This window comes from Rhodococcus sp. BH5 (genome assembly GCF_027583855.1).
GTDB classification, from domain to species: Bacteria; Actinomycetota; Actinomycetes; order Mycobacteriales; family Mycobacteriaceae; genus Rhodococcus_F; species Rhodococcus_F qingshengii.
Window position 1 is genome coordinate 114,698 of sequence record NZ_JAJHVW010000003.1, and the last position, 57,671, is coordinate 172,368.

General features: G+C 61.5%; 54 protein-coding genes (2 of these 54 running past the window's edge). 25 read left to right on the plus strand and 29 right to left on the minus strand.

Annotated features, from left to right (window positions below):
* Both RhoBH5_RS09575 and RhoBH5_RS09580 read right to left on the minus strand, forming a co-directional pair.
* Nucleotides 1-120, minus strand: the beginning of a protein-coding gene (locus RhoBH5_RS09575; protein WP_003943227.1) for an IclR family transcriptional regulator. 633 nt of this gene lie to the left of the window's left edge; the window shows 120 of its 753 coding nt (coding positions 1-120); the start codon lies at nt 118-120; its stop codon lies off the left edge, out of view.
* A 49-nt stretch (nt 121-169) separates the two neighbouring features.
* Entirely contained in the window at nt 170-1,537 is a 1,368-nt protein-coding gene (locus tag RhoBH5_RS09580) for an NAD(P)/FAD-dependent oxidoreductase (RefSeq protein WP_003942969.1), read from the minus strand.
* A gap of 124 nt (nt 1,538-1,661) precedes the next feature.
* On the opposite strand from RhoBH5_RS09580, the gene RhoBH5_RS09585 reads away from it, so the two are divergent.
* The 3 genes from RhoBH5_RS09585 (at nt 1,662) to RhoBH5_RS09595 (ending at nt 5,760) form a co-directional block, all read left to right on the plus strand.
* On the plus strand, nt 1,662-2,552 hold the full coding sequence (locus RhoBH5_RS09585) for a LysR family transcriptional regulator (protein ID WP_058038355.1): 891 nt from the start codon (nt 1,662-1,664) through the stop codon (nt 2,550-2,552).
* A 93-nt stretch (nt 2,553-2,645) separates the two neighbouring features.
* Nucleotides 2,646-4,109, plus strand: coding sequence for a benzaldehyde dehydrogenase (locus RhoBH5_RS09590; protein WP_064113642.1), 1,464 nt, complete (start codon nt 2,646-2,648; stop codon nt 4,107-4,109).
* Nucleotides 4,110-4,263: 154 nt separating this feature from the next.
* Nucleotides 4,264-5,760 carry an MFS transporter gene (locus tag RhoBH5_RS09595; protein ID WP_231917407.1) on the plus strand — a complete coding sequence of 499 codons (1,497 nt, stop codon included), beginning with the start codon at nt 4,264-4,266 and terminating at the stop codon, nt 5,758-5,760.
* Nucleotides 5,761-5,787: 27 nt separating this feature from the next.
* On the opposite strand, the gene RhoBH5_RS09600 is transcribed toward RhoBH5_RS09595, so the two are convergent.
* Complete coding sequence (locus RhoBH5_RS09600; RefSeq protein ID WP_007730535.1) at nt 5,788-6,651, minus strand: SDR family NAD(P)-dependent oxidoreductase; 864 nt, start codon at nt 6,649-6,651, stop codon at nt 5,788-5,790.
* A 47-nt stretch (nt 6,652-6,698) separates the two neighbouring features.
* Nucleotides 6,699-7,586: an SDR family NAD(P)-dependent oxidoreductase gene (locus RhoBH5_RS09605; RefSeq protein WP_065352789.1), complete on the minus strand. Its 888-nt coding sequence runs from the start codon at nt 7,584-7,586 to the stop codon at nt 6,699-6,701.
* 241 nt (nt 7,587-7,827) lie between these two features.
* Here RhoBH5_RS09605 and RhoBH5_RS09610 point away from each other — a divergent pair, with 241 nt between their 5' ends.
* Nucleotides 7,828-8,175, plus strand: coding sequence for a hypothetical protein (locus RhoBH5_RS09610; protein ID WP_007730530.1), 348 nt, complete (start codon nt 7,828-7,830; stop codon nt 8,173-8,175).
* Nucleotides 8,168-8,818, plus strand: coding sequence for a Dabb family protein (locus RhoBH5_RS09615; protein WP_030536113.1), 651 nt, complete (start codon nt 8,168-8,170; stop codon nt 8,816-8,818). Before RhoBH5_RS09610 ends, RhoBH5_RS09615 begins: the two co-directional genes overlap by 8 nt.
* Nucleotides 8,819-8,823: 5 nt before the next feature.
* Here RhoBH5_RS09615 and RhoBH5_RS09620 read toward each other — a convergent pair whose 3' ends face one another.
* The gene (locus RhoBH5_RS09620) at nt 8,824-9,750 is read right to left on the minus strand and encodes an alpha/beta hydrolase (RefSeq protein WP_270008197.1); all 927 of its coding nucleotides are present in this window, start codon (nt 9,748-9,750) and stop codon (nt 8,824-8,826) included.
* 280 nt (nt 9,751-10,030) lie between these two features.
* Here RhoBH5_RS09620 and RhoBH5_RS09625 point away from each other — a divergent pair, with 280 nt between their 5' ends.
* Nucleotides 10,031-10,753 carry an IclR family transcriptional regulator gene (locus RhoBH5_RS09625; protein WP_007730520.1) on the plus strand — a complete coding sequence of 241 codons (723 nt, stop codon included), beginning with the start codon at nt 10,031-10,033 and terminating at the stop codon, nt 10,751-10,753.
* A 95-nt stretch (nt 10,754-10,848) separates the two neighbouring features.
* Here the strand turns inward: RhoBH5_RS09625 and RhoBH5_RS09630 are convergent, their stop codons facing one another.
* The gene (locus tag RhoBH5_RS09630; RefSeq protein WP_065352790.1) at nt 10,849-11,430 is read right to left on the minus strand and encodes a PadR family transcriptional regulator; all 582 of its coding nucleotides are present in this window, start codon (nt 11,428-11,430) and stop codon (nt 10,849-10,851) included.
* A 138-nt stretch (nt 11,431-11,568) separates the two neighbouring features.
* Entirely contained in the window at nt 11,569-12,834 is a 1,266-nt protein-coding gene (locus RhoBH5_RS09635) for a cytochrome P450 (RefSeq protein WP_007730518.1), read from the minus strand.
* Between the two features lie 378 nt (nt 12,835-13,212).
* Between RhoBH5_RS09635 and RhoBH5_RS09640 the strand changes: the two genes are divergently transcribed.
* Complete coding sequence (locus tag RhoBH5_RS09640) at nt 13,213-14,259, plus strand: NADP-dependent oxidoreductase (RefSeq protein ID WP_042451682.1); 1,047 nt, start codon at nt 13,213-13,215, stop codon at nt 14,257-14,259.
* A gap of 61 nt (nt 14,260-14,320) precedes the next feature.
* Here the strand turns inward: RhoBH5_RS09640 and RhoBH5_RS09645 are convergent, their stop codons facing one another.
* Nucleotides 14,321-15,406 carry a TerC family protein gene (locus tag RhoBH5_RS09645; protein ID WP_064075031.1) on the minus strand — a complete coding sequence of 362 codons (1,086 nt, stop codon included), beginning with the start codon at nt 15,404-15,406 and terminating at the stop codon, nt 14,321-14,323.
* A 225-nt stretch (nt 15,407-15,631) separates the two neighbouring features.
* On the opposite strand from RhoBH5_RS09645, the gene RhoBH5_RS09650 reads away from it, so the two are divergent.
* Complete coding sequence (locus tag RhoBH5_RS09650; RefSeq protein ID WP_030536118.1) at nt 15,632-15,979, plus strand: hypothetical protein; 348 nt, start codon at nt 15,632-15,634, stop codon at nt 15,977-15,979.
* Here RhoBH5_RS09650 and RhoBH5_RS09655 read toward each other — a convergent pair.
* Entirely contained in the window at nt 15,946-17,217 is a 1,272-nt protein-coding gene (locus tag RhoBH5_RS09655) for a PucR family transcriptional regulator (protein ID WP_270008198.1), read from the minus strand. The two genes, RhoBH5_RS09650 and RhoBH5_RS09655, sit on opposite strands and share 34 nt — an antisense overlap.
* A 164-nt stretch (nt 17,218-17,381) precedes the next feature.
* Here RhoBH5_RS09655 and RhoBH5_RS09660 point away from each other — a divergent pair, with 164 nt between their 5' ends.
* Nucleotides 17,382-18,209 (plus strand): SDR family oxidoreductase, encoded by an 828-nt coding sequence (locus RhoBH5_RS09660; RefSeq protein ID WP_003942902.1) that lies wholly within the window; start codon nt 17,382-17,384, stop codon nt 18,207-18,209.
* On the opposite strand, the gene RhoBH5_RS09665 is transcribed toward RhoBH5_RS09660, so the two are convergent.
* The 5 genes from RhoBH5_RS09665 to RhoBH5_RS09685 form a co-directional block, all read right to left on the minus strand.
* Nucleotides 18,210-19,421, minus strand: a complete 1,212-nt coding sequence (locus RhoBH5_RS09665) for a PucR family transcriptional regulator (RefSeq protein ID WP_007730515.1) — start codon at nt 19,419-19,421, stop codon at nt 18,210-18,212. It lies immediately after the preceding gene.
* Between the two features lie 37 nt (nt 19,422-19,458).
* Entirely contained in the window at nt 19,459-21,012 is a 1,554-nt protein-coding gene (locus tag RhoBH5_RS09670) for an acetyl-CoA hydrolase/transferase family protein (RefSeq protein WP_064443596.1), read from the minus strand.
* Nucleotides 21,013-21,094: 82 nt separating this feature from the next.
* Nucleotides 21,095-22,738 carry an AMP-binding protein gene (locus RhoBH5_RS09675; protein ID WP_054826917.1) on the minus strand — a complete coding sequence of 548 codons (1,644 nt, stop codon included), beginning with the start codon at nt 22,736-22,738 and terminating at the stop codon, nt 21,095-21,097.
* 14 nt (nt 22,739-22,752) lie between these two features.
* The gene (locus RhoBH5_RS09680) at nt 22,753-23,631 is read right to left on the minus strand and encodes a crotonase/enoyl-CoA hydratase family protein (RefSeq protein ID WP_223304467.1); all 879 of its coding nucleotides are present in this window, start codon (nt 23,629-23,631) and stop codon (nt 22,753-22,755) included.
* Nucleotides 23,632-23,676: 45 nt separating this feature from the next.
* Nucleotides 23,677-24,270: a TetR/AcrR family transcriptional regulator gene (locus tag RhoBH5_RS09685; RefSeq protein ID WP_007730510.1), complete on the minus strand. Its 594-nt coding sequence runs from the start codon at nt 24,268-24,270 to the stop codon at nt 23,677-23,679.
* A 124-nt stretch (nt 24,271-24,394) separates the two neighbouring features.
* Here RhoBH5_RS09685 and RhoBH5_RS09690 point away from each other — a divergent pair, with 124 nt between their 5' ends.
* Nucleotides 24,395-25,048 carry a nucleoside/nucleotide kinase family protein gene (locus tag RhoBH5_RS09690; RefSeq protein ID WP_270008199.1) on the plus strand — a complete coding sequence of 218 codons (654 nt, stop codon included), beginning with the start codon at nt 24,395-24,397 and terminating at the stop codon, nt 25,046-25,048.
* A 14-nt stretch (nt 25,049-25,062) separates the two neighbouring features.
* Here RhoBH5_RS09690 and RhoBH5_RS09695 read toward each other — a convergent pair whose 3' ends face one another.
* The 5 genes from RhoBH5_RS09695 to RhoBH5_RS09715 all read right to left on the minus strand — a co-directional run bounded on the left by RhoBH5_RS09695 (nt 25,063) and on the right by RhoBH5_RS09715 (nt 30,286).
* Nucleotides 25,063-25,197: a hypothetical protein gene (locus tag RhoBH5_RS09695; protein WP_003942853.1), complete on the minus strand. Its 135-nt coding sequence runs from the start codon at nt 25,195-25,197 to the stop codon at nt 25,063-25,065.
* Between the two features lie 227 nt (nt 25,198-25,424).
* Nucleotides 25,425-26,870, minus strand: a complete 1,446-nt coding sequence (locus tag RhoBH5_RS09700) for an aminobutyraldehyde dehydrogenase (RefSeq protein WP_064075032.1) — start codon at nt 26,868-26,870, stop codon at nt 25,425-25,427.
* Nucleotides 26,867-27,229: a cupin domain-containing protein gene (locus tag RhoBH5_RS09705; RefSeq protein ID WP_007730501.1), complete on the minus strand. Its 363-nt coding sequence runs from the start codon at nt 27,227-27,229 to the stop codon at nt 26,867-26,869. The genes RhoBH5_RS09700 and RhoBH5_RS09705 overlap by 4 nt, the downstream gene beginning before the upstream one ends.
* A gap of 1 nt (nt 27,230) precedes the next feature.
* Complete coding sequence (locus RhoBH5_RS09710; protein ID WP_007730498.1) at nt 27,231-28,835, minus strand: N,N-dimethylformamidase beta subunit family domain-containing protein; 1,605 nt, start codon at nt 28,833-28,835, stop codon at nt 27,231-27,233.
* Nucleotides 28,832-30,286, minus strand: a complete 1,455-nt coding sequence (locus RhoBH5_RS09715) for an APC family permease (RefSeq protein WP_270008200.1) — start codon at nt 30,284-30,286, stop codon at nt 28,832-28,834. Before RhoBH5_RS09715 ends, RhoBH5_RS09710 begins: the two co-directional genes overlap by 4 nt.
* Nucleotides 30,287-30,534: 248 nt before the next feature.
* Between RhoBH5_RS09715 and RhoBH5_RS09720 the strand changes: the two genes are divergently transcribed.
* From RhoBH5_RS09720 to RhoBH5_RS09730, 3 genes are all read left to right on the plus strand, one after another.
* Nucleotides 30,535-31,581 carry a LacI family DNA-binding transcriptional regulator gene (locus RhoBH5_RS09720; RefSeq protein WP_007730477.1) on the plus strand — a complete coding sequence of 349 codons (1,047 nt, stop codon included), beginning with the start codon at nt 30,535-30,537 and terminating at the stop codon, nt 31,579-31,581.
* A gap of 90 nt (nt 31,582-31,671) precedes the next feature.
* Nucleotides 31,672-32,538, plus strand: a complete 867-nt coding sequence (locus RhoBH5_RS09725) for an alpha/beta hydrolase family protein (RefSeq protein WP_030536126.1) — start codon at nt 31,672-31,674, stop codon at nt 32,536-32,538.
* Nucleotides 32,539-32,874: 336 nt separating this feature from the next.
* Nucleotides 32,875-33,240, plus strand: a complete 366-nt coding sequence (locus tag RhoBH5_RS09730; RefSeq protein ID WP_007730475.1) for a hypothetical protein — start codon at nt 32,875-32,877, stop codon at nt 33,238-33,240.
* 112 nt (nt 33,241-33,352) lie between these two features.
* On the opposite strand, the gene RhoBH5_RS09735 is transcribed toward RhoBH5_RS09730, so the two are convergent.
* Both RhoBH5_RS09735 and RhoBH5_RS09740 read right to left on the minus strand, forming a co-directional pair.
* A complete protein-coding gene (locus tag RhoBH5_RS09735; protein WP_003942898.1) occupies nt 33,353-34,687 on the minus strand; it encodes an MFS transporter in 1,335 nt (444 codons plus the stop codon).
* Nucleotides 34,687-36,402 (minus strand): amidohydrolase, encoded by a 1,716-nt coding sequence (locus tag RhoBH5_RS09740; protein ID WP_007730474.1) that lies wholly within the window; start codon nt 36,400-36,402, stop codon nt 34,687-34,689. The genes RhoBH5_RS09735 and RhoBH5_RS09740 overlap by 1 nt, the downstream gene beginning before the upstream one ends.
* Nucleotides 36,403-36,626: 224 nt before the next feature.
* Between RhoBH5_RS09740 and RhoBH5_RS09745 the strand changes: the two genes are divergently transcribed.
* From RhoBH5_RS09745 to RhoBH5_RS09775, 7 genes are all read left to right on the plus strand, one after another.
* Nucleotides 36,627-37,529: an Lrp/AsnC family transcriptional regulator gene (locus RhoBH5_RS09745; RefSeq protein WP_007730473.1), complete on the plus strand. Its 903-nt coding sequence runs from the start codon at nt 36,627-36,629 to the stop codon at nt 37,527-37,529.
* Nucleotides 37,530-37,607: 78 nt separating this feature from the next.
* The gene (locus tag RhoBH5_RS09750; protein WP_007730472.1) at nt 37,608-38,264 is read left to right on the plus strand and encodes a FadR/GntR family transcriptional regulator; all 657 of its coding nucleotides are present in this window, start codon (nt 37,608-37,610) and stop codon (nt 38,262-38,264) included.
* Complete coding sequence (locus tag RhoBH5_RS09755; protein ID WP_007730471.1) at nt 38,261-39,064, plus strand: class I SAM-dependent methyltransferase; 804 nt, start codon at nt 38,261-38,263, stop codon at nt 39,062-39,064. The genes RhoBH5_RS09750 and RhoBH5_RS09755 overlap by 4 nt, the downstream gene beginning before the upstream one ends.
* A 56-nt stretch (nt 39,065-39,120) precedes the next feature.
* A complete protein-coding gene (locus tag RhoBH5_RS09760; protein ID WP_052027905.1) occupies nt 39,121-39,672 on the plus strand; it encodes an acyl-CoA thioesterase in 552 nt (183 codons plus the stop codon).
* A gap of 45 nt (nt 39,673-39,717) precedes the next feature.
* Nucleotides 39,718-40,998 (plus strand): NAD(P)/FAD-dependent oxidoreductase, encoded by a 1,281-nt coding sequence (locus RhoBH5_RS09765; protein ID WP_003942870.1) that lies wholly within the window; start codon nt 39,718-39,720, stop codon nt 40,996-40,998.
* Nucleotides 40,999-41,067: 69 nt separating this feature from the next.
* Nucleotides 41,068-41,391 carry a DUF6292 family protein gene (locus RhoBH5_RS09770; RefSeq protein ID WP_003942947.1) on the plus strand — a complete coding sequence of 108 codons (324 nt, stop codon included), beginning with the start codon at nt 41,068-41,070 and terminating at the stop codon, nt 41,389-41,391.
* Nucleotides 41,392-41,471: 80 nt separating this feature from the next.
* Nucleotides 41,472-42,893, plus strand: coding sequence for a DUF2252 domain-containing protein (locus tag RhoBH5_RS09775; RefSeq protein WP_003943149.1), 1,422 nt, complete (start codon nt 41,472-41,474; stop codon nt 42,891-42,893).
* Nucleotides 42,894-42,897: 4 nt separating this feature from the next.
* Here the strand turns inward: RhoBH5_RS09775 and RhoBH5_RS09780 are convergent, their stop codons facing one another.
* A complete protein-coding gene (locus tag RhoBH5_RS09780; protein ID WP_007730463.1) occupies nt 42,898-43,155 on the minus strand; it encodes a WhiB family transcriptional regulator in 258 nt (85 codons plus the stop codon).
* 19 nt (nt 43,156-43,174) lie between these two features.
* Nucleotides 43,175-43,705, minus strand: a complete 531-nt coding sequence (locus tag RhoBH5_RS09785) for an HNH endonuclease (RefSeq protein WP_003942825.1) — start codon at nt 43,703-43,705, stop codon at nt 43,175-43,177.
* A 335-nt stretch (nt 43,706-44,040) separates the two neighbouring features.
* On the opposite strand from RhoBH5_RS09785, the gene RhoBH5_RS09790 reads away from it, so the two are divergent.
* A complete protein-coding gene (locus RhoBH5_RS09790; RefSeq protein ID WP_003942934.1) occupies nt 44,041-45,051 on the plus strand; it encodes a threonine aldolase family protein in 1,011 nt (336 codons plus the stop codon).
* Between the two features lies 1 nt (nt 45,052).
* On the opposite strand, the gene RhoBH5_RS09795 is transcribed toward RhoBH5_RS09790, so the two are convergent.
* Together RhoBH5_RS09795 and RhoBH5_RS09800 are read right to left on the minus strand one after the other, a co-directional pair.
* Nucleotides 45,053-45,907, minus strand: coding sequence for an LLM class flavin-dependent oxidoreductase (locus RhoBH5_RS09795; protein WP_270008201.1), 855 nt, complete (start codon nt 45,905-45,907; stop codon nt 45,053-45,055).
* Nucleotides 45,904-46,767 (minus strand): patatin-like phospholipase family protein, encoded by an 864-nt coding sequence (locus RhoBH5_RS09800; protein ID WP_270008202.1) that lies wholly within the window; start codon nt 46,765-46,767, stop codon nt 45,904-45,906. Before RhoBH5_RS09800 ends, RhoBH5_RS09795 begins: the two co-directional genes overlap by 4 nt.
* Nucleotides 46,768-46,821: 54 nt before the next feature.
* On the opposite strand from RhoBH5_RS09800, the gene RhoBH5_RS09805 reads away from it, so the two are divergent.
* Both RhoBH5_RS09805 and RhoBH5_RS09810 read left to right on the plus strand, forming a co-directional pair.
* On the plus strand, nt 46,822-48,507 hold the full coding sequence (locus RhoBH5_RS09805; RefSeq protein WP_270008203.1) for a dihydroxyacetone kinase family protein: 1,686 nt from the start codon (nt 46,822-46,824) through the stop codon (nt 48,505-48,507).
* A gap of 101 nt (nt 48,508-48,608) precedes the next feature.
* On the plus strand, nt 48,609-50,231 hold the full coding sequence (locus RhoBH5_RS09810; RefSeq protein WP_003943212.1) for a long-chain fatty acid--CoA ligase: 1,623 nt from the start codon (nt 48,609-48,611) through the stop codon (nt 50,229-50,231).
* Between the two features lie 86 nt (nt 50,232-50,317).
* On the opposite strand, the gene RhoBH5_RS09815 is transcribed toward RhoBH5_RS09810, so the two are convergent.
* Genes RhoBH5_RS09815 through RhoBH5_RS09825 form a run of 3 tightly spaced genes read right to left on the minus strand, consistent with a single transcriptional unit; the run spans nt 50,318 to nt 52,941 of the window.
* Nucleotides 50,318-50,944, minus strand: a complete 627-nt coding sequence (locus RhoBH5_RS09815) for a TetR/AcrR family transcriptional regulator (protein ID WP_065455052.1) — start codon at nt 50,942-50,944, stop codon at nt 50,318-50,320.
* Between the two features lie 13 nt (nt 50,945-50,957).
* Nucleotides 50,958-51,719, minus strand: a complete 762-nt coding sequence (locus tag RhoBH5_RS09820) for a 3-hydroxyacyl-CoA dehydrogenase (protein WP_003942978.1) — start codon at nt 51,717-51,719, stop codon at nt 50,958-50,960.
* A gap of 28 nt (nt 51,720-51,747) precedes the next feature.
* A complete protein-coding gene (locus tag RhoBH5_RS09825; RefSeq protein WP_270008204.1) occupies nt 51,748-52,941 on the minus strand; it encodes a thiolase family protein in 1,194 nt (397 codons plus the stop codon).
* A 368-nt stretch (nt 52,942-53,309) separates the two neighbouring features.
* Here RhoBH5_RS09825 and lanKC point away from each other — a divergent pair, with 368 nt between their 5' ends.
* A complete protein-coding gene (lanKC, locus tag RhoBH5_RS09830; RefSeq protein ID WP_270008205.1) occupies nt 53,310-55,892 on the plus strand; it encodes a class III lanthionine synthetase LanKC in 2,583 nt (860 codons plus the stop codon).
* 638 nt (nt 55,893-56,530) lie between these two features.
* Here lanKC and RhoBH5_RS09835 read toward each other — a convergent pair.
* Nucleotides 56,531-56,665 carry a hypothetical protein gene (locus RhoBH5_RS09835; protein ID WP_256082940.1) on the minus strand — a complete coding sequence of 45 codons (135 nt, stop codon included), beginning with the start codon at nt 56,663-56,665 and terminating at the stop codon, nt 56,531-56,533.
* Nucleotides 56,666-57,149: 484 nt separating this feature from the next.
* Between RhoBH5_RS09835 and RhoBH5_RS09840 the strand changes: the two genes are divergently transcribed.
* Nucleotides 57,150-57,671, plus strand: partial view of a hypothetical protein gene (locus RhoBH5_RS09840; protein ID WP_050657001.1) — the 5' portion only. It continues 465 nt past the right edge of the window; 522 of the gene's 987 nt are visible here — the first part of the coding sequence; its start codon is at nt 57,150-57,152; the stop codon falls past the right edge of the window.

Below are 57,671 nucleotides of genomic sequence, written 5' to 3' on the forward strand. Positions count from 1 at the left end.
GGGCAGAGGCAAACCGCTGCGACGACTGATCTCCGACTGCGTCAACCGCGGCGATTTCGCGTCGAAGGCACCGAGCACGATAAATGCCCGGCCGATCAACGAACGCTCGCCTGATGCCATTCACACAGTGTGACTGACATCAGGCGAAACGTGTTCAGGCGGTGCGGAGCTACGCGGAGTGCGCCAATTCCGGTTCGCGTTCGGTCACCGGCGGCGTGGCCTCGATCTTCATCGGCTCCTGCGCGTAGTGGAAGTGCGGACGACGGTGACCGATGAACGAACCGAACCACGACATCACAGCGACATACCGGTTGCGGAAGCCCACCAGATACATCACGTGCACGGCCAGCCACATGAACCAGGCGATCGTGCCCTTGAACTCGACCTTGCGGACGCGACACACAGCGCTGAATCGGCTGATGATCGACATGCTGCCCTTGTCGAAGTATTTGAAAGGCGTTCCGGCCTTGACCTTTCCGTTCACAGTCTTCGCTGCGTGACGTCCACCCTGCATTGCAACGGGCGACTGACCAGGCAGACCGTTCAGCGAAGTCATGTCGCCGATGGCAAAGACGTTGGCAAACCCGCCGACGGTCAAGTCCGGATTGATGAGCAGACGACCTGCACGGTCACTCTCACAACCGGTCGCCTCGCCGAGCACTGCTGCGAAGTCGTTGGCGCGAACACCGGCCGACCAGATGACGGTCTCGGCGTCGATGCGCTTCTCTTCCTTGGTCTTTGCCGAAGAGACGGTGACACCGTGCTCGTCGATGGCGGTGACCATAGTGTTGAGAACAACCTCGACACCCGACTTCTCGAGCGAGGCCTGTGTGTACTCACTGAGCTTGCCGCCGAAGGCCGGAAGCGCAACGCCCGCGCCCTCGACCATGGTGACCGTGACCTCGTCGGCGCTGATGTTGTTGATGGACTTGGCGAAGTAGCGACGCGCCAGTTCCTTGATCTGTCCGGCGAGCTCGACGCCGGTCGCGCCTGCACCGACGACAACGAAGCTGAGCAGGTTGCGGCGAACCAGCGCGTCGTTGGTGGTGTGAGCCTCTTCGAAGCAACGCAGGATCTGCTTACGCAGGACCTCGGCATCCTCGACGGTCTTGAGCTTGTAGGTGACCTTTTCGAACTCGTCATGACCGAAGTACGCCTGGGTGGCACCGGTGGCTGCGATGAGCGAGCGGTATCCGAGAGTGTGGCGGGTGCCTGACGCCTCGTAGACGACGGTGTTCTCTTCGGCGTTGACCTCGACGACGCGACCGAGACGCACGTCGGCGTTGGGGTACTTCTGCAGGATCGTGCGGATGGGCGGAGCAACTTCGCCTGCCGACAGAACGCCCGTCGCCACCTGGTAGAGCAGCGGCTGGAAGAGGTGCTCGGTGGTGGCGGAGATGAGGACGAACGGCGTCTTGGACTTCGCGAGGGTCTTGGCCGCGGCGAGGGCTCCGAATCCCGAACCGACGATGACTACCTGAGTCTGCTCGTGTCCAGTCGCGTCGATGTCAGCGCGACCCGCAGCTGTTCTATCCACAACAAATCTCCTCAACCAAATTGAAAGTATGACTATTACGGTATGGACTGATCATGGGTCGGGTCCAGCTAGCTGGAGTATTCGCAAGACTGTTATCTCGATTGCTCATAAGTAAGCTGTCCTCATGGACTTCCGCCAACTCAAGTACTTCCTCGTCGTGAGCGAGGAACTGAGCTTCAGTCGCGCTGCCGAGCGCTGCTTCATCTCGCAGTCGGCGATCAGCCATCAGGTCGCCCGACTGGAGAAGGAACTTGGGGCGACACTCTTCGAACGCTCGACCCGAGCCGTTCGCCTTGCCCCGGCAGGATCGCGACTCGTGCCCATCGCGCAGCAAGTCCTCAGCCTCGAAACGATGGCCTACTCCGTCGCACGCGACCCACGAGCCCGGATCCGGATCACCGGAAACATGAGCTTCGCCGCTCAGACGCTGGACGCCATCGCACACGTGCGCGAACTTCATCCGGACCTGGACGTCGAGTTCGTCATCAAGAGTTTTGCCCACCGCATGGACGCCGTGGCCTCCGGCGACGCCGACATCGCGCTGATTCGCGGCGGCGTCGACCGCCCCGGACTCGAACCCTTGGACCTCGGCGTCGAAGATCTGCTGGTCGTCATGTCGAGCCGGCACCCCCTGGCCGGCCAGCAAAGCGTCGACCTCAATGATCTGGCCGCATACCCCCTGCTCCTGCCGCCGCGCCAAAGCCAGGTGCTCATTCACAAGGTGGTCGAGGACGCGTTCCGCGAGATAGATCGACGCGTCCAACTGGGCCCTGCAATTCCGAGCGATCACACAGCCACGCTGGACGTGATCACCAACCCGCGCGCCTGGACCCTCCTGTATTCGATCACCGCAGGCGAATCTCCACGCGCCGGCATCAGCTTCATGCGAGAATCGAACGGCCGCTTGCGAATTCCCGTCTCGGGAGTGACCCGCAGCGGCGCCACCCACTCGACCGAGTTCGCCGATCTGATCCAAGCGCTCAAGGACGCCATGAATCCGTCTTTCACTGAGTGAAAGTGCGATGGCGATCGACTCCCCTCACGGCGCAACGTGGTCCACAACCATGTGATGCGGCGCGCGGTTGCATCCCTTTACCGAGGAGCGGCCATGACGCGTTTGCTGAGCGAACCTGTGTGGGAATCGAAGATCTTCGACGGCGAATGGGTTCGCGGTAGCGCCGACGATCGTATTGTCGTCGAGCCGGCCACCGGCAAGCAGTTGACGACGGTCGGCATGGCAACACCAGACGACGTGGCAGCCGCTGCAACAAAAGCTACTGCCGCTCAGAAGGATTGGGCAGCAAGGCCGTACACCGAACGAGCCGCCGTTCTACGCCGCGCCGGTCAACTGTTCGAGCGGTACGCCGACGAAATCGGCGAATGGGTAATCCGCGAGGCCGGCAGCATTCCCGCCAAAGCCGGACTGGAAACCCACACCGCTGCCGAAGAGTGCTACAACGCAGCAGCTTTGGCCGCACACCCCGTCGGCGAGGTGCTGCGCTCGGAGCAACCGCGACTGAGCTTCTCTCGTCGCGTCCCCGTCGGCACCGTCGGCGTCATCGCACCGTTCAACTTCCCGATCATTCTGTCGATCCGTGCAGTCGCTCCCGCACTGGCACTGGGCAATTCGGTGATCCTCAAGCCTGATCCGCGCACGGCGATCTGTGGCGGTGTGGTTCTTGCCCGCATCTTCGAAGAAGCCGGTTTGCCTGCCGGAGTGTTCGGCATGCTGCCGGGTGGCGCTGACGCCGGTGAGGCAATCGTGGTTCATCCGAGCGTTCGCGTCATCGCATTCACCGGGTCGACCCGGGCAGGACGCGCTGTCGGTGAACTGGCGGGCCGCCATCTCAAACGAGCACACCTCGAACTCGGGGGAAACAACGCACTGATCGTCATGGACGACGTCGACCTCGAAAAGGCCGCATCTGTAGGCGCTTTCGGATCCTTCATGCACCAGGGGCAGATCTGCATGACCACCGGCCGCCAACTCGTCCACGAAAGTATCGCCGCCGACTACACCGCACTCCTTGCCGAACACGCCGACAAGCTTCCGGTAGGCGACCCGTTCACCGGTCAGGTCGCACTCGGACCCATCATCGACTCCGGACAACGCGACCACATCCACTCCCTGGTCACCGGAAGCATCGCGGCCGGAGCAAAACTGGCGGCCGGCGGCACCTACGAAGATCTCTTCTACCGGCCCACCGTGCTGGCCGACACCCCACTCACCGCGCCGGCATTCGCCGACGAAGTCTTCGGGCCAGTCGCACCGGTCACCTCCTTCGCCACCGTCGAACAGGCCGTCGCCATAGCCAATGATTCCGAGTACGGACTGTCACTGGGCATTCTGACCTCCGACGCCATGCGAGGGCTCGAGCTCGCCCAACAAATCCCCACCGGCCTCGTACACATCAACGATCAGACCGTCGGCGACGAAGCAGTCATCCCGTTCGGCGGTATGGCGTCTTCGGGTAACGGTGGCCGCGTCGGCGGTATCGGCGCAAACCTCGACGCCTTCACCGAAACGCAGTGGGTGACTGCGCAGAGCGCACTCCCGGTCTACCCCTTCTAGTCCGGAACACGCCGAGTTGGTCCTGAATACACCGAGCTGGCCCCAGGGGCTCACTGACCAGCATTGACGGGATCGATCTCGCGGACTTACCATCCAGAGAAAATTACTTCGGCACATTAAGCAATTTCTCTTGTAATTCCCGAGAAGGACCCACTTGACGAATTCAGTGACGACCGACAGCGCTGCGCAGCCAACGGTCCACGACACCCCGGATGTATCCGTCGTAACATCGCCGCGCCGCGAGGCCGTCATCATCGGGGCGCTCAGCCTGGCCGCGATGATCGTCTCGATGATGCAGACACTGCCCGTCCCGATTTTGGGGCGTATTCAGTCCGATCTGGGCGCATCCGCGGCCGGCATCAGTTGGGTGACGACGGCGACGTTGCTGTCGGCCGCCGTTTTCACTCCCCTGTTGGGCCGCTACGGCGATCAGCACGGCAAGAAGCGCACGCTGGTCGGCGTTCTGGTCGTCATGGTCATCGGTTCGATCGTCGCCGCACTGGCACACAATCTGCCACTTCTCATCCTCGGACGCGTCCTCCAGGGGACCGCCACCGCCATCTTCCCGCTGGCTCTGTCGGTCCTGCGCGAAGAGGTCCGCCCACACAAGCTTCCCGGCGCGATGGCATTGGTCAGCGGAACTCTCGCATTCGGCAGCGGGCTCGCCCTCGTAGCCACCGGACTTCTCACATCGGCTCCGGATGCCGACTACCGCAACGCCTTCTGGATGGCCACCGGGTTCGCGTTGCTTGCCCTCGTCGCCGTCGTCACGCTGGTTCCGGCAACCAAGCACAAGAGCGGCGGGCGCGTCGACGTCATCGGCGCGCTGAGCCTGGGCGCTGCACTCCTTCTGCTCCTGTTGTCGATTTCGCAAGGCCACCAATGGGGTTGGTTCTCACCCGTGACCATCGGTGTTTTCCTGGGCTCGATCGTGATGTTCGCAGTCTGGGTCTGGATCGAGAAGATCGTCGACGAACCACTGGTCGACATGCGAATGTTCGTCCACCGGCCCGTGATGATGGCGAATCTGGCGGGGGTCATGCTGGGCTTCGGAATGTTCGCCAACTTCCTGGGCATCTCCTATCTCGTGCAGCTTCCCCACGCCCTCACGGGATACGGATTCGACGCCAGCATTCTGCGTGCGTCGGTGGAATTCCTGCTGCCGGGTGCGATTGCCTCGCTGATCGCAGCACCGATCGGTGGGCGGCTCATCAGAGTGCGTGGGCCACGCTTCGTCCTGGGACTCACCGCCATCTGTGGTGCGGTGCCGTTCGCCTGGCTCGCGTACGACCACACGCACACCGCGTCGGTCATCGGTGCCGGCATCGTGATCGGCGCCGCCGTGAGCCTGGGCTACGCGGCCATGCCCGCGATCATCATGTCGAGCGTTCCGCGACACCAGAGTGGAATAGCCAACGGCATCAACTCGATCTCCCGTTCCACCGGCAGCGCCATGGGCAGTGCAGTGGTGACTACGATTCTCGCCTCGATGACCATCGCGAACCTGCCAGAGGGCGTATCCGCTCTGCCCAGCGAATCCGCCTTCACCGTCACCTTCGTCACTGCCGCCGTAGCTTTCGCTCTGGTCGGCCTGGTGGGTTGGTCAGGCCTCCCCAAGAGTGCGTCGACGTCTGTCAACGGCAGCGCGTGAACAGGCCTGCTCCGAACAGCTCCGCATTCACGAGATGCCCATGCGTGTGAGCATTGTGCGAGGATCGGCGGGAGGTAACAGGTCTCGAAGCTGAGCGGCTCGGCGGTCGGTGAACTGCCGACACGCGTCGTCGTCGGAGAACACCCAGAAGTCCCCACGCGCTATTGCTTCGGTCATGTGCTCGGCGGCATCGAGCGGGTCGAGTCCGGATTCGACGTTCGCCTGTTGCATTGCATCGAAGACAGCGTTTGCCGTGACGTTCGTAGTCGGCGCGTCACGCTGGGCCGCACGAAAGATCTCACTCCGGATCGAGTGTGGAACAACAGCACTGACCTGAATCGGAGAGTCGACCAACGACAGATCTTGGTGCAAGCTCTCGGTCATCGCCAGCACCGCGAACTTACTGACGATGTACGGTCCTTGCACCGCGGCGCTGTTGATCCCGCCGACAGAAGACAGATTGGCCACACACGCCGGCTTACCCACCTTCAACATCAATGGCACGAAAGCACGAAGGCAATAGAAGACGCCGTCGACGTTGATCTCCATCAACCGTCTCCACCGCGCACCACTGACTTCCCACAGCAACCCGGCCGTCTCCACTCCGGCATTGTTGACCAGCAACTCGACGCTGCCGTGACGATCGAACACATTGTCCGCCATCCTCTTCACGGCATCGGCATCCGCTACGTCCACCCCATGGACGTCAGCTCTCCCACCGGCCGCGCGAATGTCCTCGGCGACGAGCGACGCACGCTCCTCGTCGATGTCGGCAACGACCACCGTCATTCCCAGCCGCGCAAGGTGACGGGCGAACCCTGCACCGATACCGGCCCCCGCACCGGTCACGACGGCCGTGCCGGTACCGAACCGGCGTTCAGCGTGGGACATCTCCACTCCTCGGGTTGTGTCGCCGAAACTATTGCTCGACAAAGACTTCAGATTCCTTCGGGCAGAATGTTGGGATTGCACCACGTCGGTGGCTCACGTCTGGGCATCAGCCCTTGCCCGTCGAGCGCCTTCACGACCAGATCCTGATACCAGGGAAAATGAAGACTGAAGGCTACAAGGCCGGTCCGCTCGGCCGCGGGAAGAGAACACATGGCCAGTACCGTCTCGGCAAGATACTCGACGGGCTCGGTTTCGTATCCATCCGGAATGAGTGCGTCGGCGCCGGGAGTCGAGATCGCAGTGGAAGGCCCCACCGAGTTGACCGCGATATTGTCGTCCAGCACCTCCGCGGCGAGGCCCTGTGTGAACCTGTGCAGTGCTGCCTTCATCGACGCGTAAATCACGTCACCCGACGTCTTGTTGTAGTCGCGGAAGGGCCTGATCGGATTCAGTCCCGTCGAGGAACCGATGTTCACGATCCAGCCTGCGCCGCGCTCTCGCATGTAGGGGATGGCTGCCTTCGACAGGGCGAACGGCGCGCGAATGTAGTGGTCGAGGGTCCGATCGAACGTCGCCAGCGACATCTTCTCGATCGGCGCGTAGTCGGCAAACCCGGCATTGTTCACGAGGATGTCGATACCTCCGGTCCGCGAGACGACCTTCTCGATCAATCCGTCGCGAGCCTCGGAATCCTCGAGATCGGCCGGAATGGCAAGTGCACGACCGTGTTGCGACTCGATCATCTCGACGGTCTCGGACAACGTACCGCCGATGACGACATTACTGTCGGCACGGACTGCCGCGGTAGGCCGAGTCGACCGTGCGGTGACGACCACGGTTGCCCCCTCTGCCGCCAGTCGCCTGGCGATCGCCCTGCCGATGCCTCGACTGCTCCCGCTCACCAGCGCGGTCTTCCCTACCAGCGAGTGATTCAACTGCTCCTCCAAGGCTCTTCCACTTCACGACATCGAACACATGACGTATGTGTTCGACCTGAGTTCGACTGCATTTCACGCAATCGTTGTCCGCCATGTTGCATCATCCGATTCTGTTGCACAGCAACGATTCCCGCCTGACGGGAGGTGTCGAAAGGCCGGGCACATGACCAAATCCGCTATCTCCCGCTGTGTGAGATCGAAAGCATCACAACGGGTTAGGGGAAAGTAATCTTCACCAATGGCAGATGAAACGCTCTACGTGATCGATCGGATAGTCACGAAACCGGGATGCGGTCGACAGTTCGTCGACGCGCTACTCGACCAGTATTTGCCGAGTGCACAGCGTCGCGGCATGACACTCGCCGACGTACTCGTCAGCCCTCCGTTGTGGTGCGATCAAGACCCGAACACCTTGACCGTCACCTGGACGGTCGACGGCACGGCCGGCTGGTGGTCGATGACGCGCCAGGGCCGCAGAGACTCCACCCTCAGGCAGTGGTGGGATGCAATGGCTCCGCTCATAATCGAACGGAGTCGCTCCATGGCCGCCGCAGCAAAGGACATCGAAGGACTGAGCAATGTATAACGTGACAAGAGTCGTGCACGCCGCCAACGGGGCGGGCGCCGACGAGTGGACCGCTGCAGTGAAGAACATTGCCGCAGTTGCCGAATCGTCGAACGCGCTGCGTCGTCTCGTCTGTACGACACTTCCCGGCGTCATCAACGGCGGAGATCTGATCGTCCATCTTCAGTTCGAAGACGAGATGGCTTGGCAGACAGCCCGAGATGCGGTCGACGACAGCCTGCGCTGCGCCGCCGTCGACCACTTCCACGGTGCCGAGTACTCGTCCGGGACCACGGGACGTTCCGGCGCCGAAGCCGCCGGTCAGGTGTACCGAGCGCTGTTCATCCGGGTATCCCCCAGCACACCCCAGGACGTACTCGAGGAATTCGAACGGGATCTGCTCAGGATGCCTACCCATATCTCGTCGATCTGCGCCTGGCGTCTCAGCCGAGTCGACGCAGCGATCGGGCACACACCATGGACTCATGTCTGGGAGCAGGAGTTCACCGACCTCGGCTCACTGCAGACCCAGTACCTCGATCATCCGATTCACTGGGCAGTGGTGGACCGGTGGTTCGACCCCGAATGTCCCGAGGCCGTGGTCCACGACAGAATCTGTCACACGTTCGGCAATCTCACCGAGAGACTCCTGACAGTGAAGTGATCTGCCTACTCGCTACCGAGCGCCTCGCGCGTCATCGCCCAAAGCTTCTGTCGCGCAGGCTCGGTCAGTGACAAAGACGGGATAGTGAGGAAGCCGTGGAACAATCCTTCGAAGCGATGATGGCGCACCGAAACGCCAGCCGTCGCGAGCATCTGCGCATACGCGTCACCTGACGAACATGGCGGATCGAGTTCGGCTGTCACGACGACAGCAGACGGAAGACCGGCGAGCGTCTCCGCACGCGTAGGAATCACACGGGCGTCGTCGCGACCTTCAGGCGCGTACTGCTGCCAGTACCATTCCATCGCTGCGGTGGTGTTGTAGTGACCCGTGCCGTAGAGCCGATACGACTCGGTTTCGAAGTCGTCGTCGATCACGGGGTAGATGAGAACCTGAAGGGCGATTTCCGGACCACCCCGATCCCGAGCGGCAATAGCCACGGTCGCCGCGAGGTTCCCTCCCGCACTGTCGCCCACAAGTGCGATTTTACCTGCGCCGGAACCGTATTCGGCAGCATGCTCGCTGGCCCACGCCACCGCGGCGTAGACGTCGTCGTGGGCTGCCGGTGCCGGATGCTCCGGCGCCAACCGATAGTCGACGGCAACCACTACTGCGCCGACTCCCTGCGCCATCGATCGACAGAATTCGTCGTGACTGTCCAGATCACAGAACACGAAACCGCCCCCGTGAGCGAAGACCACGAGAGGAACGTCGTTCGAGGTTCCATGCGGACGAAAGACGCGAATTACCAGATCTCCACCGGGACCGTCGATTACGTGATTCTCGACTGAAAGCATGTCGGGAAGACCCGTCAGCGGCGCACGTCGGTTCCGAATCAGAGTTCGTAGCTCCGACGGCGGGACACTGGTGACATCCGGGAATCCAGCGTTGAGGGTTGCAAGCATCGTGGCGACTTCCGCTTGAATCGTCATATCGTCTCCTGGTCTCTCAGCCCGGCGGGTGGCGCTACGTCTGCGCCGGCATCCGCGTTTGTCCACTTGGCGTGTGATCACGTCAACGTAGATCGCCCACCACCAAGCAAGGAACCCGCTCTCCCGATCAGTGGTCCGTTTCCGCCGACGAGCACCGGAGGCGTCCGATCCACAGGGTGGCCTTCTTCACAAAGCAGAAAAAACATGTCATCATTCCTAATCGAAATAGCCTTGTCCAGGGCAGTTGTCCAACTTGACTACGGGATAGCAGAGGGAACACATGTCGCTCCAGCTCGAGGTCGATCCCGCAACGCCGAACGCCTTCCTCGACCGAGTCTCTCTGCTACTGGATGCGTTCGGCGGTCGAGATCGTCTCACCCTCGCCGAGATTGTCCGACGAACCGGGCTTCCAAGGTCTTCAGCCCACCGCATACTCGACCATCTGGTCCAACTTCGGTGGCTGCACCGCAGCGGCCGCGATTACACGCTCGGGTTGCGGCTCGTGGAACTCGGCTCGTTGGCCGTGTACCAGGACAGACTTCACTCAGCTGCGCATCCGCACCTGTACGAATTGCACCGGCGTACCGGACTGATCGTCGAGATGACGATTCTCGACGGCTCAAATGTGGTGTGCCGCGCCCACATGGCAGGTCGTTTCGCCAGCATGATTCCGAATCGGATCGGTTTCAGCACGCGCGCAGACGGAACTCTCGTCGGCAGGGTCCTCCACACCTTCAACAACGAGCGAGGAGAGGCGGCCGACGAGGTCCGAAAAACCGGCGTGGGATACGGCCGTGACACGCCGATCGACGGATTCGGCACGATCGCCACTCCGATCGGCCCGATCGGCGTCGCGACCTCCGCGCTGTCGATCTGCGGACCGCTCCGACAAATGCCGCTCGACGAGCGGAACTCGCCTCTCACCGGGCTTCTTCGGGAAACAGCCGCTTCCCTGTGGCGAAATGCGGGCGTCCGGACCACCGAAAGCATGCGAGCTCAGTAGGCACGAAGACTAAGCACGAAGACTGGGCACGAAAACCTCGACAGCACAATTCTATTGGCGTGGGGCAGAATCTGGAGAGTTGTACCTCCGCACGCTCAGATCAACTTCCAACTACCGGCATTGACGGGCTGCGGCAAGCCGAGAGAGTTGGCGTCGCCTTGCGCGAATCGAGCGGCGGCCTCATCGATGTCATCGAGCAACTGAGCGGCGAGGTCGATCTCCATCTGAAAATGGCGGCCTATCCATCGCAGACTCATCTCGGTAAATGCCCAGGCGGGTTCATTCTCCGAGTTATCGGCGTGTTCGATTGCCTTGAGCTTCTTTGCCTCGAGGTTGTCGATGTGATCGAGCACTATCGACTTGAGCTGATCGGGGTCGTTGAGGTGGCCGACCCACAGTCTCAACATCACTCCATGTTTGAGAACGGGGGTTTCGATCTCCGATCGGCGTGACCATGATCTGAGAGCCTCGATACCGGATTCGGTTATCGTGAACACTCGTCGACGACGCCCACCCGATTCCGAAACCTCCCGCGAACTGACGAATCCCAGCGTTTCCAGCTTTTTGAGCTCGGTATAGACCTGGCTCACCGACGGGCTCCAGTAATAGAACCCGATGCTCCAGTCGGCCCAGCTTTTCAGATCGCTGCCACTGAGTTCTTCTCCGAATGTGAGCATTCCCAGCACTGCCCAACTTGTCGCGGGCAATGCCGGGTAACACGCAGTTGCGGGATCAGGCACCGGCCCAGACTAACAAGACGTCGACCATCTGACACCGACTTGCCCACCGAGTGGTCTGTTCACGAATTCGTGCAATCAGAAAAGGTTCAATCGCAGTTCGGAGACACCGCGGATAAAGGCCGTGCCACCCCACGTCACTCCACCGTCGACGAGCTCGGTCTTCGGCGCTTTGTCGATCAACGCATTCAGGATGGTCTTGATCTCCAGCCGGGCCAACCACGCACCGAGGCAAGCGTGCGCACCGTGACCGAACGTGATGTGGTCCCGGACATTTGACCTCGACCAGTCCAATCTGTCCGCGTTCGGACCGAATCGAGTTTCATCGCGGTTTGCCGACGCCAGCCACGTCACAATGTGATTTCCGGCCGGAATCACCGCATCTCCCACCGCGTAATCCTCGGGAGCAATGCGAATCATCAACTGCGCCGTCGGCTCATAGCGCAGGACTTCTTCTACCGCGTGATCGAGCAGTGCCCTGTCGTCGACGAGTCGTTCCCACTGATCACGATGGCCCATAAGTGCATTCATGGTGAGACCGACCTGATTGACTGTGGTGTCCAGTCCGGCGATGACCAAAGTCTGCACGGTAGCGGCAACTTGATCCGGCCCGATTATCTCGCCTTCGTCGCCGGCGGAGATGAAGTCCGACAGGATGTCGTCGCCAAGATTGTTGCGCTTCCAAGCGATAACGTCCTGAAGGTGTGCCGAGAAATCACGCTGAGCGGAAATGTAGTCGCTGGTCTGCTCGGCAGTCAGAAACGGATCGAGTAGGTTGAGTCCCTTACGGGTCCACTCGAACATCGTATCGGTGTCGGCAGGTACGGGGATACCGAAAATTTCGCAGACAAGGCGAATCGGTAGCGGATGAGCAACTTCCGTCACCAGCTCGATCTCGGAGCCCCGTCCATGATCGGCAAGCAACTCGTCGACGATTTCCTTCGCCCGCGCGTCGTAACGCTTGATTGCCCTGGGCGTGAACGGGCGCGCCAGTAGCTTGCGCAATGCCAGATGGTCCGGTGGATCCAGCTTCGACAACGATGGGCGCAACAAGTAGGCGTCGCTGCCACCGGCCGCCTTGATCCGCATATTGCGCGGTGCCTCGAGTGCATACTGTTCCGACGAACTCAGCGACTTGTCCGCCAGTGCGCGTTTCACGTCGTCGTAGGCGAAAAGCATGTATACGCCATTCGAATGCTGTTGTACCGGAGCAACTTCTCGCGCAATCGCGTACCGCGCGTACGGATCGGACAGGAAGCCTGGCTCCGTTGGATCGACCAATCCCGTTCTGAGCCAATCCGTTGTGTCATGAACCGCACGCTCCGAACCCACCGGCGAAGTCATAGTCAACCTCTCGTCCTCGACAAAATCACTCACACAAGATCTGGCAGATCATTGACGCCCTCGTAAAAATCCACAGCCGAATACCACTGGTGACGAGCGTCAGCGCTGCGCTGAACTGAACTGAACTGAACTGCGCAGAGCTTCACAGTCGGACTACGAGGCAACCAACAAACCGCCCGCTGTATGGGAAATGAAGTCGCGCTCCGGACGTCGGGTTGCCACATTCTCACTGAGCGGGCGGGAAGGTGCGCTCCTTGCTGCTCGAGGACAGAATTCCCAGACGTCTTCGCCGTGAATCAGTAAGGCGGCGAGATCAATTCCGGGCAATCGTCCCGAGAAGTGATGCGAACCGGTGTCGAAGCAGATTGGAAATTGCGCATGACCGAATATGTGAACCGCGCTGTGCGAGTCGTTCGAGCTCCCCGCGGCTTGCCTGTCGTAGAAGATTTTCGGATCGACGAGGTTCCGATCCGGCCGCCCGCGGACGGCGAAGTTCTGTTCCGCGCCCACTATCTTTCGATCGATCCGGCGATACGAAGACGCCTACCGTCCACCAGCTCTGCCCCCGGGCCGTTGGGAGCTGTTGCCGGTATCGGCGACGTCGTCTTGGCTGGAGTAGTGCCTGCGCACTCCGGTTTGGACGGCATCGCAGTCGGCGAAGTGATTTCTTCGCGGCATCCTGACTTTGCGGCAGGTGATTTGGTTCGAGGCGGAACGCACTGGCAGGTTTATCACACAATCAAAGGCGCTGCCCTGGACCGCATACCGAGGGAGAATCGAGCTTCCCTAGGAGATGAACTCGGAATTCTAGGACAGCCAGGATTTGTCGCACACTGCGGAATGCGGTTGGTCGCCGACGTCCGAGAGCGAGACACAGTCGTGGTTTCGGCGGCCGGCGGAGCAGTCGGCATGGTTGCAGGCCAAATCGCGAAGCTGGCGGGCGCCCGGGTGATCGGAATCGCCGGGGGTGAGAAGACCGAATACGTTGTGGAGGAATTGGGGTTCGACGCCTGCATAGATAGGAAGACGGCGAACATCGGCGAGCAGTTGGACGAATTGTGTCCGAAGGGCGTCGACGTCTATTTCGACAACGTCGGAGGCTCGATCACGCGAGCGGTTTTCGATCGCATGGCCGATTTCGGAAGGGTCGTCGTGTGCGGAATGATCAGCGAATACAACCAGGATGAAAGCGAAGTCGGGCCTCCCCTACGCCCTGTACTACGCAAACGTCTACGCATCGAAGGGTTCATCTGCTACGACCACTACGACCGGTACCCGGAGTACCGGGCGTGGGCGTCCGCTCGAATCGCCGAAGGTGGACTGCGCTACCGCAACGATGTCACCGAGGGCATCGAAAATGCCCCAGCGGCCTTGATCGGGCAGCTTTCGGGGCACAACCGGGGGAAGCAGTTGGTGATGATTTGACAAAGGGAGACCACACGTCGTTGTGTGGTCTCCCTTTTCGATTCGTTCAGCCGATCAGGCGTCAGCCTCTGGGCCGAGCATCTACCTTGTCGTCATCGTCGTCGCGCTCGCCGGTTGCGAGCTGGACGCCGGATTTCTCGATGCTGCCGTCAGGACCTGACTTCTCGAGGTCGATCGGTGCATCACCGGTCGCAACCTCTTCGGCCTCAGGCTCTTCCGGTAGCGGCTTCTTGAGACTCAGGATGATCGAGCCTGCCAACACCACGATGATCACCGCGAGGCTGACCAGTGAGGGAATCTCGGGGATCGACGTGCTGATCACCTTGTGGCTGGCCTGCATGATCAGCTTCACGCCGATGAAGGCGAGGATGATCGACAGACCCTTGGACAGGTAGTGGAACTTCTCGAGCAGGCCCGAGAGCAGGAAGTACAGGGCACGCAGACCCAAGATCGCAAACGCGTTGCTGGAGTAGACGATGAATGGATCGTCACTCACTGCCAGCACTGCCGGGACACTGTCGACTGCGAACACGAGGTCGGCAGCTTCGATGGCGACGACGACGGCGAACAGCGGTGTTGCGACGCGCTTTCCGGCTTCCTTGACGAAGAACTTGGTTCCCGCGTATTCCTCGCGAACCGGCATGATCTTGCGCAGCAGGCGAACCGCCAGCGAGGTTCCCGGATCGAAGTTCTCGTCGTCGTCCTTGAGCAGCTTGTAGGCGCTGTAGAGCAGGATGGCGGCGAAGACGAACAGCACGGCCGTGAACTTGCTGACCACGGCAACGCCGGCGGCGAGGAAGATACCGCGGAAGATCAGGGCGCCGATGACACCGAAGAACAACACGCGGTGCTGGTATTCACGGGGCACCTTGAAGTAACCGAAGATCAGGGCGAACACGAACAGGTTGTCGACGGAGAGGCTCTTCTCCAACAGCCAGGCCGTGGTGAATTCGACGCCCGAGTTCACCCCCAAGGTCAGGGTGACGACCACCGCGAATACGAGAGACAAACCGACCCAGAGTGCACTCCACCAGGCCGCTTCCTTGAAGCCGATGACGTGCGCGCCGCGGTGGGCGAGCAGGTCGATGAGCAACATGACGACGATGACTGCGGCGAACGCGGCCCACGCCCACATGGGAACGTTCATCGCTGACCACCTACCCGAATGGCACTGATGACTGCGGTCACGGGGAGCTCCTTCACTGGGTTCGGACGGCCGTCTCGCCGTCTTCTCCAGTGTTCCTTGCCGACTTCTATCCATCACGGTCGAAATATCGACGACTTTCACACCTGAAGTTGCCGAAACCATGCAATCTGAGGGTGTTGCGTCCGAAACCGCCGCTGGACGGCATCTTGTTCTAGCCTGGCAAGCATGAGCACCTCGTTGTACTACTCCGCCGTCCGCACCACACCGCTGACCGACGACGAGAAGGCCGAAGTCGACCGACTCATCGCCGTCCACAACGACGAATTTCCGTTCGACTACGAGGTCCTGGACCTCTATCCGTCGGATATCCCCGACACTCTGCTCAACGGTTCGACAAAGATCTCGAGCGACCCGACCGAGGTAATCCCTTCGCTCGTCTACTGGTTCAACGCTCTGACCGAACTCCGGCGAGCGGTGCCCGACGCAGACTGGGACGTTTCACTCGACGACACCCCCGCCGATTGGGATGACAGCTCCGGCTATTCGCTCCCCGGGCTCGACGACATGCAGTAGCGAGTCACGGGTTCGCCAGGAGGGCGGCTCCGTAGCTCTCCAGCGCGATGAGCGCCAAACTCTGTTGGCAGCCGACGCTGGTCCACGCTGCGGTCTAACAGCTTTTCGGCCTGATCGAGTCGATACCGCACGGTGTTCTTGTGCAGACCGAGCGCCACGGCGGTAGCGGCTGCAGTGCAATTGTTCTCGTAATAGACCCGAACGGTGTCACGGATACGCGTCGTGACACCGTCCGCGCCGGCGAGGCCTTTCAATTCCCGTGCCACCAACGCACGCAGTTCGTCCAGATCTTCGGTGAGCAGACAGGGAACCTGAACGTCTTCGTAGACGGTGACCCCCGGCGAACGCGTCGAACGGACCGCGATGCGCTGCGCGGCGAGAGCCTCGCGGTGACTGCGCGCGAATCCTTCCATTCCGTAACCGCTGGCCCCCACCGCGACACGGAGGTCCGAATTCCGAGCACGATCGAGCGCCGCCCACTCATGGTCGTCGAAATGCGCGACCCACGACCACACCTCGCGCGCCCCCGAAGGCAGCGTCAGCACGCGCTCGGCATTCGACTCGTCCACAAAGGAACGCGCATACGAGTCCAATCGGGCCAATACGTCGGCGGCCGGATCGGTGTCGTCCGTCCAGAGAACAAACGCAGTGTGGTGGCGCCGCATCGGGTAGTCGAGAATCTGCGACACCTCATCGGAGTGAAGTGCTTCGCCTGCGACAATCGCGTGCACCGTCTCGGACCGACGCGCAAAAGCGCCGCGCGCCAAGCTCTCACGCTCCTTCGCATACGTTGCCACCAACAATTCGGTGGTCACTTCCAGCCATCTCATCGCCGAACCCCACACTCGGACCAGAAGTGCGCGCTTGAGTTCCGGACCGATCGGGAGTGCTTCTATCGACTCGTCGACGAAGCCCAGCATCGCGAGGCGTCCGGCACCGTAGATCTTGAGCAGGACTCGAAGATCCATACCGCGCCTGGCAACGGTGAGTGCAAGCGCAACCGACTCCGGCGGCGGCGTGACCTCCTGGGAACCGCCCGCGATCGCGGCCACGATGACGCGAAGCTGCGCCGCAGTGCTCGCATCCACATCGCGTCGTAGCTCCCGATCACCCGCCACTTCAGGATTGGCCACCGCAATGGCGTCGTCGATGCGTTGAACGAAACCGTCGATCACCTCCGGCTGGAGATAGATGGGCGCGAGATTTGCAATCCAGCCGTCCAACTCCGATGTGTCCATGGCGCCTCCCCGACTTGTCACCCTGATTGTGACTTAGTCACAAATCTATCGTCTCACTTCGGCCAAGAAACCCTAGCAACCCGGTTTCGACTGGTCCACAATCACATCTCACTGCAGATTCATCTCACTGCAACCAACCCCTATCTTTGGAGACGCTGGAGTAAATGAACAAACCTTTCGACGGTCAGGTAGTGGTCATCACCGGCGGCGCCCGGGGCATCGGATACGCCACCGCGAAGCGGCTGATCAGCCTGGGTGCGACGGTCGCGATCGGCGACATCGACGAAGCCACTCTCGCGCGAGCAGCCAAGGATTTGGGCATCCGCACGTTCGGGCGCCTCGACGTCACCGACCCCGCCTCGTTCTTCGACTTCCTCGACACCGTCGAAGGTGAACTCGGCCCGATCGACGTGCTGGTCAACAATGCGGGCATCATGCCGGTCGGACGGATCGTCGACGAGGACGACTCCGTGACCAGACGCATCATCGAGATCGATGTCCTCGGCGTGATCACGGGAACCAAGCTCGCATTGCGACGGATGCTTCCGCGCGGACGTGGACACGTCATCAACATCGCTTCGCTTGCAGGCGAACTCCCGTGCCCCGGTTTGTCGACGTACTGCGGCGCCAAGCATGCGGTGTTGGGCTTCACCGATTCTGTCCGCAAGGAAGTTCGTGGCACCGGAGTTCACATCTCGTCCGTGCTGCCGACGCTCACCAACACCCAACTCACCTCGGGCACTTCGGGAATGAAGGGATTCCGAGAGGTTCAGCCGGAGGAAATCGCCGAAGCCGTCGTCGGCTTGATCACCAAACCGCGTCCACGCGTACGTATTACGCGGGTTTCCGGGCTGCTCGTGCAGGCACAGGGCTTCTTCCCCCGGCGGCCGTACGAGGCGTTGAGCCGACTGTTCGGCGTCGAGACGCAGTTTCTCGGCGACGTCGACACCGCGGCACGTGCTGCCTACGAAGAACGCGCCCGCGCAAGCTGATCAGGTCAGCTCGGTGGCCGGCCAGTCGAGCAGCTTCGCACCCAGTACGGCAGCGTGGAGCGCGAAGCTGTCGTTGGGATCGTTGACGTTCTGACCGGTGAGTTCACGGATGCGGTCCAACCGGTACGTCACGGCACGGACGGACAAATGCAGGTCTCGGGCGGTCTTAGCCGTATTGCCGCCGGCGGAAAAGTACGCGAGCAGCGTGTCGATCATCGGTCCAGCGCCACCACGCGCCTCGAGCAGCGGTGTGAGAAGGGTGTGGATCAGGTCGGTGACCGCCGGTCTGTCGTTGACCAGAACCCGGTAGACCAGCAGGTCACGAGCATCGATGATCGGTGCGGTCAACGACAGGCGCTGCGCCAGGTCCAGTGCGTCCAGCGCCTCCCGGTACGACGCCACCACGCCCGAAGCGGTGGTTCGAGGGCGCCCGACAGCGATCTGCCACGTGCCGTCCAAAGGACGCCGCTGCAACTGCACTCGCCCGTCGTCATCGGTCCCCGGCCCGAGAGCCGACCGAATCCCTGCCAGCACGTGGTCGACGGCATCGCGATCCGGCGCCGCGAAAACGACCACCAGTTTGCCGCTCTTGCTGGCGACCAACGCATCGGCGTCACCCTTGCTACCCAGAACGGCACGTTCGACGGCGCGCACCAAAGGGTTGTCGTCGGTGAACTCACGGGCGGCGGTCACTACCGCCACGGCATGCGGACCACTGAGGTGGAGACCGAATCCTGAAGCGCGATCCAACAATCCGACGACGTCAGCGCCGCCGGTCAACAAGTCGTCGACGAACTCGCGGCGTGCCGATACCTGCGAGCGGACCAGAGAACGTCTGGCCAACTGAAACCCTTCGGCCAGTTCGGCGACGGCATCGTCGACGGCACGCAGCATCACTTCGCCGGCCGCGACGACGGCATTCGGATCCGATTGTGCCGCAATAACAGCAGGCAGTTCACGCCACAGACGCCAGGCCGAGGAGAGATACAGATCGAGCAGGGCTCGCAAGGCGACACCCTGCTGCGCTGCTTCTTCCCCGCGAGCGCGGAAGCGGTGCAGCTGGCGACGCTGCAGCGGTTTCCCTTCACAGACAGCGTCGCTGAGCACATCGAGGAAATCACCCAGCAGTTCGACGGGCAGGCCACCGGCGTCATCGGCCCCCGCCGCGGCAACCCGGCGTATGGCGTCGTCAGGTACCCCGGTTCGGCTCACCCTCGCATTCTCTCACTGCCGGCAGCATTGCCTGGCGTCACGAAAGGCGCATCGAACCCGTGTCGATGTACCGCTGATGGAACGAGAATGCCTCGCCCAGGATGTGCGGCGTCTGCCCCGCACCCGGTTGAGCGTCGGCGCGAGCGATGTAATCGTGGAGCAGTGGCCGGAATTCCGGGTGAGCACACTTGTCGACGATCAGGCGCGCGCGTCGCCGCGGAGACAGACCTCGCAGATCCGCCAACCCCTGCTCGGTCACCAACACCTGAGTGTCGTGCTCGGTGTGGTCGACGTGCGGAACCATCGGCACGATCGCCGAGATCTCACCGCCGCGGGCCGTCGACGGGCTCAGGAACATGGACACGTAGCCGTTGCGGGCGAAGTCCCCCGAGCCGCCGATTCCGTTCATGATCTTCGTCCCCATGACGTGCGTCGAGTTCACGTTGCCGTAGATGTCGGCTTCGAGCATGCCGTTCATGGCGATGATTCCGAGCCTGCGCACCACCTCCGGGTGGTTGCTGATCTCCTGCGGACGGAGCGTGATGTGGTGGCGGTAGAAGTCGATGTTCGCGGTCAGTTCTTCGATGCCCTCTTCGGTGAGCGCCAAAGCCGTCGAAGACGCATGCGCGACGGTTCCGTCCTTGATCAGCTTCAGCATCCCGTCCTGGATGACCTCGGAGTAGCAGGTCAGGCCGCGATACGGCCCCCGATCGAGCCCTCCGAGCACCGCGTTGGCGACATTGCCGATGCCCGCCTGCAGCGGAAGCAACGTATCGGCCGGCATCCGTCCGGCGCGCACCTCGAAGTCGAAGAATTCCAGGACGTGGCCGGCGATCGCCTCACTGACGGCGTCGGGTGCAGTGAGAGGGCTCGCGCTGTCACGGCAGTTGGTCTCGACAACGGCCACAACCTTCGTGGGATCCACTCGGAACGTGGTCTGGCCGATCCGGTCCTCGACACGAATGATCTCGAGCGGCTTGCGATGCGGCGGCAGCGCGGTGCCGTAATAGACGTCGTGAATACCTTCCATCGCCTCGGGCACCCACGAGTTGACTTCGAGGATGACTCTGTCGGCGACGTCCAGCCAGGTCTTGTTGTTGCCAATCGACGCGGAGGGAATCAATTCCCCTGATTCGGTGATACCGGCGACCTCGACCACCGCGACGTCTACGTTGCCGTAGTAGCCCTCCCACACCTGCTGAGCCACGTGGGAGAGATGGATGTCCACGTAGTCCATACGACCCTCGTTGATCCGGCGACGTGCGGTGGCCTCGGACTGATACGGCATGCGCAGCGCGATTCCGTCGACCTCCGCGAGCAGCCTTTCGGTCTCGGTGGACACAGAAGCGCCGGTCAGGAGATTGATCGTGAAGTTCGATCCGTTGCCGCGGGTCCGGTGAATACGCTCGGCCAGGGCCGGAATGACAACCTTGGGTGTACCGGCGCTCGCGAAACCGCTGATCGCGACGGTGTCGCCCGGGTTGATGAACTTCACGGCGTCGGACGCAGACATCACCTTCGACGCAAACGCTGTGGCGCGAATGCGGTTGGAGGTGGCGTTGTGTCCGGTCTCACCGAAGGTTGAACTCACGGCACCAGGATAAACAGGGCACGTCGAAGCGATTTACGGGGATAACCCAGACAGAATCGCTCCGACGTGCTATGTGCACCGATCAGTTGACGACGCCGTACACGCCTTCGCCGACCAGGCTCGCAATTCGATATTTCTGGATCTTGCCCGACCCTGTCAGTGGGAACGCCTCCGCGCTGAACCACTCCTTGGGCGCCTTGTGGCGCGCCAGTCGCTCGGTGCAGAACTCGACCAGCTCGGCGGCGGTCGGTTGGTCGGACTCGTCCTTCCAGCGGATAACGGCGACAACTCGCTCACCCCACACCTCGTCGGGCACACCCACGACCGCCACGTCGAGAATCTTCGGATGTGTGAAGATCACGGACTCGACCTCACGCGGATAGATGTTCTCACCGCCGCGGATGATCATGTCCTTGAGGCGGCCGGTAACCCGGACGTATCCACGTTCGTCCATCGTCCCCAAATCGCCGGTATGCAACCAACCGTCCTTGTCCACGGTGTCGGCCGAAGCCTCCGGATTACGGAAGTACTCGGTCATGACGAGGTACCCGCGCGCGCAGATCTCGCCTTGTTCGCCGAGCGGCACGCTGTCCCCGGTCACGACGTCGGAGATCTTCACTTCGACCTGCGGCAACGCGAGTCCGACCGTCTCCGACTTGTCCTCGGGGGTGTCGGCCGGGCTGGTCTGTGTGATGACGGGGCTGGCCTCGGTCTGTCCGTAGACGATGCTGAACCCCGCCCCGAAGGCCGACTCCACCGTGCTGACGAGTTCGGGCGGGACCGACGACCCGCCGGATACGACCACCGAACAGGCCGAAAAGTCGCGACTCGCGAAGCTGGCGTCGTTGATCATCGCGATCAGCATCGTCGGCACTCCACTGACCACGTCAGCGTGAAAGCGTTCCGCCGCATCGAGAACCGCAGTCGGATCGAAGTACTGGATCAGGCCGATGGACATTCTTCGCTGCGCGGCGCCGAGAACCAGGATGCCGCACCCGGCGGTGTGGAACAGCGGCATGGCCGACACAACCGAACCCCGCTCAGGGAATCGGCCTCTCCGACTCACAAAATCGGCATTGTTGACCAATCCGCGGTGATGCAACAGAGCACCTTTGGGAACTCCGGTGGTTCCCGACGTGTACTGGATCTGCGCATTGTCGTCAGGCGAAACTTCCGGCAGAGCGCCCCGTTCGCCCGCCCAACCTCGAACCTGGCGATCCCACTCCTCGAAGTTGACTGCGAGAACTTCTTCTCCCGAAATCGAAATCGCCTCGGATGCAACCGCTGCCATATCGCCACCGCGAAACTTTCCGGTGTGGAAGAGCCCCCGAGACTGGGACTGCGACAAGACGTACGCCAGCTCCTCCGCACCCAACGCAGGATTGGCGGTCACCAGAACCATCCCGGCGAGCGCGGCGCCGTATTGCAGAATCATCCATTCCGGAACGTTCGGAGCCCAGACAGTGATCCGATCTCCGCAGTCGAACTGAGACAAGAGGTAGTGCGCACACCCCTCTGCTTCGTCGAGAAGCTCCGCGAAGGTCCACGTGCGATCGGTTTCAGCCGCCCCGGAAAGCGAATGCGATTGCGTCGGAACCACTTCTCTGATTGCAATCAGATTCGGCGAGTCCGCGGCGCACTCTCGCAGCAGCCCACCCACCGTTTGCTCCTCTATCGGGTCAGACACGTCAGCGGGGAAGTACGACGTTTCGAGAACACTGCTCATCTCACATCCACTTTCTATCGAGGAGGGGTGTCGGACGCGGGGAGCGGCCCGCCTCCGTCTGGAATCTTGCGTCCGGAATCGCGGTACTGAACCGCGGCATGGAATCCGTCGCGCTCGGCAAAATCCTTGAACCAGCGCCCCTCCGGGGAGTGACGCGTAATTCCGTCGAACAGGGTTGCCAGTACCTGGGTGCCTTGCAATCCCATGTTGTCGTACGCCTGGTTGATCATCATCTTCTGCATGGCCAACTGATTGAGCGGAACACCGGCGATGCGATCTGCCAACGCTTCCACCGCCGAGTCCAATTCGTCGGCCGGCACCGCTTCGAGCGCCAATCCCCAGTCAGCCGCAGTGACACCGTCAATGGTGTCTCCCGTCAACAGCATTCGCTTGGCACGCTGGGCTCCGAGCCGGTACACCCACATCGCCGTCGTCGGGCAACCCCACACACGCGCAGGCGGGTATCCGATGCGAGCGTCGTCGGCCATGATCAGCATGTCGCAGGACAGCGCGATGTCACTCCCACCGGCAATCGCATATCCCTGAACCTTGCAGATCGTCGGCTTGAGCGATCGCCAGAGCGTGAAGAAGTCGTCGGTGTTCTGCTTCATCCCGCGAAAGTCCTTGATGGGGTCCCAGACCGGGCCCTGGTTCCACTTTCCGTCAAGGTCGCCTTCGGCAAACTTCTTGAGGTCGTACCCGGCACAAAACGCCTTGCCCGCACCTTGCAAGACGATCACACGGACCTCGTCGTCGTCATTGGCTGCTGCCACCGCGTTTCGAATGTCCGACGGCATCCGGTCGTCGATCGCGTTGAGCCGATCGGGACGGTTGAGCGTGATATACGCTTTACCACCGGACGTCTCGTACTTCAGGGTCGCAAAATCCGTCATCATCGGTCCTGTCGACAGAGCGCGCCTCGCTCGGAACGAGTTGCGCTAGTTCTGGGTGAGGAGCAGGCGAACGACGCCTGCCCATTGACTGATCGAACGACGCGCAGACGCGTCGCTCTTCTGCACTGCCCGGGACAGCGCCAAACCACGGAGCATCAGCACCGTCAGATCTGCAATCTGCGAATAGTTCTCGGAAGCAACAATTTCGGGACCGAAAGCGTCGTGGACAACTCGCCGCAGATCCCGCCCGGCGATTCGCTCCGATTCCCGGAGCACCTCGGCCAACACCGGATCCGTCCGCGCTGCGGACCACAGTTCGAGTTCCGCTTGAAATGGCGGCTGAGTCAACGCCGAATACAGAGCGGAGATCGAGTTCTCGATCGTGTCAACCGACGAATCCTGCCGAGACATGGCAGCTCTTACCGCCACCTCGTTCCGTACGACGATGTTCGACACCAACGCCGCAGTGAGCTCCTGCATGTTCGGAAAGTGGTGCAGCAGAGCGCCCCGACTGACTCCGGCAGCGGTTTGCACCGACTGCGCCGTCAGAGATGAATAACCGTCCGCTATCAGTAAATCCGTTGCCGCATCGAGAATCCGGTGGCGCGTCGCTTCGCGCTGCGCATCGCGCAGGGTCACGGTCTCACCTCCAACTTCTCGAGTGGCATGGATCACAGTTTCACAGTCCATTCAGACTGTCAATGGCCGAAAGCCTCCGGCGTACTCTCGATGCACCGGCCCTTCGGACTGATCGGAGCAACACGTGACGACCTCACCGCCGACCGTCTCGCTGACGCTCGACCAACTTGCTTCACGCGCTGCTTCCCTGATCACCGACGACGGTCGGAGAATCCTCGGCATCACGGGCGCACCGGGAGCCGGAAAGTCGACGGTGTCACAGGCAATTGTGCGGAAATTAGGTTCTCGTTGCTCCATCGTCGAGATGGACGGTTTTCATCTTGCCAATCGGGAACTCGACCGACTCGGCAGGCATGAACGCAAAGGCGCACCGGACACCTTCGACGTCGACGGCTACGCGGCTCTACTACGCCGACTCCGAGCCTCGAACTCGACGGTCTATGCTCCGGTCTTCGATCGCGAGTTCGACGAATCAATAGGCAGCACAACGGCTGTCGATCCATGTACACCGCTGATAGTCACCGAGGGGAACTATCTCCTCCTACCCAGTGGTGGATGGCAGGAAGTGCGAGCAGCACTCGACGAGGTCTGGTATCTCGACGTTCCGGAGGAATCTCGGACGAAGCGCTTGGTGAAACGCCACAGCCGCTTCGGAAAGAGTTCCGAAGCGGCTGCAGAGTGGGTGAAACGGGTAGATCAGCCGAACGCCGAGTTGATCAGCGCAGTCAGGCCACGCGCGGATCTGATCGTCAGAATCGAACGGTCCGAGCCTCACTGATGTCAGCTGAAAACCTAAGAACCGCCGCCGGTTCCGAGAAAAGTGGCCAGCCCGGCAACTCCGGCGATTCCGCCGAATATCGCCGCCAATGCACCGGCGACGGTGATAACGCTGTCGAGCGCTTTGAGATCGGTGTCGGATGAACCCATGGCAGTCTCCTGGAGTCAGAATTGAAAGTGGGGTTGAATGTGCGCCGAAGTGCGCAATGTTGCACACGTCACTTTACCGGCATTCGCGACCCGAATCAACGAAAATTCTCTCTAAGCATGTTGCACTGCAACATATTCAAACAGAAGCTTGCAGGTCCACCGAGGCACGACGACGGCCACCGTCCCGCAGCGCGGGCAGGTGGCCGTCGTTGGATATTGCCGAGGAGTCAGACGCTCGTCACATGCATGACGTGCTTGGCCCTCGTGTACTCCGCCAGTGCGAGCTCCGACAGATCCTTGCCGTAACCCGACCCGGCGAAGCCACCGTGAGGCATCTCAGCGGCGAGCATTCCGTGGGCTCCCACCCAGACGCAGCCGAAATCCAGTTCGGCCGTCATCCTCATCGCGGTGCCGTGGTCGGACGTCCACACGCTCGACGCGAGAGCGTACTTGGTCCCGTTCGCAAGTTCGATCGCTTCAGCCTCGGTGGAGAACGACTGTACGGTGACAACCGGCCCGAATATCTCTTCCTGGACCAGCTCATCTTCCTGCTGCACCCCGGAAATAACAGTCGGCAGATAGAAAAACCCTGGTCCAGCTGGCTTTCCCCCGCCAATACATACGTTCGTATTTGCTGAGCGTCTCTCTACCAACTCCGCCACTCGATCACGGTGAGCGCGGCTGACCAGGGGGCCGAGACAATCGCCCGATTCCGGTCCGCCCAACCTCAAGTCCGCGGCCGCAGCCGTCAACTTCTCGGTGAACTCCTCCGCAACCTCCTCTTGAACGAGAATCCTCGTCGCAGCGGTGCAATCTTGACCGCTGTTGTAAAAGGCCCCGGCAACAATCCCCGCGACTGCGCCGTCGAGGTCCGCGTCGGCGAAAACAACGGCGGGTGCCTTGCCTCCGAGTTCGAGATGCAACAGCTTGACGTCTTCCGACGCGGCCTTTGCGACCGAAATACCCGCTCTCGTCGATCCCGTCAGCGCAATCATCCGAGGAACCGGATGAGCGACGAGCGCGGCTCCGGTATCGCGATCGCCGCACACTACGTTCAACACCCCGGGCGGATAGATCTGCGCTGCAAGCACTCCCAGCATCACCGCGGTTTCCGGCGTCTCCTCGGCCGGCTTGAGCACGAGGGTGTTTCCCGTCGCGAGTGCCGGCGCGATCTTCCAGACCGCCATCATCAACGGGTAGTTCCAAGGAGCGATCGCACCGATCACGCCAATGGGTTCACGTCTGACATAAGACGTAGCACCCTCCGTGTACTCCATTGCGGCAACGCCCGGCAGAGAGCGGGCAATACCCGCGAAGTACCGCAGAAAGTCAACACACTGCGGGATCTCGTCGTCTCGCACCTGCCTGAGAGGCTTGCCGGTACTGCGGCATTCGACCTCGAGGAAATATTTCGCGTTTGCTTCCAGCGCGTCCGCGAGGGCCAGCAGCAACTCCTGACGGCGCGCAGGGGTGGACCGGCGCCAGGACCGCGCAGCCTTCTCGGACGAACGGCAGGCTCGGTCGACGTCATCGGCGGAACCGACGGCAGCACGGGCGTATACATTGTCGGTCACCGGATCGACCAGCACGGAAAGTCTACCTGCCGGGCTCTCGCACGTTCCGTTGATCACGTGACCAAACGCTGCGACAGTCATCGAAGTTTCCACCGTCATGAGCGCGATCCGGGGAGCGCGACGAAGAACTTCTTCGACGGCTCAACCGTCTCCCAGGTACCGCGAAACGACTGCGGCACGAAAAATGCTTCCCCAGCGGAGAATTCGCGACGGTTTCCATCGAGGTCGATCAGCGCCACCCGGCCGCTGATCATGATGCAGACCTCGTCGTACGGATACGGGTCGCACAAGAGCGTGCCGGGCTCGCCTTCCCAACCACCGCCGAAGTATTCCCCGTTCGGATCTCCGAACGACCTCCATTCGGATTCCGACCAGTTCGGGCTCGCGTCGTCACCCCACTCCGGGATGAACCGCGTCCCCTGCCCTGGCCCGAACATTCGAATGTCGTTGACACTCATGTCATTTTTCCTTCGTGTTGGAGCTGGAAATTCGTGCAGCAAACAGATTCAGTACGTTTGCAGTTATTCGTTCGGTGAACGGATCGTGATGGATCAGCCCGTTCACCCATTCGGTGGAACCTGCGTTGAACACGGAGCCGAGACCTCGCTTGTGACAGGCGACCATTCCCGATCCGTATTCGAGATCACGAAGGTGATCTGGAGGCTCACTGCCATAGAAGCATTCGATGATTCCCTGCACTTCGGCGAAAGGCGCACCGATCGGAACTTTCCCGTTCCATTTGTCCCGCGAACCCGAAACTGCCGGCGCCATCGCGATGATCTCCAGATCCTCGGGAGCGCCGTCGACGCCGGTCGCATACGGCTGGCCCTTCCGGAACGTGAAATCCACGCCGTCCATCTCGAATCCGGCAACACAGATCGGGGCGATCCCGAAGTTGTCTCCGTAGTACAGGTCGGTTCCGTTCAACGCCCAATGATCCGGCCGGTATACCGTGAAACCGCCCGAAGACCTGGGAGTTGTTGCACCGTAACGATTGTAGACACCGGCCATGCCGGTCAATCCCATCGTCCACGCCCCCGGTCGGGCAACCTCGGGCGAATCCCACGCCGTCGTCACCCGGGTCGGGTCGACTTCTCGCATCGGATCGTCGAACGGATTCTTGTAACAGACTTGTGCGTCGTTTTCGAGGCGTACCTGCCACAGGAAGTTCCCGCCGAATCGCGCCAGACCACCACCCTCTTCGACGAAATCATCTATGCGGTCACGCATCTCCCAGGACCAGTACTCGTCGTGACCGACGACAACTGCGCATGAATATCCATGCAGCGCTGACGGATCGTTATGCAGATCGTGTTGTGTCACGTGGTGGACGCGGAACCCCTGCTCTTCCGCCCAGACCGTGAACGGCCTCTCGTAAGTGGCCCAGAAGGCGTCCGCATGGTGACGCGAGTAGCCGTTCACCCACGCCCATTCGTACGGCGGGTGACGGGGTATCCATCCGATTCCCGGTGTGTCGGTGTGGATGTTGCGTGCTGCGCCCTCGGGTTTGCGCAACATCCCCCGCGCGACGGGACGCTGCGTCGAGGAAATCGGTGTCGGCACATCGCCGGAGCCGTCCGGAACACCTCGGTAGTGGTTTGCCCCACCCCAGTCGTTGTAGGCCAACATCGTGCTGGTGGTGTGAATGAGTACGAAGTCGGCATGCTCGGGTTCGCGCGCCTTGACGACGAAGAAGCCCTCCCGCTCAATAGTCACCCCTTCGTGGAGCATCCGGACCAGAACCAAGTACATGCCGGACGTCCACTTCGGATCTATCTCGACGGCAAGGGATTCCGACCAGTCGCAGCCCACTGCGTACGCGTCGGCAGGCGTCTGCTGCTGCTTGCCCGGCAGACCGACGTATTGCGCGACCTGTTGCGGCCGGGCGCCGTCTCGAACAATTTCGAGGTCGTATTCTTCTGCGGTGGTATGCACTCGGATCGAGACGGTGTCACCACCGAAGTACGAGAACCTGTCCGCATAGACCCATATCTCGGGAGCGCCCGGAACAATTCCGGGACGTTCGACCAACCCTCCGGGGACCGACCATGCGTATTCGCTCATGCCGACAACTCCTCGACCGAGTGTTCACGTACGCGCATCCCGCGTCCCACGCCGAATGCGAAAGCCAACAGCAATGGCACTGCCAACAAGAAGTTTTGCGCGGTGGTCAACCCGGTCAGGTCACTCATGTTCATCAAGAGGTATCCGAGCGCGACGATCAACGCCACTGCAGCGAGCGAGGGTGCAATCAACCTCTGCCACAGACCTTCACCGCGAGAATCCTGCGAGAAGAACCTGAGCACGGCGACGGAAGTGAGAACCTGCAACACCAGCACACCGATGATCGTTGGTGTATTTGTCCACACGACTACTTGGGTGTACGGGTCTGCGGGCGTCAGCGCAAAGCCGGCGATTGCCGCGAATACCATTGCGCCTTGTGTGATTCCGGCGACGCTCGGCGTTCCAGTGGTCGGCGAAACCCGTGCAAGCGCGGCAGGAAAGACTTTCGCGCGCCCCATGGTGAGCAGATAGCGACTGCAAGCATTGTGGAGGGCAAGGCAACCCGCGAAGAAGCTCGTGACGATCAACAGATGCATCACGTCGGTCATCATGGAGCCGGCAAATTCATTGTTGAGATCGAAGATCAGCTCGGACGGGTCACCGCCGAGTAGGTCGCCCATCCGACTCGGGCCGACGGCCTGCACGATCACCCAAGCACAGAATGCGTAGACCACAGCCAGAACAGTGACTGCTGTGTAGGTCGCACGCGACACTGTGCGTTTGGAATCGACAACTTCCTCGCTGTAGATCGCCGTTTGCTCGAAACCGACGAAGGAGGTGAAGGTCAACACGAAGACGCTCGCCAGTCCGGCTGTCATGAAGGTCGACGGCGAAAAACTGTCGAGCGACAGTCCTTCGTGGCCGCCTTTCAACAGAACCGCCACACAGAAGACTGCGAGGACGCCGAGCTCGAGCGCCATCAAAACGGCCAGCACCTTCGCGCCGATATCGACCCTGCGATATCCCACCACCACGACCAGAACTGCGACCGCCAATGCGCAGGTGTAGACGGAAACGGTTACTCCCAAGAACAACTCGATCGTCGACGAGAGAAAGATGCCGCAAGCGACGACGAATCCGATCTGGCCACCGAGATAGCCGATGTAAGCCAGCACAGAGGCGCCTGCGCCGACTGTTTTTCCGAGCCCTTCGGTGATGTAGGCGTAGAACGCGCCCGCGCCGCGGATATGCCTGCTCATCGCCGTGAAGCCGACGGCGAACAGTAGATAGACGATCCCGGGAACGACGTACCCCACCGGAAGCGCAGCGCCGGAAACCATCAGGCCCAGTGGCGCGAATCCCACCAGGATCGTCAGTGGCGCCGCTGCGGCGATGACGAAGAAGACCAGATGACGGCTGTTGATAGTTCCGGCGCGCAGGCCCGAGGATGACGTGGGAGAACCGGATTCAGAATGCGTTCCTGCACCGGGAGGGTCGGTTTTTTCGGTCATGGGGAGGCTCCGCGAGTTAAGGCAAGTATGCGCCTGCCTGGTCAGGTTTCCCGAGGTTCGCCCGAATTTCTCTCGACGTTCGCCCGGTGTTCCTAAGAGAGTGCCGAATCGTTTCATCAGTGTCAATACCTGCGCTGAAACGATTCGACGTTTTGTTTTGAGGTGCCCCTCACCGGTGCACGCAACATGCCGAAACGATTGATCGATAGGCTGGAGACAAACCGACCAACGAGTAGAAACGATCCGCAGTGGCTACCCCTGTTTCGCCGACGCTTCGTGATGTCGCCAACGCCGCCGGCGTCGCGGTGTCCACGGTCTCCTATGCACTCAACGGCAAGGGCCGGGTCGACGCGGCCACTCGCGCTCGGGTTCAAGAGGTTGCCGACCGCCTTGGATACCGTGCCAATCGGTCGGCCCAGAATCTCAGGTCAGGCCGGACTGCCACCCTCGGGTTGATGCTCCCCGCTCCCGACCAACTGTCATCGGCCGAGTACCTCAATTTCGACTGGTACGGGCGCGTGGCGACCGCCGCGACCCAGGCTGCATTCCACGCCGATCACTCACTCCTCCTACTGCCGTCGATGAAAGATCCGAACGGACTGCGGCGCATCGAGATGGACGGCGTACTGGTCGTCGACCCGATGGTCGACGACCCGCGCGTCGAAGTTCTGCAGAAGATCGGAATCCCCTCTGTCGCAGTGGGTCCTGGACAATCCGGGCAGTTCGGATACTCCACCTCACCGGACCTCGTCTCCACCACGGAGACTCTTCTGAACCACCTCGCCGAACGTGGCGCAAGGGACATTTTCGTCCTCACTCCCGGAATGCATTCGGAGTGGACCCGCGCAACGACTTTCGCTTACTTCGAGTGGTGCCGCGCCCGAGGCGTGGCACCACGCACCAGCGAGGAATTGACGTCGTTTCCGGGCGCCAGCACCGTCGGAGGCCTCATCGGGGCCGCGTATGCGGCCACCCGCGAGGCCCTCGACTCCTCGACTCCGCCTGACGCGATCCTGTCGTTGATTCTCGGTTGCGCCCCGGCAGCGGCGCGAGCGGCCCTCGATCTCGGGCTGTCGATTCCGGGTGACGTCTTGATTGCACAGGACAGTGACGAACCCGCCCTGCTGGTTTCCCAGCCCCCGATCACTGCCTTCGACTTCTTCCCCCAAGAACAGGCGGCAGCGGCCGTAGATGCACTGTTGGCTCTGGTCAACGGTGACGAACCCCCAGTTCAGAGCTATACGCGTAGCGAACTCCGCGTGCGAGCGAGCACGGCCCATTCGCTCACACCATAAATTCACCTGGCACCGATAGACTGATTTCCGAATTATCGTCCGTCGCCTGCCGAGAGGAATCAGGTCATCGCGCACCGCTCCCGCGACCGCTTGGCCGGGTATCTCGCCGTAGTGCTGGTCTGTGCACTCGCCCTCCTCGCATCTGTCAGCAGTGCGACCGGCCTCGACCGCGACGTCGCTCCGGTCCGCATCGCCTACGCCGCGGCCGCAGACACTTTCGGCGATCTGTATCTTCCAGAAGGATCGGACGGTGACCTGCCGGTCGTCGTACTCATTCACGGCGGTGGATGGGCCCAGAAGAGCAATCTCGAATACGCGGGCGCGTGGGCAAAAACCCTGACCCCGTACGGAATTGCGGTCTGGAACATCGAATACAGACGCGTCGGCGGTCAGGGTGGTTGGCCGACCACGCTCTCCGATACCGTTACGGCCACCAACGCCCTGGCCGGCATCGTTCAGGAAAAGGCCTCCGGGCGACTGGATTTGAGCCGTGTACACATCGCCGGCTACTCCGCGGGTGGACAACTTGCCGCCTGGGTCGCATCGCGATCCCAACAGGGTGCAGACGCCCCGGAACCAAACCTCTCGGTGCCGGTTCGCTCGACGACGATCATGGCCGGCGTCTTCGACATGACGCTCGCCGCAACCGCGGGCAAAGATCGATTTGTTCGAAATCTTCTGGGCGGCATGCCTACCGATCATCCCGATCGCTACCGCATCGCATCACCGATCGAGCACCTCCCCACCGGCCTCCCCGTCACGGTGATCCACGGACTCGGAGACAAGGTCGTGTCGGTCGAACAGAGTCGGCGCTATGCCCGTGCCGCCCGAGCAGCAGGCGACGTGGTCGATCTGATCGAACTTCCCGGCGTCGGCCACGGCGAGTTCGGCAACCCGACGACCGACGCCTGGGCTACCACCAAGCAAGCAATAATCGGCCACATAAATGCCTCTTGAGCAGGTAATACGGGCCACAGTGCTCTCAGCCGCTCGAAATAGAATTAGCTGAAACTCAATCGATGACGTACGGTGGGGTTATCAGAGGGCAGCCGTCAGTCAGGCAGCCGGTCGCTTCGCCCGGAACAACAGTTCCAGTATTCGTTCCAGGGGCAGACTTCCAGTTCGGTGCAAATCCGCGCCTTTGATCACTACGCACTTTCATCAGTCCCGCAGATTGTTGACCAGGCCGAAGGCTCCGACGGAGTCCGCCGCCAATCGCGTACCGACTGCACCAGTATCAACATGCGCTACACACCGCACGGGCCCAAAGACCCTGCGGTTCAAAGGAATACCTTGATCAACACCATGATTCACCCCGACGACACGAACAACCAGACGAACAGCAACTCGACGAACGGTCTACGGATCCCGACTACTTCGGGCCGGATCCGCGAGCGCGGTATCGAAATCGTCTGCACCCTCTACCGTTGCAGCACCGACGAAGCCGCCGAGCTCTTGCTCCGACATTCTCAGACCAACAACCTCAAAGTCACCAGCCTGATCAAAGCGCTTGTCGCCCTGATCGACGAAGACACGTCCGGCACTGGTTACGGAAGCAGTAACACGCTGGCGTCTCACTTCTGGCTGCGTGAGATCAGAAATCTCAGCCAGGCCCACCGACGCAGCGATCATTTTCATCGCCATCTCGTCGGCGCGTAACCGGCGCTGAACGACAACTGACCTGAAACGACAGCTGGGGCAGTACACGGAAATCGTGTACTGCCCCGGCTGTCGTGTTTTCAGTTGTCAGGCGGAAGCCGACTCTCGGCAATCAGGCGGAAGCCGATTCCTTGTTCAGGCCCTGCGGAGCACCGTCGGTATCTGTCGCCTCGTCCACATGCTGCGGAGCGAAGAGCAGGCAGACGATGCTCAGGACGCACATGCCGATCAGCAGTGCGATGACCGGCCAGATGCTGCCGGTTGCCTTGTACATCAGCGTCGACACCAGCGGAGACAACCCACCGAAGATCGCGCCTGCACCCTGGTACGCCAACGAAATGCTTGTGTAGCGGGCCTGCGGCTTGAACATCTGCGACAGGACGGCGGCGATCGGGCCGTACGTGGCCGCCAGCACCAGTCGCATGACAGCGAAGGTCAGGAAGATCAGGAACACGGATCCGGACTTCAGCACCAGGAACTGCGGCGCTGCGAGAATCGCGACTGCCGCAAGGCCCCAGATGACGACGCGGACGCGTCCCACCTTGTCGCCGAGCCACGCCACGCCGAGAGTCGCGATCAATTCGACCACTGCAGCGACACTCAGCGCGTTGAGAATCAACGTCTCCGACAATCCGACATCGGGGTCGGTTGCGTATGCCGTGATGAAGGTCGTCACGAGGTAGTAGCCGCCGACTGCGACGGGCAGAATGCCGATGCCCAGGATGATCGGGCGCCAGTTGGTCACCAGCGCGTACTTGAGCGGGAGCATTTCCGGTACGTCCGCGGACTTCACCTCGGATTCGAAAACCGGGGACTCTTCGACCTTCAGGCGAACGACCAAGCCGACGAGAATCAGCAGCGCCGAGCAGAGGAACGGCAGTCGCCAAGCCCACTCGCGCAGAGCGTCGTCGCCGAAGGTGGAGAGAATGCTGAAGAAACCTGTGGCCAGGAGCGCGCCGGCCGGGTTGCCCAGCTGAGCGAAACCGCCGTAGAAGGTCTTCTTGTCCTCGGGTGCATGCTCGACGGCCATCAGGACCGCGCCGCCCCATTCGCCGCCGACGGCAAAGCCCTGGACGAAGCGGAGCAGTACCAGCAGTAACGGCGCCCAGAACCCGATCGACGCGTAAGTGGGCAACATGCCGATGAGGAACGTGCCTGCACCCATCAGCGTCAAAGTCACAACCAATGCGGTGCGTCGGCCCATCTTGTCACCGACATGGCCGAACACGATTCCGCCGAGCGGGCGAGCGAAGAAACCGACGGCGTATGTCGCGAACGCCGCCGCAACGCCGGTCAGGCGGTCGGTTCCGGGTGGGAAGAAGATGTCACCGAACACCAGGGCGGCTGCCGTGGCATACACGTAGAAGTCGTACCACTCGATAGTTGTACCGACGAAGGCTGCAAATCCCGCCTTGCGGGCCTTCACGATCTGTTGCTCTCGGTTCATTACTTTTCCTCGGTGGTCGAAGTGCTCGACAATAGGTGGTTATGACCTGAATGTGCGAGTTCGCCGTCGATCCAGGTCTCTCGGACCTCGATCTGCGCAATCGCGTCGGCCGGAACCTCGAGGGGATCCGCGCCCAGAATGACGAAGTCGGCCCGCTTGCCGACCGAGATGCTGCCCAGCTCTGCTTCGCGGCCCAGCGCACGCGCACCGTTGAGGGTATGAGCCTGCAATGCCTGGTCGGCGGTGATGCGGAGTGCATCGGAGCCGAGCTGATGGCCCTGACGCGTCACACGAGTAACGGCTGCCTGAATTGCTTCGAGCGGCTTCGGCTCTGCGACGGGGGCGTCGGAGCTGATGGTCACGGGAACTTCGGCAGCGATGAACTCGCCGAGCGGGTTGAACCGCTCGCCCGGAGTGCCGATCGCAGCGGTCACGCCCTCACCCCAGTTGTAGTAGTGCTGTGGCTGGTTCACCGGGTAGACACCGGCCAGGTTCATCCTTGCGATCTGCTCGGCCGTCGGGAGTCCGCAATGCTCGATGCGGTGACGAGCGTCGGCGTCGGGGTGAGCCTTCTGCGCAGCTTCGATGGCATCGAGCACCATGTCGATGGCGGTCGGTGACTGAGCGTGCGTGGCGGTCTGCAGACCCACCGAATGTGCCTTGGCAATCAGCTCCGAGTAGTCCGCCGGCTCGTGGTAGAGCTGCCCGGTGCGGCACGGGTCGCCCACGTAGCCGTCGGGGAAGTATGCGGTCCAGCCGCCGAGTGTGCCGTCGGCGTAGAACTTGATGCCCCCGAACGCGAGCCGCGAATTGCCGAAGGCGCCGTGCATTCCCGTGTCGATGACGTGATCGAGGAGGTGGCTGAGCATGTACATGCTGACGCGGGTCTTGAGCTGATCCTGCTCGGCCAGACGCAGGTACATGTCGAATTCACGCCGGGTCACCTGGCAGTCACCGATGGTGGTGACGCCACCGGCCAGGAACTTGTCCTGAGCGACCGACAGCTGGCGAAGGTGCTCTTCCGGCTCGTCCTCGAGATGGAAGTTGGGGCCGTGATGGCCGACCTTCACTCCGTTGACGCCGGTGAGAATGTTGCACGCGGCGTCGGAGAGCTCACCGGTGAGTTCGCCGTCTTCATCTCGGAAGAACTCGCCACCGGCCGGATTCTCGGTGCTCGCGTCGATACCGTGCTTGTCGAAAGTGAAGGAGTTGACGACGCCGCCGTGACCGCTCGCGTTCATGAGGTAGACCTCGCGATCGGTGGCCACCTGATCGAGCTCTTCCTTGAGCGGGTGACGCCCTTCGATCAGGTTGCGGTGCTCGTAGCCGTAACCACGAATCGGGACACCCGCAGGTGCTGTGAGCGCCGCTTCCTGAAGTAGCGCAATGATTCCGGGGATGGAATGTGCCTTCTCCGGCCCACAGTCCACCCAGCTGAGCATCTGCCCGTACATCAACGGGTGTGCATGTGGATCGACGAAGCCGGGGACGACGGTGGCGCCGTCGAGTTCGACCACCGCGGTTGTGCGAGTGCTCAGCCGACGCGCCTCCGTGCTGCATTCCTCGAGCGTTCCCACCGCTGCAAAGCGGTTTCCGAACACCAGGAACGCTTCGGCTCCCACCGTGCTGTCGTCAACGGTGTGGATCTTGGCGCCGGTGAAGATCGTGCCGGTGGCGTCGAGAGGCGAGGCTTCGTGCGTGTGCAACTTGCGCATGGTGGTCCTTCGTCGAGATGGTGGTGCAGGTCACTGCGTGTTGAGCGAAAACTACGCCCTGACCTGGAGCTATGCAATGCATCAAAGTTTCAGACCAGGCGGTATACAACTTTTTTGTATGAGTTTTCGAGCATTTCTGCACTTATCCACATCATCCATGGCCACATGCGACTGTTCTAATAGGAAGCTCATACAGAAAAATCTCTGGAAAAGTTGGGGCAACCATGACGGTCGATCTCGATTCCAAGCTCATTGCCGCACTTCAGCGCAACGGGCGAGCGACGTACCGCGAACTGTCCGTGGCGGTCGACGCCCCACGAGCGGCGGTGTCCACCAGAGTGCAGGCGCTACTCGACTCGGGAACGGTGTCCGTAGTGGCCGTCGCGCACCCCGAACTTCTCGGGCTGAAGGCGCTTGCACACGTCTCGATCGCAGTGTCCGGACCGATGACCCCGGTGCTGGACGCGTTGATCGCATCCGAGGCCGCCGTCTACATCTCGGCAGTCAGCGGGCAGTACAACGTGATTGCGGAACTTCGGGTGCCCAGTCACGACGATCTGTACCGTGCCATCGCCGAACTCCGCTCACAACGTGGCGTTCGATCCGTGAGCACGCTGGTCTACGTCGACGTCATCAAGGGAATCTTCATGCCCGAGACCGCTTTACAAGCCGATATCCGACTCGACTCGACAGATGTCGCGTTGATCGAACTGCTCGAGCGCAACGGGCGAATGCCCTTTCTCGAGCTGGCCGAACACACCGGACTGTCGCCGAGCGCCGTGCGCAACCGGGTCAATCATCTGATCGCGAGCACGGCACTGCGCGTCGGCGCTGTCGTCAAGCGGCGAGGTGGTGGCCGAACGCTGGCAATGGGCATCGGCGTCAATCTGGGCTCACGGGACGACAACGCGGTATCGGAGATCGAGTCGCTGCCCGGAATCGAATTCCTCGCCCGGACCCTCGGACGATACGACGTGATCGCGACGGTTGCCGCCAACTCCTCGAGCGACCTGCATGCGCTGTCCGAACGAATCCGCGGGATCGACGGTGTCAGCGGCTTGGAATCTTGGGCACATCTCGAGGTATTCAAGGAGCACTACGCCCGCAGCCTGGACGTACGCGGGTAATTTCCGAGTCATTGACCCACTTGGTCGGGCACGCTAACCTCGATCAAGTCATTGACCCACTTATTCGAGGTGACATACATGGCCGATTCCGGACGCAAGGTAGACATCGTCGCCGCGGCGATCGAGGAGGCGATCTCGACCGGTCGATGGCCCGTCGGATCAAAACTCCCGCCGGAGACCGCATTGGTCGAAGAATTGGGAGTCGCCCGAAACACCATGCGCGAAGCGGTACGGGCGCTTGCACACGCCGGAGTTCTGTCCGTTCGTCACGGTGGCGGCGTGTACGTCATGGCGGCGTCGCCGGTCGAAGGACTACTCGGGCGCAGGCTCGCCAGAGGTGACGTTCTCGACGTACTGAGCCTGCGACGCGGACTCGAGGTCGAAGCCGCGCGACTTGCAGCGCAGCGCCACACCCCCGAAGATCTCGCGCGGATACATGCAGCCTGGAATGCCCACCCCGGTCACGTCGGCGGCTTCACTGTCGAAGCCGGCATGGCCCTGCACCTTTCGATCGTCGAGGCGTCCCACAATTCCGCACTGATCGACGTCTACCGGGGAGTCCTTGCCGCCGTGACGGATTCGCTGTCCGCAGTCAGTGTCGGTCAAGGTTTCCACGTCGACGAGCACCGACCCTTGATCGCAGCCATCGAGGAACGCAACCCCGACGAAGCAGCGCGCGCGGCGGGCGCAGCGCTCGATACGGTCATCGACACCGTCGAAAGGAGCTTGGCGTGAATCAGGGAAACTGGAACGGTACGACGTATTCGCCTCTTGCCGAGCAACTCTCACCGGCATCGACGGAGGCACTGCGCTCGATCGGGCATGTGAGCACGGTGTACGACGTCTGCGCCGGAACCGGGAACTTTGCGCTCCCGGCGGCTCAGTCAGGCATGACGGTCCACGCACTCGACCTCTCCGCCAGCCAGCTCGAGGTCGCACGCGAACGCTGGATTCCCCACCCCGGCACTACCCAACCCACCTTCACGATCGGCGATGCGCAGTCTTTACCCTGGCCGAATTCGAGTGCCGACGCCTGCGTCAGCATCTTCGGGATCATCTTCTGCCCCGACTCCTCGATTGCCCTCGCAGAGATGATGCGGGTGACCCGGCCAGGCGGAAAGATCTGCGTCGCAACGTGGTCGGAGAACGGGTGGGCAGCAGCACTCCGCCGGGAGGCCGCCTCGGCGTGGAATGGCATCACACCACTACCGACGACATGGTCGAGCTCGAGCGAATTCGAGAAGGCAGCAGCCGGATTGGAGTCGGTGAGCTCGGCCTCCCACCTGCTCGAGTGGCAACTACCAGCCGGATCGGATCCCGTCGAGGAACTGTGCGACCAGGCACCGGCGTTGAAGAACTTTCGCGAGGCCGTTCGAAGCACAGGGAATTGGGCTTCGATGTCAGCGCACCTCCGCTCGACGCTCGAGCCCTATCTCAGGTCGAGCGCGGCCGGCCCCGTCGCCACCAGCGAATACATCCTCCACGTTGGCACTGTCCCGAACTCTGACACCGCGCTCTTCCGAACGCGCGGGTAACCCTCTTGGCCGGATACGGTCTCTTCACCGTCCACCGACCCGAAGAGGCCCGCTCGATGTCCGAATCGAACTCCCTGCCCGAACTGAAGCAAGCATCGCAGCAAGCATCGAAACAAACCTTGTCCATGACCGTCCTCATGACGCCGGACATGTCCAATTTTTCGGGCAACGTTCACGGCGGAACGATTCTGAAGTTTCTCGACCAGGTCGCCTATGCGTGCGCGAGTCGATACGCCCAGACGTACGTCGTGACCCTGTCGGTGGATCGTGTGGTGTTCCGCGAACCGGTGCATGTCGGCGAACTCGTCACGTTCAGCGCTTCCGTCAATTACACCGGGCGCACCTCGATGGAAATCGGAATTCGAGTCGAAACCGAAGACATTCTTCTCGGAAAATCTCGACACACCAATAGTTGCTATTTCACGATGGTGGCGATGGGAAGCGACAGGAAACCGGCTGAGGTACCCCAACTCCGGCCGACCGGAACAATCGCGAGGCAGCGATTCGAGGCCGGGCGTCGGCGTCGTGAACTGCGCAGAGAGAACGAACTTCGTGAACAGTCCATCCGGGCCGCAGTTCGGGACTTAACGCCCGAACACGATGACTGAATCCAGTCATATTTAAGTTATAACCTTATGCATTAAGCTGATCGAGTGACTTCGAAGGCACGGGAAAAGTATGACGTTGTGATTGTCGGCGCGAGCATCGCGGGATGCGCGGCCGCAATCATGTACGCCCAGCAAGGTCTGCGGATAGCGCTTCTCGACGCTCGCTCCGACATCCGAGCGCACAAAGTCCTGTGCACTCACCACCTGCAACCGTGCGGTGCCCCGATCTTGCAACGACTCGGCGCCACGGAAAAACTGCTCGCCCTGGGAATGGTGGAAACCGTTCCGACATTCTGGACCCCGTGGGGAATGATCACCCCTGATGCCGCAGAGAACTCACCGCCACCTGGGTTCAACGTCCGAAGGGAAACTCTCGACCCCCTACTGCGCCAACTCGCGAACGACTACCCGAACGTCGACCTTCTTCTCGGGCATCGCGTTTCCGGACTACTGACCGAGAACGGCACTACTGCAGGCGTCTACGGCACCGAACAGGGTTCGGCCTTCACTGTCGGAGCACGATTGACCGTCGGAGCAGACGGCAAGGATTCGACCGTCGCACGATCCGCTCGTTGCGACTCCGTGACTGCATCCAACGGGCGTTTCAGCTATTTCGCCCAACTCTCCGGACTCGAACGACCCGGCGGAGAAACGTCATTGTCGTGGTTCATGGATCCCGACGTCGCCTATCTGCTCCCCAACGACGGCGGAATCAGCGTGCTGGTCGTCTTCCCTGCCCTCGACAAGCTCGGCTCGTTCGCTGACGACCTGTCTACTGCTTTCCTCGAGTACGCCAACGCATTACCCGGCGCTCCGCTTGTTCGGCGAGAGCACATCGTCGGGAAGATCGTTGGTACCAAACACTTCTCCACAACCCTCACCGAACCCGTAGGTAACGGGTTCGCACTCATCGGCGACGCTGCGGCAACCAACGACCCGTTGTGGGGTATCGGATGCTCGTGGGCACTCGAGACCGCTCAGATGCTGGTCGATGCGACCGCGCACATGCTGACGGAGACGCCGGCAGACACACTCGACTCACATCGGAACGTGAACGCTGCATTGACCGAATACCGTAGCGCCAGAGCGAGTATGACGAATCACATCGACTACATGAGTGGTTACGCCGGTGGGCGAAAGTTCACCGCGATCGAACGTCTGCTCATCTCCGCGGCCACCCACGACCACGACGAAGCCCGAAGGTTCTACTTGTTCGGTTCCCGGTTGATACCGGCCGAACAGTATCTCTCGACTCGCTCGGTCGCGCGGGCAGCACAAAAACATCTCAGGCACCGTCTGCGTCGTAGATCTGTGGCCGGGACGTAATCTGACAAGCGTTTTTTCGGCGCCGGCAACGGGGAACCCTCCGATCGCAACCGAGCCGGAGGAGCGACCATGCGTGCACACATCGCCATTCCGAGTGAATCGACTTGTCACAGGTACGTAGTCGCCGTCGCCAGCTCCACCTTCGCCGAATCGGTCATCTGGTGCGACGGCCCCGCGTTCGACGCAGTACTCGTTCTGGGCAGCGAGATTCCGCAGCACAGTGGCCACCGAGCCGTACTCGCCTGGAATCACTACTTCGGGTGGGCGCTCGGCGTGGAAACCACACCGGATGCGTCGTTCGCCGTTGTCGAATGCCTCGGTATCGGGAGAATGCCGGATCCGGAACTGTGCGCCGACCGCGCTGTCGAGTTGATTGCCCAGGCGGGTAGTTAAGGAACTCGTCGCGCGGCGCACAATCCGGCGGGCATAAGATCGAGCGCGAGTTTCGCACGCCCGACGAAAGAGAGCCCGACATGGACCCGCTGAACAGGCCTGCCGGTCAGCTGGCTCTCGAGAACGAACCGGACGGCAGGGCGACTTTGCGGGCGCGTCAGACGCCCCGCAGTGAGCGTCGCAAGATCGGGAAAGGCCTGCGCAAGCGAGTGGCGCGATCGTCGCTCGGCGACTGGACGCCCCCACCCGATCGACGTGACCCGGTCGATCAGGTCAACACGGCACACGAGGGAAGACTCGACTGGTTGGTTCCGATCCGTGTGGGGCGAATGGTCGCTTCGCCATACGGATTCCTGCGCGGTACCGCCGGATTGATGGCAGAGGACATGGCGCAGCTGCCGTCCACCGGCATCACTCCCGTCATCTGTGGAGATGCGCACGTCGGAAACTTCGGGTTCTACGGATCTCCGGAACGCGAACTTGTCATAGACCTCAACGATTTCGACGAAGCACATCCCGGCCCCTGGGAATGGGATCTACGAAGGCTGGCTGCGAGCATCTGGGTGGCCGGTCGGCAGAACGGTCTCACCGAAGCTCAATGCGAAACAGCAACAACCTCGTGTGTGTCCGCGTATCGCCTCCACTTGGCGAAGCTCTCCGAGCGTCCACTGTTCGATCGCTCCTTCGACCGGGTCGATCTCGACGGACTCACCGACCACGTCACCGATCCTGGGTTGCTGGCCGAGATCAGGCGCGCCGCGGAGCGCGCCCGGCGGCGTACGAGTGACCATGCGGTGCCGCGGTTCACCGTCGAGGATCACGGACGGCGTCAGTTGGTCGAGAACCCGCCGCTCACAACACGACTCACGCCGCAGGACACCGACTTCCTCCTGGAGGGTCTGGACGAGTATCTCGAAACCCTTGCACCACACTGGCGCCGAGTCGTCTCGGGATACAACGTCATCGACGTCGCGCACCGGGTTGTCGGAGTCGGGAGTGTCGCTCTGCGCGCCTATGTCGCCCTGTGCGAAGGGAGCATCCCGGACGACGTCATCTTCTTGCAGCTCAAACAGGCTCGCCGATCCGTAGTTGCGCCCTTCGTGCACGGCGACTCGGCCTGGCACGACCACCAAGGACGACGCGTCGCGGAATACCAGCAAGCTCTCCAGACGGTCAGTGATCCACTGCTCGGTTGGTGCACCGTGGACGACCGCCAGTACTACGTCCGTCAGTTCCGGAACATGAAAGGTTCTGTGGACCTGAACAATATCGATGCAGCAGCCTTGACCGACTATGTCGCGATCTGCGGTCGCCTACTGGCCAAGGGGCATGCACGAACCAGCGGCGCGTCACTGATTTCCGGTTACCTGGGAACCTCGGACGCGGTCGATACCGCCCTCACCCGGTTTGCTCGGCTCTACGCAGATCAGACCGAACGTGACCACGACGCTCTGTGCCGGGCGGTGTCGGCCGGCACGATCGCCGCGGAGCCGGGAATCTGATCCCTCACGCCGCGACAATCCTGCCCTGCTCGAACTTCACTCCACCCCAGATTCCGGTCTGACCAGTGGCAGAGGCGAATTCACGACACGAAGCAACAATCGGGCACCTGTTGCACACGTCGGTCGCGTAGTCGTATCCCTCGGACGGAAAGGGAAACCACCGGTCCGGCTCGGGGTCTCCTCGGCATTCCGCCTGCCACCACGTCCGGTCGTCCGAGATCGGCAAAAGCTCAGCCAAATTGGAGATTTCGTCAGCGCAAATCACTGGCTCCCTTCGACTGTCACGTCCGACTCAATTCACGCCAGATCTCCTGCTGCACTTTCTCGATGCGCCGAGGTGCCTTCGGCTCCCACAGCAGCCGCATACCGGCCTCGGCCGGTGTGCGATCCGCCTTGCGCTGATTGCAGGAACTGCAGCACGCCACCAGATTTCCCCACGTGTTGGGCCCGTTACGGCTCCGCGGCTGGACATGGTCGATGGTCGTTGCCCGGGCGGCGCAGTACGCACATCGACGACCGTCCCGGTCGAAGACACCGGCAAAAGTGGCCCGACTGGAATCGGTGACCGTCACCCGGTGAGCAACGTACACGTACTCGGCGAGCAGGATCGTCCTCGGCAGTGGGATTTCGACGTGCTTGGAGCGCACCGGAAATATCGGGGTCACGTCTTCGGTGGACTGCGCGGAGCCGGTGGCGATCAGGACGACCGCACGATCGGCGCTCACTTCACCGAGGTACTCGTACGTGGCGTTGAGTACCCGGACGGGGCGGTTCATCCAACTGTGAGCAAGTGCGCGGTTCGGGTTCCGCATGAGAGTTCTCAGTTCGTGTCGAGGAGTGAAACTCCTGGACACGAAGACGGGTCAGGAGCAAATGCAAGAAATGGGGAACGGCATATATCCAGCGCCGCTCTGTTCCCCGAATGCGGGATGGGAAATACCGCGGGGTGAGTGCCCGCGCAGGTGCAACGCTTGCTTCCAGTCGCGCATGCCTGTCCCCTTCCACTTCTTGTTCTCGTCACCGGCGATTGCCGGCGCTCATCATCACACGGAAGGCATCCTCAGCGATATCGATTTATCAGGCCGGAAGAGCCGTCCTGGAAATACCGCGGTTTGACGCCGGAACACGCGGCTTGATCGAATGAGCCATGACTTCGTCGTACATCGACCTACGCTCGGACACCGTCACCAAGCCTGATGCGGAGATGCGGAAGGCGATGGCCGACGCCGAGGTCGGTGACGACGTCCTCGATCACGACCCGACCATGGCGGCGCTCGAGGAAGAGGTGGCGCACACTCTGGGTTTACCGGCGGCACTGTGGGTGCCGAGCGGATCGATGGGCAACCTGATTGCGCTGATGCTGCACCTTCACCGCGGCGATCAGTTTCTGGCACCGGAACACTCTCACGTCTTGGGCTCCGAATTGGGCACCGCTGCCTGGCTCGCCCAGGGAATGCCGATGGCGTTGCCGCACGACGGCGGACCCGGACGTCCCACCCCCGAGACTGTCGTGAAGGCGGCGGGCTCCCCCGGCCCGTACTTCGCGTTGAACACCACGCTGCTCTGTCTCGAGAACACTCATAACTTCGCCGGCGGTGCCGTCATGAATCCGACCGAATGGACGAAGCTGGTCGACGCAGCGCGATCACGCGGCTTGAAGATTCACCTCGACGGCGCCCGTCTCTGGAATGCCGCTGCTGCACTCGATGTTTCGCCCACCGAATTGACTTCCGGCGCCGATACCGTTCAGGTGTGCCTGAGTAAGGGACTCGGTGCGCCGGTCGGCTCGATACTCGCCGCATCACCCGAATTGATCACCGAAGCCCGAAGGATCCGCAAGATGCTCGGCGGCGGCGTTCGTCAGGGCGGAGTGCTGGCCGCAGCCGGCATCGTCGCGTTGCGCTCACAAGCTCGCCTCTCCGACGATCACGACAACGCGCAGCGCCTCGCGTCGGGGCTTCGTGAACGCGGTTGGGCCGTCGACGAACCTGCCACCAACATCGTTCTGGCCGCGACAGCCGATCCGTCGGTCACCGTTGCTCAGCTCGCCGCTGTCGATGTCGGGGCGGTCACCGTTGCCGGGAAGGTTCGGTTCGTGACACATCGCGACGTGAGCACTGCCGACATCGACGCGGTTCTGTCCAGAGTAACCTTCTGAACTACGCCACCAGGGGTTGAACCTCCTGCGCGACAAAGCGAATGAACTCGCGGACATCCGGCTCGTCAACAGTCGGTTGGAGTACCACGGTGGTTGCACCTGCTGCAACCCATCGCCGTGCTGCTGCCGCGACTTCGGCCGCGTTGCCCACGGCAATCGCATCCTCCGGCGACTCGCTACCGGACGCTGCGGCCTCGGCAAGGGCGCGCTCACGACCGCCGGAACCGAAAGCACAGATGACGTAGACGACGACCTCGTGATCCGACGCCCCGATGTGAGCGATCGCCCGACGCACGCCGTCCGGGGTCGTCCCACCCGAGAGCACGGTGCCCTGCGCCAACTCGCCACTGAGCGCCAAAGTCTTTGGCCCCGTGGCGCCGACGAGCAACTGCGGCACCGTCTCCGGTGGCCACGCCAGCGTGACGTCCGTGAGATTCACGTATCGACCGGACACCGTCACCGACTCACCGCGCAGTAGCCGCTCGACTGCTCCGAACTGCTCCCGCAGGAGAGTCAACGGCGATTCGGCTTTGGCCCCGATCTGCCGCATCCAACTCTGAACGCCGTGACCGAAGCCAACCCGCAGTCGATCCGGATGAACTCTGGCCAGCGCCGAAATCTCCATCGCCGTGATCGCGGTGTTGCGCATCGGGGTCGGCAGCACGCCAATCGCTACTCCCAGACGCTCACTTGCAGCCAATACAGCTGCAGCAGTGGCTATTCCTCCGCCGAAGAAGCAGTCTTCCCACAACCAGACCTCACCGATACCGCACTCGTCGGCATACCTCGCATGGCTGACCAGGTCCTCCGGGGGCTGTTCCGGGCGCAGGACGACAGCAATCCGTGCGGTACTCATGCCGTCACCAGAAACGCGGCGATCTCGTCGGCGGTTCGACGGCCCTGTTCGCGGCCGAGTTCGGCTGCGGGGCGCCTGGTTGTCGGTGAAAGCGAGTTCGTTCCGATCGCTTCGACGACGGCGTCGTCGGCGAAGACAGGCAGCACGGGCAAGGGCGCCATCACGTCGATTTCCTCTCGTAGACTGCCGCCCAGAAGATTCGGGGCGGGGTCGGCTGCGGGTGAAAGAACCACGACCACATCGCAGTCGGCAGCCAGATGAACATTCGAGCCACTCGCCATTCCGCCGTCCATGTACCGCTCGCCCTCGATCACGACTACCGGCCACACCCCTGGTACGGCGCAACTTGCTCCGACTGCGTCGATCAGTTCTACGCCGTCAGCGTTGCCGAACACCCTCAACTCACCGGTCTGTGCGTTGATCGCCGGGATGCGCAACTCCCGGTCGGGCCACAACCGATTGGGCAGCCTCGCCTCGATGACCGCGCGACGCACGGCAGGTTCGACGGTATCGGCTCTCATCGCTGCTTCGCCGAGCAAACGGAGCTGCTCGGCCCGGTCCTGCGATCCTGCGATCGCGTCGACGAACATCTGACCGAGTACCTCGACATCGACCTTCGGGTCGATTTCGCCGGTCGCCTCCGCTGTTTGTGCGTCGAAAAGTTCTTGCAGTGTCACGCCGCTCGCTATCTGAGCGCTCACCGTGGAACCTGCGGAAGTGCCGATCAACACGTCCGCCGTCAGCAGCGCAGCGGCAGTGTCCGGTGATTTGTCCTGAAGGCCCAACAGAAAACCTGTTTCCCAGGCGATTCCCGCAACGCCGCCGCCGGCAAGTACCAACCCCAATTTCACGCCGTCCACCTCTCGTCGATCGTGATCCGTGCCCGAAGTCGACGTTAGACCTACTCTGAAGTGATGTTCATGCGCAGCGCAAAGACATTTGTTCCCGACGCACTCCGTGGGTTGATCGCATCCACCGACGACATCGCGTGGAATCCCGACCCTGGGTACCTCACACGCGCAAGGCCACTTCCCCGCGGACGGGTCGCGCTCGTCTCCGGCGGCGGTTCAGGCCACGAACCCATGCACGCCGGATTCATCGGCGAAGGAATGCTCACAGCCGTCTGCCCCGGATTGGTCTTCAGCTCACCCAATGCACTTCAGATCCACGAGGGATCCAAGGCTGCCGACGCCGGCGGCGGCGTCCTTCACATCGTGAAGAACTACACCGGCGACGTGATGAACTTCGGTATCGCCCGAGAGTTGCTACGCGAGGACAAGATCGATACGGACGTCGTCCTGGTCGACGACGACGTCGCGACCGAACGCGCAGACGGCAGTGGCCCGGGGCGACGCGGTACTGCGGCAACCATCGTGGTGGAGAAGGTCTGCGGCGCATCCGCCGCCCGCGGCGACGACCTGGCCGAGGTGACCCGGATCGGACAACACGTCGCGCACTCCGCTCGGAGCATGGCCGTCGCCCTTCGCCCATGCACTTTGCCGGGGGCTGACGAGCCGTCGTTCGACTTGCCGGCGGGTCAGATGGAACTCGGTATCGGCATCCACGGCGAACGCGGCACAGAACGCGTGGACGCCCTGCCCGCACCGGAATTGGTGCGGCGGCTGACGGACCCGATCATCAAGTCCCTGAGTCTCGCCGAAGGTGACCGCGTCATCGCCGTCGTCAACGGTCTCGGCGCCACCCACCCGCTGGAGTTGCAACTACTGTTCGCCGAACTCGGAGATTATCTGGACGAACAGGGAATTCACATCGAGCGGACACTGATCGGAACGTTCGTCACTGCATTGAACATGGCAGGCGCGTCCATCACCCTTGTTCGCACAGACAAAGAAATCCTCGAATTATGGGACGCACCAACAAAAGCGCCCGCCTGGCCGAATGCTATAGCGCGTGAGTACAGCGGAATGGGCACGCGCGAATCATTCGGTCCCACATTCACACCCGACACCTCACTCACTGCCGAAAGCAGTTTCGCCGGAAGCTGGATTGCGGACTGGGCCGAGAAGGTACTGGATCAGGAACCGGCACTGACCGATCTCGACCGACGAGCGGGCGACGGCGATTTCGGGACCAACATGGTGGCCGCACTGGATCAACTCGACATCTCGGCGATCCGTGACACGTACTCCACCGCAACGATATTCGATGCAGTCTCACAGGCGTACCTCGGCCACGCCGGTGGCACCTCCGGCGCATTGTTCGGCATCTGGTTCCGGCATTTCTTCCGCGTTGCCGCAGACTCGGCGGACTCCGAACTCGACCTCGGCGCGATCGCGGCTGCAGCGCGAGCGGGACTCGACAACATCACCTCGCTCGGCGGCGCACGCGTCGGCGACAAGACGATGGTCGACGCGATAGTTCCGGCGGTCGAGTCGTTGGAGCAATCCGTGAGCTCGGAAGCCGATCGAGATGCTGCGCTGGCGAGCGCAGCGGAAGCCGCAGCGGCCGGGGCGGAGTCGACCGAAACCATGCTCGCGAACCGCGGACGTGCAAGTTATGTGGGCGAAGCCGCTCGCGGAGTAGTCGATCCGGGAGCGCTACTCATAGCGTGGTTCTTCGCCAGTGCAGTGGGTCACTAGCGAGCACTTCGGGGCTGTGACTAATCTGGCAGCCACAGCACATCGTTTGTGACGGCCCGTGGGCAAAAGCACCGGTCTCACACACCACACAGGAGCAGCCCATGCTGAGCACCATGCAAGACGCCCCCCTCTCCATTGCTCAACTTCTCCGCCACGGTGCCTCCGTTCACGGCGCCTCCGAGGTTGTCACGTGGACCGAGTCCGGCCCGCGCCGTGTGTCCTACGCTGACGTCGGCAAGCGCTGTGCTCAGCTTGCGCACGCCCTGCGCGGGCTCGGCGTCGAGGGCGACGAGCGAGTCGCCACGTTCATGTGGAACAACTCCGAGCACCTCGAGGCGTACCTGGCGATCCCCTCGATGGGCGCTGTGCTCCACACCCTGAACATTCGTCTGTTCCCCGAGCAGTTGATCCATGTCGCCAATCACGCCGAGGACCGCGTGATCATCGTCGACCCGTCCCTGATTCCGCTTCTCTCTCCGCAGCTTCCGTCGCTGACCACCGTCAAACACATCGTCGTCACCGGCTCCTCCACTGCAGGACTCGAAGCTCCCGAGGGAGTGCAGGTTCACACCTACGAGGGCTTGATCGCCGATCAGCCCACCGAGTTCGACTGGCCCGAGGTCGACGAACTGAGCGCTGCCGCAATGTGTTACACGTCCGGCACCACGGGTGACCCCAAGGGCGTCGTCTACTCCCACCGTTCGATCTACCTGCACTCCATGCAGGTCTGCATGAGCGACGGCCCCAACCTCGCGCAGGGCGATCGTGCACTCGCCGTGGTGCCTCAGTTCCACGCCATGTCGTGGGGACTTCCCTACGCCGCATTCATGATCGGTGCTTCGCTGATCATGCCCGACCGCTTCCTCCAGCCTGCCCCGTTGGCTGCGATCATCGCCAGCGAGAAGCCGACGTTCGCCGCAGCCGTCCCCACCATCTGGCAGGGCCTGCACCTCTACCTCGAGCAGAACCCGCAGGACATCTCCTCGATGCGCGAGGTTCTGATCGGTGGGTCCGCGGTACCGCCGGCCCTCATGCACGCATTCGAAGCCGATCACAACGTCTCCGTCCTGCATGCCTGGGGCATGACCGAAACCTCCCCGCTCGGATCCGTCGCCCGCCCGCCGGCCGGCGTCACCGGCGACGCAATGTGGAAGTACCGCTACTCCCAGGGGCGATTCCCGGCATCCGTCGAGGCACGTCTCATCGACGACGACGGCAAAGTTGTTGCACACGACGGCGTTTCCGTCGGCGAGCTCGAAGTGCGCGGCCCCTGGATCACCGGGTCGTACTACGGCGTCGATGCGGAAGACAAGTTCAACGACGGCTGGCTCAAGACCGGCGACGTCGGATCCATCACGGCCGACGGCTTCCTGAGCCTGTCCGACCGCTCCAAGGACATCATCAAGTCCGGCGGCGAATGGATCTCCTCGGTCGACCTCGAGAACGCCGTCATGGGTCACCCTGACGTCACCGAAGCTGCCGTCATCGGCGTGCCGGACGAGAAGTGGGACGAGCGCCCGTTGGTTGCGGTTGTTCTGCGCGCCGGATCCGAGACCACGATGTCCGAACTGCAACAGTACCTTTCGGACAAGGTTGCCAAGTGGCAGCTGCCCGAGAACTGGGCTGTGGTTCAGGAAGTTCCGAAGACGAGCGTCGGCAAGTTCGACAAGAAACGCCTTCGCGCCGACTACCACGAGGGCGGACTCGAAGTTACGCGACTCTGACACGGAGTGAATGCCGAAGTATGAATACTGAAGGTGGGCAACAGGTTTTCGACCTGTTGCCCACCTTCGTTCACGAGCGATGCACTTTACGGCCGATAGCCGACCGTGTGAAAAGCGATATCGACGTACTTCTCCGCCAATTGCGACGGTGACATCGGACCGCCGGTCTGGAACCAACGCGGTAGTGACTGCGCCATACCGAGTATTGCCCGGACGGTCTCTTCGGTATCGGTGACCGCGAAATCTCCCGATGCCACACCGTCGTCGACGATCCTGCGCATCAGCAACTCGAGTCGCTTACGACTGGCGGCGTATCGACTTCGGCTTTCCGGTGAGACATGCCGAATCTCGGTGTCCAACGCAGCATGCCGCGACCGGTGGGTCATATAGAGAACTATCGCCTCCACCACCAAGGCGAAGCGTCGTACCGGATTTTCGCCGGCCTCCGCTTCTGCCGCTTCGGTTCTGGTATTCAGCTCACTCATCGAGACCTCGAACAAAGCGACGAGAATTGCCTCTTTGTTCGCGTGGTGATAGTAGAGCGCGGGAACGGTTACCCCGACATGATTGGCAATCTGGCGCACCGTCGTGCCGTGGTAACCATTCTCGTCGAACAGCTCGAGCGAAGCCATCAGGATGTCGGTCATCACCAGCGGCGGGAAGGACCTCCAGTCCACTGCCACCGAGCTCACCGACTCCACCTCGCCAGTCATGTGATAGCCGAAATTACCGCGGTGCCATACGGATTGCACCGTCGAGGCGGATCGTCTCACCATTGAGCATGGGGTTGGAAACGATGTGCGCAGCAAGCGCGCCGTACTCGCTGGGATCACCCAGGCGAGAGGGGTGAGGCACCTGCTGACCCAACGACGCCTGGGCTGCTTCGGGCAGTCCGGCCAGCAACGGGGTCTTGAACAAGCCTGGTGCAATGGTGTTGACGCGGATCAGCAGCGACGCGAGGTCACGGGCGATGGGAAGCGTCATACCGACGACACCGCCCTTCGACGCGGAGTACGCAGCCTGCCCGATCTGGCCGTCATACGCGGCGACCGAAGCGGTGTTGATGATGACGCCGCGTTCACCGTCGATCGGCTCGGTCTTCGAAATACGTTCCGCAGCAAGACGAAGGACGTTGAAGGTGCCGATCAGATTGACGTCGATGACCTTCTTGAACGCGTCGAGCGGGAAAGCGCCCTTCTTGCTGACCGTCTTGACTGCGTTGCCGATTCCGGCGCAGTTGACTGCCACGCGCAGGGGTCCGAGGGATTCGGCCACGTCGAGTGCCGCGGTGACCGCAGCCTCGTCGGTGACGTCTGCAGCCGCGAAGCGGACCCGGTCGCCAAGTTCCTTGGCGATGGCTTCACCGTTGGACGACGGAAGGTCGATGATGACGACGCTGGCGCCGTCGGCAAGAAGGGCTTTGGTGGTGGCCAGGCCGAGGCCGGATGCTCCACCGGTGACGACGGCGACGCTGTCGTTGACGATCATGAGAGTTCCTTTCGAAAGGTTATGTGTTTCAGATGCGTTCGATGATTGTGGCGTTGGCCATGCCGGCGCCCTCGCACATGGTCTGCAATCCGTAGCGTCCGCCGGTGGCCTCGAGGTGGTTGACCATCGTGGTCAGCAGGCGAGTACCCGAGGACCCCAGGGCATGGCCGAGTGCAATCGCGCCGCCCCACGGGTTGAGCTTTGCCGGGTCGGCGCCGAACTCGTGAGCCCAGGCGAGTGGAACGGGAGCGAAGGCTTCGTTGACCTCGTAGGTGTCGATGTCGTCGATGCTCAGACCCGCGCGAGCGAGCACCTTGTGGGTGGCTGGGATGGGTGCGGTGAGCATGAAGATCGGGTCATCGCCCGCAACGGAGAAGGAATGGAAACGAGCTCGCGGCGTCAGCCCTAGCTTCGACGCCATTTCTTCGCTCATGATCAGTGCTGCGGACGCGCCGTCGGTGAGCGGCGACGAGTTACCGGGAGTGATCGACCACTGCGCCTCGGGGAAGCGCTGCGCGTACTTCTCCGAGTAGAACGACGGCTTCAAACCGGCGAGTCCCTCGGCGGTAGTAGACGCGCGAACCGTCTCGTCGACGATATGCGAGACGGTCTCACCGGCGGCGTTGGTCACCGAGATCGGCAGAATCTCCTTGTCGAAGAGCCCCTTCGCCGCTGCCTCTGCTGCCCGCTGGTGGGACTGCGCGGAGAATGCGTCGAGAGTGTCGCGGTCAAGCTTCCACTTGGCGGCGATCAATTCTGCAGAGATTCCCTGGTTGACCAGGCCTTCGGGGTAGCGAGCCGCGACGCCCGGACCGGAAGCGTCCTTCCCCATCGTCGTGGTACCCATCGGGACACGACTCATGGATTCGACGCCTGCCGCGATCACGATGTCGTAGGCCCCGGCGATCACGCCCTGCGCCGCAAAGTGCGCAGCTTGCTGACTTGATCCGCACTGGCGATCGATCGTGGTGGCGGGTACCGACTCGGGGAATCCGGCCGAGAGGACCGCGCTGCGGGTGATGTTGAGTGCCTGCTCACCGGCCTGTCCGACGCAACCGCCGATCACGTCGTCCACCAGGGCGGGGTCGAGGCCGTTTCGCGAGGTGATGGAACGCAGAACGTGGGCCATCAGTTCGACAGGGTGCGTCCCGGACAGTGCGCCGCCCGGCTTTCCCTTGCCGGACGCGATCCGGACTACATCGACGATCACTGCCTTGGTCATCTTCGTTCCCTTCGAGGACGTGCATTGCTGGGGCGGTCCGGCACCCGAGTTTCGTGGCGCCGGGTACCGGACCGAGATCGAGGGAGCACCCTGACTTAGCGCTCGCTAAAGAACTACCACCGACTTGATCCTCTCGTCAAGAGGGGGCCTCCGAACTCGAAACAAATGCGGCCGACTAAAAGCTGGGCGATCAGTGACCTCGCCTGGCCCACGCCATTCATTAGTACTTTCGAATGATAGGTTTTCAATCTTCGCCCGAAATGTCCGGAATCGGATAACCTTCCGCCACAAGCAATCCAAGCCACAGGGGATTCGGGGCGTGGCACCAATCGATGACAACCGCAGGGGGACCGACTGGGAGGTTTGGCGTGGACCTGCGATACGTTGCCTTCACGCGTGCCGACTCGCATTTCTACGACCGAATCAGAACGGTCACCCAACCAGATACATCAACTGACCAGCACTTTATCCCCGCGAAGTCGGTGGATTGGTCGCTCTGGCGGCGCGGTCCCCAAAGTGGACCGTGGAACTACTTCCAACCGCCCGACGGTCTGCTGCCAGAACAAGGATGGAAGATTCACTGCTCCGCTACCCGAGCCAACGCGCAGGAGCTGCTCGATACCGTTTCCGTGTATTGCGGTCACAATCATGTGCCGTTCAAATTTCTTCGGACGGCAGCAGACCTCATGTTGTCCAACAGCAAGCAGGCCAATCGAACTTCCAGCGGAAAATTCATCACGATCTATCCGGCGGATGGTGTTGCCACACAACGTGTCATCACCGAACTGGACAAGCTTGTCACCGGTGCCGACGGGCCGTACATCCTCAGCGATGTGCGATGGAACCGGGGACCGCTCTACTTACGGTACGGCGCGTATCTGCCCATGCAGACCTACGATTCATTCGGCGATCGCGTCCCGGCAATTCGGCGTCCTGACGGATCGCTCGAACCCGATGTGCGCGGCACTTCCTTCAGAACTCCGGACTGGGTACAAATCCCGGACTTCGTTCGCGCGCAGCAAGACAAGCTGAAATCACATGACGAATTCCCCTATTCGATCAATGAAGCCCTGCACTTCAGCAACAGCGGGGGGATCTACTCCGCATTCGACGACGCCGGCATCGATCTGGTCATCAAAGAAGGCCGTCCCTTTACCGCCCCGGACGCAAACGGCCGGTACGCAATCGACCGCATCCGTAACGAGTACGACAAGTTGACTCACCTTGCCGACAACCCGTACACACCTTCTGCCATCAGCTTGTTCGAGCGCGAGGGACACCACTTCCTTGTCACCGAGCGCGCTGCCGGCACTCCACTGAATCAGGAAGTTGCGCTCCGCCACCCACTGATACGCGCCGACCAGACACTCAGTTCCCGAACGGAATACAGAACCTGGGCACTCGAGATTGCACAACAGTTGACTACCGCAGTCGAGAGCTTCCACAACGCCGGAATCGTTCATGCCGATCTTCACCCTGGCAACGTCATGTGCTCACCGTCCGGTATTCGGATCATCGACTTCGAGATGGCCCACAACATCGACGAGCATCCGCCCCGGTCCACCGGAGCCCCCGGATACACAGCACCTCGACAGTTGACAGGAATCGCGGCGGATCGATACTCGTTGGGATGCATCGAGCTGGGACTCTTTGTCCCACTTACTACATTGTTCCCTCTCGATTGCAACAAGATTCCCGAACTCATCGACTATGCGGTGTCTCGCTTCGATCTTCCTCGTGCCTTCGGTGCCTCGCTCTATTCGATGCTCGACGTACAGGCGCCGGAACCGGAGAATCGCCCGCATCGTTGGGACACGTCGCCCGGGGAAAACCTGCAACGGGCGGCCGCTCTATTGCGCTGCGGCATCCTCGCCTCGCTTGATCTCTCCCGCCCTGATCGACTCTTTCCCGGCGACATCGCCCAGTTCGAGGTGAACGGCTACGGCATTGCGCACGGCTCGTGCGGAAACCTGCTCGCCGATGATCTTCCCACCGACACCTTGGAGTCAGTCCTGGAATGGACTGAACATCAGGTTGATTCGGATACGCAACCACAGTTCGGTTTCTTCGACGGGCTCGCGGGTGCGGTGCACACCTTTCGGCATCACGGGCGACATTCGACAGCCGACAGGTGGGTCGAGACTTTGCGTCGAGCCCCACTCGACGACATCGACTCCAGCCTTTTCAGCGGCCTTTCCGGAATCGGTTGCCTCCTACTCGAGGAATCGGTTTCACGACCGACTGTGTCACCCACTCTCGCTGTCGTGACCGAGACTCTGCGCGAACGAATTTCAGCTGCTCGCTTGCATGTCCGCGACGCCGGCGGAACACCTTGGGCAGTGGCCGGCCGAGGTGGGCTGATGCGGGGACCGAGCGGACAAGCACTGTTCTGGACTCGCCACTACGAACTGAGTGGTGATCCTCGATCGCTGGAACACGCACGCCAGCTCGTCGACATCGATCTGTCTGTGATGTCGATGTGCCCTGACGGGTCGATGCAGCTGAGAGAGGAGCGCCGGACGATGCCGTATCTCGGATCCGGGTCTGTCGGTGTGGGCCTGGTACTTCTACAACTTCTGCGCCATGTCGACGAACCGCGTTACGCAGCTGCGGTGCGTGCGATATCCCGCGCCGCCAAAGTCGAATTCACTGCCCAAGCCGGACTACTCAACGGGCGAGCCGGGCTGATTCTGTTTCTCAGCGAACTCTCCAAGACTCCATACGCCGGCGCCGATTGTGAACAGACGCTTGCACAGCAGTTTCAGCTTCTGGGCTTGCACAGCCTCAATCACGCAGGAGGCCTGCACTTTCCAGGTGAACAGAACCTGAGACTCTCGACAGACTGGGCAACCGGATCTGCAGGAATACTGGCGTTGCTCCGATATACCCGATCGGCAACTGCCCGACAGTCGTTTCCACTGATGTGCGCGTCGAACTGCCACATCGCCTAATTGTTCGGAAGTTATCACCCACGGCAGATTGGAGCACAGAAGTACCAGGCGAAAAACCTGGAATTAAATCAACACCGCAAGCAAACTCGATCGATCAAATCCATCGGCAAGAACGCCGATCAACAAAGGAAATGACAATGGACGCTATTCTCTCCCTTCAAGATCTGTCAGTCGCCGCCGGCAACGTCGGAGACGCAGGCCAGCTCGAGCAGAACGCGGCAATCAGTTCGCTCAGTTTCTTCTGCCTCTGACCTCAGGCCGATACCTCGGAGCAAGTCCGGGGTATCGGCTTTTACGATCCATATCGAAAAGAAAATACGGGTCGCCGCGTCGACTATCGACGAAGCGACCCGTATTGCAATGTCATTCCGCGCTGAACGAGGGAATCATCATGCTTCCCATCACTGCCAAGCCGCTGACATCTCGAAGCGAACCCAGAGCATTACTCAAGAAAGAAAAAAGCATCAGATACTCACCTCCTTAAGCTGCGAGTTGCCGGATCGGAAGGTCATCCCTGCACCCACCCGTCGCTCGACAATGCAGTCAGCATCTCGAAGAAGCTGACGTGGATCGCTGACAGTGACCCGGTGAAAAGACCAAAAACATCTTCCAAGGAACCCATTTTCGCCCTCCCTAATCTATTTGAACGGATTGAACGGGACGTCGAGGCCGAAGTCCACGGAGAGCGCGAAAGGCATTGTGATGATGGACTTGAAAGCAGTCAGCATCATGGGCAAGAGCGCCGAAACCGAACCCAGATCAGATGAATTCATCTCACATCCTCCTATTCGCTCGAGATTCCGACGAGTCCGTCGATGACGACTCCACCGGCATCGATTGACCCGTAGGCGAAATTCAGAATCGCCTGCAAGAACGGAACTAACATTTCCCACTCCTTCGCAACGGACATTCGCATGTCGTCGGTACTATTATCCGTCGCCCGTATTGCGGGATCTGGGGCCGAGCGATCACGATGTGGATGTAACCGTAGACAAAATCCTAGAACATGTGCCAGTTTTTGCGCTTTATTTCAAAGATCCCACCTTAAGTAGGATATTAGACGATTTACTCATAGGTGAACTCGTACTTAAGTCCTACACAAAATGTCGAAATCTGGCGGTTCCGCGTGGCAGGCCCATTACAGAATGAACGGTATCGTTTCATCATGGAACGCATCCACACTTCACCGAGCTGCATTCGCCGATGATCTACGCGACCTGGCGGCAATGCCGAGGGCAGATCGTATGGTCACTGGCGATGATATTCCTCCTGATCCTGACAGCCGCACTTTCAGGCTGGTTCGTTCAGCGTTCGGGCGAGAGTTGGGACTTCGGCGACATCTGCTCACGCTGGTACGACGGAGGTGGCAGTTGCCGTGCCGACACCGCTCTCACCTTGACGACGCTTCTCGTACTCCTACTACCGTTCGCCTCAGGAATGCTGGTCGGCGTCACCACATTCGCCCGAGACTTCGAGCAGGGTCCCGAAAACCTCGATTTTCTCGAGTCCACCAGCCTTGTTCGATGGTATTTCTTGCGGGTCCTGGTGGTCTTCGTTCCCATCACCCTTGCGATGGCAGTCCTGGGCCTGGTGCTCGGCTGGACTCAGACGCTTGGCCGGGGACAGGCGGCAACAAATGAGGCCACCTCGTTTTCCTTGATGGAGTTCCCCAATTTTCAGACGACGGGAATCGTCTTCGGCGCCTACACCTTTTTAGCAATGACTACCGGCAGCGCAGCCGCATTGCTCATCCGCAACACCGTCTTCGCGATGGTCATG

Bases quoted from the DNA above. Each gene is read 5' to 3' on its own strand.
- RhoBH5_RS09815 (WP_065455052.1), bottom strand. From the start codon at position 50,944: ATGACTGGCGAGGTGGAGTCGGTGAGCTCGGTGGCAGTGGACTGGAGG.
- RhoBH5_RS09660 (WP_003942902.1), top strand. From the start codon at position 17,382: ATGAACAAACCTTTCGACGGTCAGGTAGTGGTCATCACCGGCGGCGCC.
- RhoBH5_RS09790 (WP_003942934.1), top strand. From the start codon at position 44,041: ATGACTTCGTCGTACATCGACCTACGCTCGGACACCGTCACCAAGCCT.
- RhoBH5_RS09635 (WP_007730518.1), bottom strand. From the start codon at position 12,834: ATGACTTCGCCGGTGGGTTCGGAGCGTGCGGTTCATGACACAACGGAT.
- RhoBH5_RS09625 (WP_007730520.1), top strand. From the start codon at position 10,031: ATGTCGCTCCAGCTCGAGGTCGATCCCGCAACGCCGAACGCCTTCCTC.
- RhoBH5_RS09630 (WP_065352790.1), bottom strand. From the start codon at position 11,430: ATGCTCACATTCGGAGAAGAACTCAGTGGCAGCGATCTGAAAAGCTGG.
- RhoBH5_RS09640 (WP_042451682.1), top strand. From the start codon at position 13,213: ATGACCGAATATGTGAACCGCGCTGTGCGAGTCGTTCGAGCTCCCCGC.
- RhoBH5_RS09820 (WP_003942978.1), bottom strand. From the start codon at position 51,719: ATGATCGTCAACGACAGCGTCGCCGTCGTCACCGGTGGAGCATCCGGC.
- RhoBH5_RS09750 (WP_007730472.1), top strand. From the start codon at position 37,608: ATGGCCGATTCCGGACGCAAGGTAGACATCGTCGCCGCGGCGATCGAG.
- RhoBH5_RS09770 (WP_003942947.1), top strand. From the start codon at position 41,068: ATGCGTGCACACATCGCCATTCCGAGTGAATCGACTTGTCACAGGTAC.
- RhoBH5_RS09710 (WP_007730498.1), bottom strand. From the start codon at position 28,835: ATGAGCGAATACGCATGGTCGGTCCCCGGAGGGTTGGTCGAACGTCCC.
- RhoBH5_RS09775 (WP_003943149.1), top strand. From the start codon at position 41,472: ATGGACCCGCTGAACAGGCCTGCCGGTCAGCTGGCTCTCGAGAACGAA.
- RhoBH5_RS09695 (WP_003942853.1), bottom strand. From the start codon at position 25,197: ATGGGTTCATCCGACACCGATCTCAAAGCGCTCGACAGCGTTATCACC.
- RhoBH5_RS09745 (WP_007730473.1), top strand. From the start codon at position 36,627: ATGACGGTCGATCTCGATTCCAAGCTCATTGCCGCACTTCAGCGCAAC.
- RhoBH5_RS09810 (WP_003943212.1), top strand. From the start codon at position 48,609: ATGCTGAGCACCATGCAAGACGCCCCCCTCTCCATTGCTCAACTTCTC.
- RhoBH5_RS09740 (WP_007730474.1), bottom strand. From the start codon at position 36,402: ATGCGCAAGTTGCACACGCACGAAGCCTCGCCTCTCGACGCCACCGGC.
- RhoBH5_RS09650 (WP_030536118.1), top strand. From the start codon at position 15,632: ATGAGCACCTCGTTGTACTACTCCGCCGTCCGCACCACACCGCTGACC.
- RhoBH5_RS09760 (WP_052027905.1), top strand. From the start codon at position 39,121: ATGTCCGAATCGAACTCCCTGCCCGAACTGAAGCAAGCATCGCAGCAA.
- RhoBH5_RS09795 (WP_270008201.1), bottom strand. From the start codon at position 45,907: ATGAGTACCGCACGGATTGCTGTCGTCCTGCGCCCGGAACAGCCCCCG.
- RhoBH5_RS09675 (WP_054826917.1), bottom strand. From the start codon at position 22,738: ATGAGCAGTGTTCTCGAAACGTCGTACTTCCCCGCTGACGTGTCTGAC.
- RhoBH5_RS09585 (WP_058038355.1), top strand. From the start codon at position 1,662: ATGGACTTCCGCCAACTCAAGTACTTCCTCGTCGTGAGCGAGGAACTG.
- RhoBH5_RS09805 (WP_270008203.1), top strand. From the start codon at position 46,822: ATGTTCATGCGCAGCGCAAAGACATTTGTTCCCGACGCACTCCGTGGG.
- RhoBH5_RS09590 (WP_064113642.1), top strand. From the start codon at position 2,646: ATGACGCGTTTGCTGAGCGAACCTGTGTGGGAATCGAAGATCTTCGAC.
- RhoBH5_RS09610 (WP_007730530.1), top strand. From the start codon at position 7,828: ATGGCAGATGAAACGCTCTACGTGATCGATCGGATAGTCACGAAACCG.
- RhoBH5_RS09620 (WP_270008197.1), bottom strand. From the start codon at position 9,750: ATGACGATTCAAGCGGAAGTCGCCACGATGCTTGCAACCCTCAACGCT.
- RhoBH5_RS09700 (WP_064075032.1), bottom strand. From the start codon at position 26,870: ATGACGGTGGAAACTTCGATGACTGTCGCAGCGTTTGGTCACGTGATC.
- RhoBH5_RS09825 (WP_270008204.1), bottom strand. From the start codon at position 52,941: ATGACCAAGGCAGTGATCGTCGATGTAGTCCGGATCGCGTCCGGCAAG.
- RhoBH5_RS09715 (WP_270008200.1), bottom strand. From the start codon at position 30,286: ATGACCGAAAAAACCGACCCTCCCGGTGCAGGAACGCATTCTGAATCC.
- RhoBH5_RS09705 (WP_007730501.1), bottom strand. From the start codon at position 27,229: ATGAGTGTCAACGACATTCGAATGTTCGGGCCAGGGCAGGGGACGCGG.
- RhoBH5_RS09785 (WP_003942825.1), bottom strand. From the start codon at position 43,705: ATGCGGAACCCGAACCGCGCACTTGCTCACAGTTGGATGAACCGCCCC.
- RhoBH5_RS09615 (WP_030536113.1), top strand. From the start codon at position 8,168: ATGTATAACGTGACAAGAGTCGTGCACGCCGCCAACGGGGCGGGCGCC.
- RhoBH5_RS09655 (WP_270008198.1), bottom strand. From the start codon at position 17,217: ATGGACACATCGGAGTTGGACGGCTGGATTGCAAATCTCGCGCCCATC.
- RhoBH5_RS09835 (WP_256082940.1), bottom strand. From the start codon at position 56,665: ATGAATTCATCTGATCTGGGTTCGGTTTCGGCGCTCTTGCCCATGATG.
- RhoBH5_RS09645 (WP_064075031.1), bottom strand. From the start codon at position 15,406: ATGAACGTTCCCATGTGGGCGTGGGCCGCGTTCGCCGCAGTCATCGTC.
- RhoBH5_RS09735 (WP_003942898.1), bottom strand. From the start codon at position 34,687: ATGAACCGAGAGCAACAGATCGTGAAGGCCCGCAAGGCGGGATTTGCA.
- RhoBH5_RS09680 (WP_223304467.1), bottom strand. From the start codon at position 23,631: ATGACGGATTTTGCGACCCTGAAGTACGAGACGTCCGGTGGTAAAGCG.
- RhoBH5_RS09600 (WP_007730535.1), bottom strand. From the start codon at position 6,651: ATGTCCCACGCTGAACGCCGGTTCGGTACCGGCACGGCCGTCGTGACC.